Consider the following 55,429-nt stretch of genomic DNA (forward strand, 5'->3'; position numbering starts at 1 on the left):
CGGCTCGGCCTGCTGTCCGGCGATGCGGGCCAGCACAGCCAGGCCGAACGCGAGTGTCTTGCCGGAGCCGGTGCGGCCCCGTCCCAGCACGTCGCGGCCGGCCAGCGAGTTCGGCAGCGTCGCGGCCTGGATCGGGAAGGGTGCGGTGACGCCCCTCCGTGCCAGGATCGTCAGCAGTTCCTTCGGCATGTCCAGTTCGTCGAAGGACTCGACGGCGGGCAGCGCCGGCACGGTAGTCGCCGGCACCGCGAACTCCTGCCGAGAGGCGGACCCCGCGCTGCTGCCCGGTGCGGATCGGGAACCGGCGTTCCGGTGCGGAGGGCGGCTGGAACGGTTCATGCGGGAGACCCTCCTCGGGACGGCATGTGACGTACGGGTCGGCTTTCACCAGGAAGGCGGAAGCGGAGAACCCTGAACCGTGGACCGCCTGGGCGTGATGCCGACCCGGACGTGGCGCTGTCCGTTCGTGTGGGACGGCGGCCGGTTGACCGGATGCGCCCGGGCCGGAACAGCCCGGTGGCGCGTGGTGACGCAAAGCCGAGGGGGCCCGCACCGGGCATCATGTGCGCGGTGCGGGCCCCCTCGTTGCCAGGCGGTTGCCCTGGCAGTGGGAACTACAGCGGGCGAATGTTCTCGGCCTGCGGGCCCTTCTGGCCCTGCGTGACGTCGAACTCGACCTTCTGGCCCTCGAGCAGCTCGCGGAAGCCGCTGGCGTTGATGTTCGAGTAGTGGGCGAACACGTCCGGGCCGCCACCCTCCTGCTCGATGAAGCCGAAGCCCTTTTCCGCGTTGAACCACTTCACGGTGCCATTAGCCATGTAAGAAATCTCCTTCAAGGGACTTTCCGACACTCGCACGATACGAGCGCCGAGTCACCGCGATGAGCGCCCGCCCGGAAAAGATCCGGAAAACAAAAATGCGCCCGCGATACATCAGCAGGCGCACACAAAGTTCATGGGAACCACTACTGCAACTCCTTCGACTGTAGCAGCTCCGAACCCGCTACGGTGGGACATTTCCGCACCGGTTTCGGAGGAGGTGGCCTCCCGCGCTGTCGGACCGGATCCGTCTTGTATGCCAACGAGCTTTCCAGACAAGGCAGTTGATCTGGGCGTCGCGGCGCCCCTGCGCGGCGGCCGACCTGTGGTGGTCTTCCGGATTCATACTCCCGAGGGAGTGTCGTTCGACACATCCGACATTTCGGGCATCCGGAATTCGGGCCGTCAGAAAAGGTCGTCCCCCGCGTTCCACGGCGCATACTGGCGTGGATGAGGAAACCTGAAGCAGTCCGCCGGCACCTGCCCACCAGTCCCTTCAAGGCCAAGGCCGAAGCACCGCGCAAGCACTTCGCCCTCGGCGACCGTGTCACCCACGACGCCTATGGCCTCGGCCGGGTCATCGGCGTCGAAGGCGATACCGCGGTCCTGGTCGACTTCGGATCACGACAGGAGCGCATCACCGAGCCGTACACCGGGATGTTCAACCTCTGACCCGGCCACCGCAGGCCCCTCGCCGTGTTTCCTGCGGCCTGGGGCCGCGGCACATCGGTGCCGTCAAGATCGCGTCAAGGCGTGCCCGGATCGCGTCAAGAGCATGTAGCGAACGGAATGCGGGGGCCGGCGGAGCTCCACGATCGTGCCAATCACGATCGATGGAGAAACACATGTCCGACATCACTGCCGTGGCCGTCACGGCCGAGCCCGAGCCGCCTGATACCGGCGCGGGGGACGAACGGCACCGCCTCACCGCGTTCGGCGGCCTGGCCGCGCTCTCGCTGGACGCCATGGCCTCGGTGGCGTACGGGCCGGAGTCGATCGTCCTGGTGCTCGGCACGGCGGGGGCGTACGGGCTGGGCTTCACGCTGCCCGTCACGGTGGCGATCGCGGTCCTGCTCGCCGTGCTGGTGGCCTCCTACCGCCAGGTGATAGCGGCGTTCCCGGACGGCGGTGGCTCGTACGCGGTGGCCAAGGCCCACCTGGGCCGCCGGACGGCGCTGACCGCGGCCGCCTCGCTGGTGATCGACTACATCCTGAACGTGGCGGTCTCGGTGACGGCCGGGGTGGCGGCGCTGACCTCGGCCGTGCCGAGCCTGTACGACGACCGGGTCTGGCTGTGCCTGGGCGTGCTGGTGCTGGTGACCGCGGTGAACCTGCGCGGGATCGCCGAGTCGGCCCGCTGGTTCATGGCGCCGACCGCCGTCTTCGTCGTCTCGATCCTGGCCATCATCGTGGTCGGCCTGTTCCGGGACGCCCCCGCGAGCACCGAGGCCGCCGCCGGCCACGCCTCCGCGCTGGCCGACAACGCGACGGCCGTCGGCGCGCTGCTGCTGCTGAAGGCCTTCGCCGCCGGGTGTTCGGCGCTGACCGGCGTGGAGGCGGTGGCGAACGCCGTCCCGTCCTTCCGGACGCCACGGGTGAAGCGGGCACAGCACACCGAGGTCGCGTTGGGCGCGCTGCTCGGCGTGATGCTGATCGGCCTGGCCGTGCTGATCGGCCGCTTCCACCTCCAGCCGGTCGAGGGCGTCACCGTGCTCGCCCAGCTGGCCGACGCCTCACTCGGCCACGGCGCCGCCTTCTACGTCGTCCAGTTCGCCACCGTGGTCCTGCTCGGCCTGGCCGCCAACACCTCCTTCGGCGGTCTGCCGGTCCTGCTCCACCTGCTCGCCCGGGACAACCACCTCCCGCACGTGTTCGCGCTGCGCGCCGACCGGCAGGTGCACCGGCACGGCGTGCTGTTCCTGGCGGTGGTCTCGGCGGCGCTGCTGGTCGGCTCCGGCGGCGACGTCAACAGCCTGGTGCCGCTGTTCTCGATCGGCGTGTTCGTCGGCTTCACGATCTGCCAGGTCGGCATGGTGCGGCACTGGTACCTGAAGCGACCGGACGGCTGGCAATGGAAGGCCCTGCTGAATGGTTTCGGCGCGCTGCTGACGGGCGTCGCCACGTTCGTCGTCACCGGCACCAAGTTCACCGAGGGCGCCTGGGGCATCGTGGTGGCGCTGCCCCTGCTGGTGTTGCTCTTCGAGCTCATCCACCGCAGCTACCAGCGGATCGGCGAGCGCCTGGAGATCGGCCGGGTACCCGGTGCGGTCACCCGTCAGCGCAGCCTGGTCGTCGTCCCGGTCACCACGATCACCCGGCTCACCCGGGACGGCCTGTCGGCGGCGCTCTCGCTCGGCGACGAGGTGCTGGCGGTCACCGTGGTGCACGAGCCGGCCGAGGCGGAAGCGCTGCGCCGGGACTGGGAGCTGTGGCGGCCGGGCGTGCCGCTGGTGGAGATCCCGGACGACCACCGCCGGCTGGGCCAGCCGATCGCGGCCTTCGTCAACAGGCTTGGCGAGGAGCGCGCGTACGACCGGCTCACGGTGCTGATCCCCGAGGTGGAGCCGTCCCACTGGTGGCAGCGGGCGCTGCAGAACCGGCGCGGCGCCGTGATCGACCGCGCCCTGCGCCGGAGCACCGACGCGGTGGTCTGCCGCCTTCGGATGCGCATGTAGCGGCGGGCCGGCCGCCAGCCGAAGCGTTCAGGACAAGCCGCGGTCTCGGGTGCATGACGCGGATATCAACGCCGCGTCAATGTTTCCGGACCACCCGTATGGACGGCATCAGGGACGCCTGACGCGCCCCCCATCGGCTGGTTTGCTGCAACCGCTGGTTTTCAGCCGATGCTGTGAGGCCGCCCTGGCCGTGCACGGTTACGTCCCCCTATCACTGTGGTGGAGCCCATGTCCGATCTCATCTACGTCGGTGTCACGGTCGCCGTGTTCGCCGTCATCGCCCTGATCGCGCGAGGGGTGGAGAAGCTGTGAACGAGCGCAGCGAGCGAACCATTGTCAGGTGCGTGTTGCGCGAAGCGCCCGCCGAGCGCAGCGAGGTGGGCGCATGAGTGCCGAGAACCTCGCAGGTCTCATCGTCGCCGTCGCGCTCGTCGGCTATCTCGTCGTCGCGCTGATCTACCCGGAGAAGTTCTGACATGAGCTCCACTCTCGCGGGCTGGCTGCAGGCCCTGGCCCTGGTGGCCGCGCTGGTCCTGTGCTACCGCCCCCTGGGCGACTACATCGCCCGGATCCTGACCACCTCCAAGCACCTCAGAGTCGAGCGAGGCATCTACAAGGTCATCGGCGTGGACGGTGACGCCGACCAGCGCTGGCCGGTGTACCTGCGCTCGGTGCTGGCCTTCTCGGCCGTCTCCGTCCTCTTCCTGTACGCCCTGATCCGGCTGCAGACCTTCCTGCTGCTGAACCTCGGCGTTCCGCAGATGGAGGGCCACCAGGCGTGGAACACCGCGATCTCGTTCGTCACCAACACCAACTGGCAGTCCTACAGCGGTGAGTCCGCGATGGGCCACCTGGTGCAGATGATGGGCCTGGCGGTGCAGAACTTCGTCTCCGCGGCCGTCGGCATCGCCATCGTCGCGGCGCTGATCCGGGGCTTCACCCGGAACAGGACGGATCGGCTCGGCAACTTCTGGGTGGACCTGGTCCGGATCAACCTGCGGCTGCTGCTGCCGCTGTCGATCGTCTTCGCGTTCGTCCTGGTGGCCAATGGTGTGATCCAGAACTTCCACGGCTTCCACGAGGTGGCCGGTCTCGCCGGTGACGTGCAGAAGGTCCCGGGCGGGCCGGTGGCCTCGCAGGAGGTCATCAAGGAGCTCGGCACCAACGGTGGTGGCTTCTTCAACGCCAACTCGGCGCACCCGTTCGAGAACCCGACGGGTTTCACGAACTGGCTGGAGATCTTCCTGATCCTGCTGATCCCGTTCGCGCTGCCGCGGACCTTCGGCCGGATGGTCGGCGACAACCGCCAGGGTTACGCCATCGCGTCCGTTATGGCGATCTTCTGGGTCGCGTCGACGGCGCTCCTCACCTTCGCCGAGTCGCAGCACGGGGGTACCGCCCTCCAGGCCGCCGGCGCCGCGATGGAGGGCAAGGAGCAGCGCTTCGGCATCGCCGCCAGCTCGTTGTTCGCCGCCTCGACGACGCTGACCTCGACCGGTGCGGTGGACTCCTTCCACGACTCGTTCACGCCGTTCGGCGGCGGCATCAACATCTTCAACATGATGCTGGGTGAGATCGCGCCCGGCGGTGTGGGCTCCGGCCTGTACGGCATGCTGATCCTGGCGATCGTCGCGGTGTTCGTCGCCGGTCTGATGGTCGGGCGCACCCCCGAGTACCTGGGCAAGAAGCTCGGCGGGCGCGAGATGAAGTTCGCCTCGCTGTACATCCTCACCACTCCCGCGCTGGTGCTGGTGGGCACCGGTGTGGCGATGGCGCTGCCGGGTGAGCGGGCCGGGATGCTCAACAGCGGTGCGCACGGGTTCTCCGAGGTGCTGTACGCGTTCACCTCCGCGAGCAACAACAACGGTTCGGCGTTCGCGGGCATCACCGTCAACACCGACTGGTACGACACAGCGCTCGGTCTGTGCATGGTGTTCGGCCGTTTCCTGCCGATGGTCTTCGTGCTGGCGCTGGCCGGGTCGCTGGCCCAGCAGCAGCCGGTTCCGGCCACCCCGGGCACCCTGCCCACCCACAAGCCGCTGTTCGTGGGCCTGCTGTCGGGCGTCGTCCTGATCGTCGTCGGCCTCACCTACTTCCCGGCCCTGGCTCTCGGGCCGATCGCGGAAGGTCTCTCCTCCTGATGTCCTCGTCAACGCTTACCCCCTCTCCCACGCCGGGCTCTCCCACGCCGGGCGACAAGACCGAGGGCGCGGCCTCCCACAGAGTCTCCAGCGGCCTCCTCGATCCGAAGCTGCTGCTCTCCTCGCTGCCGGACGCGGTGAAGAAGCTCGACCCCCGGGTGATGGTCAAGAACCCGGTCATGTTCGTGGTCGAGGTCGGCTCGGTCGTCACCACGATCTCCGCGATCGCCCATCCCAGCGTTTTCGCGTGGTCGATCACCGTCTGGCTCTGGCTGACCACGGTCTTCGCCAACCTGGCCGAGGCTGTTGCCGAGGGCCGCGGCAAGGCCCAGGCCGACACGCTGCGCAAGACCAAGACCGAGAGCGTCGCCCGCCGCCTCACCAACTGGCCTGCCACGCAGGACGAGGAGGAGGTGCCGGGTACGGCCCTGCGGCTCGGTGATCACGTGGTGGTCGAGGCCGGGCAGATCATCCCCGGTGACGGTGATGTCGTCGAGGGTGTCGCGTCGGTGGACGAGTCGGCGATCACCGGTGAGTCCGCGCCGGTGATCCGCGAGTCGGGTGGTGACCGCAGTGCGGTGACGGGCGGCACGAAGGTGCTGTCCGACCGGATCGTGGTGAAGATCGCCTCGGAGCCCGGCAAGTCGTTCATCGACCGGATGATCGCCCTGGTCGAGGGCGCCGCCCGGCAGAAGACGCCGAACGAGATCGCGCTGAACATCCTGCTGGCCTCGCTGACCATCGTCTTCCTGGTCGCGGTCGTCACGCTCCAGCCGATGGCCACGTTCGCGGGCGCGCCGCAGTCGATGATCGTCCTGGTCGCCCTGATCGTGGCGCTCATCCCGACCACCATCGGCGCGCTGCTGTCCGCGATCGGCATCGCCGGCATGGACCGGCTGGTGCAGCGCAACGTGCTGGCGATGTCCGGGCGCGCCGTCGAGGCCGCCGGCGACGTCAACACCCTGCTGCTCGACAAGACCGGCACCATCACCCTGGGCAACCGCCAGGCCGCCGAGTTCCAGCCCGCCGAAGGCGTCGAGATCGGCGAGCTGGCGGACGCCGCCCAGCTCTCCTCCCTCGCGGACGAGACTCCCGAAGGCCGTTCGATCGTGGTCCTCGCCAAGACGGAGTACGGTCTGCGGGCCCGCGCCCAGGGCGAGTTGACGCATGCCACGTGGGTCCCGTTCACCGCCCAGACCCGCATGTCGGGTGTGGACGTGGACGGTACGCAGGTCCGCAAGGGCGCGGCCGGCTCCGTCGCCAACTGGGTCACCGAGAACGGCGGTTCGGTCGGATCGGACGTGGCGCAGCTGGTGGACGGCATCTCCGCGGCCGGCGGTACGCCGCTGGTGGTGGCGACGAAGGTCGGCTCGGCTCCGGCCAAGGTCCTGGGTGTGATCTACCTGAAGGACGTGGTCAAGGAGGGCATGCGGGAGCGCTTCGACGAGCTCCGTCGGATGGGCATCAAGACCATCATGATCACGGGCGACAACCCGCTGACCGCCAAGGCGATCGCGGAGGAGGCCGGCGTGGACGACTTCCTCGCCGAGGCCACGCCCGAGGACAAGATGGCCCTGATCAAGAAGGAGCAGGAGGGCGGCAAGCTCGTCGCGATGACCGGCGACGGCACCAACGACGCCCCCGCCCTCGCCCAGGCCGACGTCGGCGTGGCGATGAACACCGGGACGATGGCGGCCAAGGAGGCCGGCAACATGGTCGACCTGGACTCCAACCCGACCAAGCTGATCGAGATCGTCGAGATCGGCAAGCAGTTGCTGATCACCCGCGGCGCGCTGACCACGTTCTCGATCTCGAACGACGTGGCCAAGTACTTCGCGATCATCCCCGCGATGTTCGCCGGGGTCTACCCGGGCCTGAGCCACCTCAACATCATGGGCCTGCACAGCCCGCAGTCCGCGATCACCTCGGCGATCATCTTCAACGCCCTGGTCATCGTCGGTCTGATCCCGCTCGCCCTCCGTGGCGTCCGTTACCGGCCCGCGGACGCGAGCTCGCTGCTGGCCCGCAACATCGGGATCTACGGCATCGGCGGCCTGATCGTGCCGTTCGTCGGGATCAAGCTGATCGACCTGATCGTCCAGTTCATCCCCGGCCTGAGCTGAGAAAGGAGTCCACCGCAATGTCCAAGCCCCTGCCCGCCATCGTGCGGACCCACTTCACCGCGCTGCGCGTACTCCTGGTGCTGACCGTGATCCTCGGGATCGTGTACCCGCTGCTGGTCACCGGCATCTCGCAGGTCGCCTTCAGCGACAAGGCCAACGGCTCGATCGTGACGTCCGACGGCAAGGAGATCGGTTCCAGTCTGCTCGGCCAGAACTACAACCTGCCGAAGAAGAACCCGGACGACCCGAAGGAGGAGGCCCAGCCGGACCCGAAGTGGTTCCAGCCCCGGCCTTCTGCCGCCGGCACCGGCTACGACCCGTCCTCGTCCGGCGCCTCCAACCTCGGCCCGAACAGCGACGACCTGCTGAAGGCCGTCAACGACCGCCGCGCCGCCGTCGCCGAGTTCGACGGCGTCGACCCGGCGAGCGTCCCGGCGGACGCGCTGACCGCCTCCGGCTCCGGCCTCGACCCGCACATCTCGGTGGCCTACGCCAAGGAGCAGGTCAACCGGGTCGCCAAGGAGCGCAACCTGCCGGCGGAGACGGTGAAGAAGCTGGTCGAGAAGTGCGCCGAGGGCCGTTCGCTCGGTTTCCTCGGCCAGGACGGTGTCAACGTCGTCCTCCTCAACAAGGCTCTGAGCGAGTCGAAGTGACGTTACGTCAGTTGATCGCATGACCTGGCCGGCCCGGGTGTGGGAGTACGTCTCCCGTGCCCGGGCCGGCTGCCCCACATCTGCACAAGTGCACCACCCATCTGTCAGCTCCTCGAAGGAATGAGCAGCGCCCATGGCCCGCGACCTCACCCCCGGCACCGGCGTCCGCCGCGGCCGGCTGAGGGTGTACCTCGGTTCCGCCCCCGGGGTCGGCAAGACCTACCGGATGCTCGACGAGGCGCGGCGCAGACAGGAGCGCGGGGCCGACGTCGTGGTCGGGTACATCGAGTGCCACGGCCGCCGCCACACCGAGGGCATGCTGACCGGCCTGGAGATCCTGCCGCGCATCCAACGCTCCTACCGGGACGCCGAGTTCGAGGAGATGGACCTCGACGCCGTGCTCACCCGCCGCCCCGGCGTCGTCCTGGTCGACGAGCTCGCCCACACCAACATCCCGGGCGGCCGCAACGCCAAGCGCTGGCAGGACGTCGAGGAACTCCTCGCCGTCGGCATCGACGTCATCAGCACCGTCAACGTCCAGCACCTGGAGTCGCTGAACGACGTCGTCCAGAAGATCACCGGCATCCCGCAGCGCGAGACCGTCCCGGACGAGGTGGTCCGCCGGGCCGACCAGATCGAACTCGTCGACATGGCCCCGCAGGCGCTGCGCCGCCGCATGGCCCACGGCAACGTCTACAAGGCGGAGAAGGTGGACGCCGCGCTCTCCAACTACTTCCGGGTCGGCAACCTGACGGCCCTGCGCGAACTCGCCCTGCTCTGGGTCGCCGGGCGGGTCGACGAGGGCCTGCGCGACTACCGGGCGGCCCACAGCATCGACCGCGTCTGGGAGACCCGCGAACGCGTCGTGGTCGCCCTCACCGGCGGCCCGGAGGGCGAGACGCTGATCCGCCGCGCCGCCCGGATCGCCGACCGCACCGCCGGCGGCGAACTCCTCGCCGTTCACGTCTCCCGCAGCGACGGCCTGGCCGGCGCCTCCTCCGGCGCGCTCGCCCAGCAGCGCCAGCTGGTCGAGACCCTCGGCGGCAGCTACCACGTGGTCGTCGGCGACGACATCCCCACCGCCCTGCTGGCCTTCGCCCGCGCCCACGACGCCACCCAGCTCGTACTCGGCACGAGCCGCCGCGGCCGGATCAACCGCTTCCTCACCGGCCCCGGCAACGGGCAGACGACCATCGACGCGTCCGAGGACATCGACGTCCACATGGTCACCCACGAGTTCACCGGACGCGGCCGGCTGCTGCCCAAGCTCGGGCGCCGACATTCCCGGCGCCGCACCATCGCCGGATTCGCCTCGGGCCTTCTCGTGCCCGCGCTGCTCACCGCCGTGCTCTCGCAATTCCACCACCAGCTGAACCTGACCACGGACGCGCTGATCTTCCAGCTCGGTGTGGTGGCGGTGGCGTTGCTCGGCGGCGCGGTGTCCGCCGTGGTGGCGGCCGTCATCGCCTCGGTGCTGCTGAACTACTTCTTCATCCCGCCCGTCCACACGCTGACCATCGGCGAGACCAACAACATGGTCGCCCTGCTGGTGTTCGCCGCCGTCGCACTGGCCGTCTCCACGGTGGTCGACCACGCGGGCCGCCTCACCGCCCGGGCCGCCCGGGCCACCGCCGAGGCCGAGACGCTCTCCACCCTGGCCGGCAGCGTGCTGCGCGGCGCCGACGCGCTGCCCGCGCTGCTGGAGAAGTCCCGGACGGCCTTCGGCATGGACTCCGTCGCCCTGCTCGACAGCGTCACCGGGGAGACGATCGCCCGCAGGGACGGCGGTGGCGATGGCGTTGGGGGAGAGGTGACCGAAGTCGCGGTCGGCGAGCGGGCCGTGCTGGTGCTCACCGGCCGCCGGCTGCCCGCCGCCGACCAGCGCGTCCTCACCGCCTTCGCCGCCCACGTCGCCGCCGCACTCGAACGAGACCGGCTCGCCGTGGTCGCCGCCGAGATCGAGCCGATCAAGGCCGCCGACAGGATGCGCACCGCCCTGCTCGCCGCCGTCAGCCACGACCTGCGCACCCCGCTCGCCGTCGCCCTCGCCTCGGTCGGCTCGCTGCGCAGCCCCGACGTCGAGTTCTCGCCCGAGGACCAGGCCGAACTCCTCGCCACGGCCGACGAGTCGCTGGTCAAGCTCACCCGCCTGGTCGACAACCTGCTCGACATGAGCCGCCTCCAGGCCGGCGCGCTCACCCTCCACGTGGCGCCCACGCCGCTGGAGGACGTCCTGTTGCGCGCCATGGACTCGCTGCCCGAGCCGTACGCGCCGATCCAGCCGCTGGACCTCGACACCGCCCCGGCGGTGCTCGCCGACCCGCCGCTGCTGGAGCGCGTTCTCGCCAACGTGATCACCAACGCGCTGCGTTACAACGCGCCCGGCGCGCCCGTCCTGGTCACCGCCAGCCACCACGCCGACCAGGTCGAGATCCGGGTGATCGACCGCGGCCCCGGCATCGCCCCCGAGGACCGCGACCGGGTCTTCCTGCCCTTCCAGCGCCTCGGCGACACCGACAACACCACCGGCGTCGGCCTCGGTCTCGCCCTCTCCCGCGGCCTCGCCGAGGCCATGGGCGGCAGCCTGGAGGTCGAGGACACCCCTGGCGGCGGCACCACCATGCTGCTCACCCTGCCGGCGGCGCCGGAGGAGCAGAGCGGGGAGCCCGGCAGCGCTCAGCTGGAGAGGAGTGCGGACCGGTGAGCCACATCCTCGTGGTCGACGACGAGCCGGCGTTGCTGCGCACCCTGCGGATCAGTCTCCAGGCCCGGCGCTACTCGGTGCTCACCGCGGCCACCGGCCAGGAGGCACTGGACTCGGTGGGTCAGGAGCCACCCGATGCCGTCCTGTTGGACCTCGGCCTGCCGGACTTCGACGGGGTGGACGTGATCGAGGGCATCCGCTCCACACTGAGTGTGCCGATCATCGTGCTGACCGGGCGGGCCGACATCGAGGAGAAGCTCCGGGCGTTCGACGCGGGGGCGGACGACTACGTGACCAAGCCGTTCCTGATGGACGAGCTGCTGGCCCGGCTCCGGGCCGTCCTGCGCCGGCCCGCCCCATTCGCGCCCTCACCGTCGGCGCGGATCGGGCCGCACGCCATCGACCTGGACGCGGGGACGATCACCGGTCCGAACGGCCCGGTCCGGCTGACCCCGACCGAGTGGCGCATCCTGGCCCTGCTGCTGGCGAACCCCGGCCGGCTGGTGCCCGGACGGCGGATCCTGGCCGAGGTCTGGGGCCCGGAGGCGGAGAGCCGCGGCAACTACCTGAGGGTCTACTTCTCCAGCATGCGGCGCAAGCTCGAACCCGACCCCGCCCGGCCGCGGCACCTGATCACGGAGCCGGGGATCGGCTATCGGTTCGAGCCCTGACCTGCGACGCCAATGCTTCGTCAAGATGGCCGTCGGGCGCGTCAAGGACGCGTCAGGGCGGGCGGACGAACGTTCGACGGCACGTACGTTGATCTGCGAGGAAACGGTTCGCCACCCGGGCGTGGGGCCTGGCGGCGGACCGTTTGCCGAACCCCGGCCCCGGCGGGTTCCTCCGGGGATGGTTCGGCGGCCAGTGAAAAACAGGGGGAGGGGGCGCGCGGCGATGCCAACGGGTCTGTCGGGCAGTACGGCTGTCATGGGGAACGCGGTCGCGTCGGACACGGCGCGACAGGAGACAGCCGTGCCACTCCTCGCGCCGCGCGCCCCCCGTCACTGGCTCGGCCGCTCCTGGTACAGCCGGGCGTGGTGGACCACCCCGCGCCTGGTGCGCGGGCTCACCGGCCTGTGCCTGGTGGCCCTGATCGCCGCCGGCACCGCGACCGCCACCGTCCTGGGCGGCGCCCGGGACGGCACGGACGTGATCGGCCACCAGGCCGCCCCGCAGGTGGTGCGCTCGGCCGACCTCTACTTCGCGCTCAACGACATGGACGCCCAGGCCGCCAACCTGCTGCTGTTCGGCGCCGACCCGGACTACACGGCACTGCGCAAGGAAACCCTGGACACCTACGAACAGCGGCGCGCCCAGGCCGACAACGACCTGCAGCGCGTCGCGGAGGCAGTGGCCGGTGACGCGGCCGGGCAGCGGGCCGTGCAGACCGTCATCGGTGAACTCGGCCGCTACGAGGCCCTGGTGGCCCGCACCCAGCTGCTGGAGGACCAGGCGCACGCCTCGGCCGGCCGGCCGTCGGCGGACGCCCTCGGGGCCTATCAGCAGGCCACCGACCTGCTGCGCCAGCGCCTGCTGCCGGCCGTCGACGAGGTGACCAAGGCCAACGCGGCCGTCGTGGAGCGCAACTACGCCGACCAGCGCGACGCCCTGGCCGGGGGCTGGTGGGAAATCCTGGTCGCCGGCCTGCTCGCCCTGGCCGCCCTCGGGCTGCTCCAGCGGCTGCTCGCGGTGCGCTTCCGGCGGCTGGTGAACGTGCCGCTGGCCGTCACCACGCTGCTCGCCCTCGCCGGGCTGGTCACCGCGCTGACGCTGACCTCCCGGGCGGACCACCAGCTGGTGGTCGCCAAGAGCAACTCCTTCGACTCGGTGATCGCCCTCAGCCGGGCGCGCGCGGTGGCCTACGACCTCAACGCGGACGAGAGCCGCTACCTGACCGACCCCGCCCGGGCGGCCGCGTATGAGCAGAGCTTCCTCGACAAGACCCAGTCCTTCACGCGGGTCGACGGCGCGACCCTCGCCACGTACAACGACAAGCTGGCCGCGCTGGCCGACCGGCACCGGGCCGACCACCGCCAGGTGGGCTTCGGCGGTTACCTGGGCGACGAGCTGCGCAACATCACCTTCGCCGGTGAGCAGGACGCGGCGGAGCGGGTGCTCACCGCCTTCCAGCAGTACCAGCGGGACGACCGGAAGATCCGCGAGCTGAACGCCCAGGGCCGGCTCAAGGAGGCCGTCACCTTCAACACCGGCCTCACCCCGGGCCAGTCCAACGCCGACTTCGGCGCGCTCAGCGCCGCCCTCGACGACACCCAGGCGATCAACCGGCGAGCCTTCGAGGACGCGGTCGCCATCACGGACGACGACCTCGACACCACCACCGTCGGCCTCGGCGCGGCAGGCCTGGCCGCAGCCCTCGCCCTGACCGGACTGGGCGTACGGCCCCGCCTGCGCGACTTCGCCTGACCGGCGAGGCGGCAAGCTGCGGCCCGGGCCTCAGGTCCCGTCCGGCAGTGGCAGCGAGAACTCGTAGCCGTGTTCCGACGGCCCCTGGAGGAAGACCAGTCGCACGGTGAGTCGGCCGGCTTCCGCGGCGATCGCGGGCTGTCCGGAGATGGAGCCCCCCGTCCGTAGGCCGTCGGTGCTCAGCCCGTGGGCGCCGCCGTAGTCGGTGTACTTGCGGGAAGCCTTCGAATTCCCTTCTGTGCAACGGTGGTTGCTCGAACTCCTCCACCCTGACCGCTGGGTTTCCGGCGCGCGCAAGGCACGCGGCATCAGGGAGCCGTATGGAAGCTCCAGGCCCGGCTCCGGATCGATCCAGGAGCCCGGAGGCCCGTAGGGCTTCACGCCTTGCCGAGGCCGGCTTCCTCCAGGTCGAGGTCGCGCTGGAGGAGGCGCAGGGTGGTGTCGCTGATGCGGTGTTCCTCGTAGAGGCGGCGCAGTTCGGTGTTCTGTACGGCGATGACCTCGCGCCGCAGCTGGCGGTGGGCGGCGTCGGCGGTGGTGCCGTCGGGGGTTTCGGGGGTGCGGTCGAGGCGGGCGGTGAGGCTGCGCCGGACCCGGTCGATGGCGGTCTCGGGCATGACTTCCAGGTTGGCGAGGTGTTCGACGTGATCGAGGGCCGCGTGGTTGAGGGCGTCGCGGGCCTCGTCCTCCTCGCGGGCGGTGTGCTCGGGTTCGAGGGCGAGTCCGGACCGGTTGACCACGGCGGCGAGGGTCAGGCCCTGGACGACCAGGGTGAACACGACGACCGATGTGGTGAGTACCAGGACGAGCGGGCGGGCGGTGAGCGGGGTGCGGTCGTCGGCGAGCAGCGGGATGGACAGGGCGGCGGCCAGCGGCATGACGCCCCGGGTGCCTGCCCAGGTGACCACCCCGGCGACCCGCCAGGAGAGCCGGCCGCGAGTGGGCTTGACCGCGCGGGTCAGTGGCAGGGTCCAGAGCACCCGGACGGCGATCAGCAGGGCCGCGAGTGCGAGCGCCTGAAGCGGCCACCAGCCGGTGCCGGCCGGCAGCTCCCGGACCAGGGTGGGCAGTTCGAGGCCGACGATGCTGAAGACGACGCTCTCCAGCAGGAACACGACCACGGCGTACACGGCGTGCAGTTGGAGGCGGATGTGGGCGTCGGTGAGGCGGTGGCCGGAGCGGCCGAGCAGGACGCCCGCGACGACGACGGAGGTGACGCCGGAGGTGTGGGCGGACTCCGCCAGCACGTAGGCCGCGTACGGGGTGACCAGCGCGATCACGGTCTCAAGGACCGGGTCGGTGGTGCGGCGGCGGATCAGCCAGACCAGCCCGGCGACGGCTGCGCCGATCACGCTGCCGCCGCCGCCGAGCAGCAGGAGTTCGCCGCCGGCGGCGGGCAGGTCGACGGTGCCGCCCACCGCGACCGCTATGCCGATGGCGACCTTGAAGAGGACGAGCGAGGTGGCGTCGTTGAAGAGGCTCTCGGCCTGGACGAGGACCTGGACCCGGCTCGGAAGCGCCAGGCGACGGCCGAGCGCGGTGACGGCCACCGGGTCGGTGCTGGACAGGACGGCGCCCAGGACGAAGGCCATCGCGGGCGGCAGGCCGGCGACGGCGACGGCCGCGAAGCCCACGGCGGCGGCGGAGGCGAAGACCAGCCCGAAGGAGAGGATCGTCACCGGGCGCCACACTGCGCGCAGGTCGCGCAGGGACAGTTCCTCGGCGGAGGAGTAGAGCAGGGGCGGCAGGACCACCAGGGCGATGGCCTGCGGCGGGACGTGCAGCGCGGGTACCCCGGGTATCAGCGCGGCCCCGATGCCGGCCAGCACCAGCAGCGAGGGAGCGGGTATCCGCCATCGCCGGGCGAAGGTGGCCACACTCGTGGCCAGAACCACCAGAACGAGAACGATCCCCACGGCGTGCATCTGCAGAAACGACCCATCGCAACCATCGGGGTCGCCGCCGCCCGATCGCTGCAGTCGTCCCCCGAGCCGACCAGACTTCCCGGCACACCAGTAGTCATTTTATCGGGTCTTTTGTGGGGCGGGTACGGGCGCGGCCGGGGTGGGCGGTGTCGGCAATCTGAGCGAATCACCACGGTGGAGGAGACCGGGCGCCTGCCCCACCTGCCCAGTGGCCGCAACCCGGGCGGCCACCGAAGCTGCCGTGGCCGACCGGGCAGTCCGTTCGGATGGTCGTGCCCGCCGTCGTGGCCCGGCTCGGCCTGGGCCGCCGCCGGTCCCACACCGACCAGCACCGGCGCCACCGCGGCGGCGGTCAGCAGCCGGCGCCGCGAGGGGCTCGCTGCCGCATCCGCTGTCCGAATCCGCCTCGAGCTCAGGACATCAGATCCTTAGTCAGGAAATCGGGCAGAGCCATGCAGCCACGGTTGCGCCGGATGCACGACCAGCGCCACCGCACCGACCCCGACGGCTCGGCGTCACGCCAAGGTCCTGACTTGGCGGGCCTGGCTCGTCCGGCTATACGCTTGAGATGAATCCCAGCGCCCGCCAAGGCTCCTCCAGGGCAGTTCGACCGCAGTGGCCCACACGGTGATTCGGGGGGCGGTCCGTCGCGCGGTGGTCGTCATGAGGGAGATTCCCATGGACCTCAACACCATCACGGAAGTCGTCCGGCGCCCGCCCGATCGGCCCGGGCTGGATTGGCGTGAAGGCGATGCCTGGCTGGCGGGCGGCACGTTCCTGTTCTCCGCCGAACAGCCGAGCCTGCGCCGCCTGATCGACCTGACGTCCTTGGGCTGGGATCCGCTCGTTCCGAGCGACACCGGCCTGGAGATCGGTGCGACCTGCACCATCCGCGACCTGTACGCCTTCGAGCCGCCGCGTGACTGGACCGCGGGCCCCCTCTTCGCCACGGGCTGCGAGGCGTTCCTGTCCTCGTTCAAGGTATGGAACTCGGCGACCGTGGGCGGCAACATCTGCCTGTCGTTGCCCGCCGGCCCGATGATCACGCTGACGGTCGCCCTCCAGGCCGGGTACGAGCTGTGGGCTCCCGACGGGTCGATCCGCGTTGTCGACGCCCTCGACTTCGTGACCGGCAACAACCGGAACATCCTCGCACCCGGCGAACTCCTGCGCCGCATCAGGATTCCGGCGAGCGCGCTGCGGAAACGCACCGTGCACCGCCGTTTCGCGCTGACCCACCTCGGCCGTTCGACGGTGTTCCTCATCGGCACCCAGACGCCCGGGACGAACGACCTGCTGCTCACCGTCACCGCCGGTACCACGCGGCCGGTACGGATCGCCTTCGACAGCATTCCCGACGCACGGACCCTTCAGCACAGCATCGATGTCATCCCCGCCGACCACTGGTTCGCCGACCCGAACGGGACCCCCGATCACCGGCGCCACCTGACCAAGCACTTCACCGAAGAAATTCGTCACGAACTCATGGCTGGGGGTCCGGCATGACCTTCATCGTGAACGGCAGGAGCTTCGACGAAGAGCCGGAAGCCGGCCAGTGCCTGCGCACCTTCCTCCGCTCGCTCGGCCACTTCGGCGTCAAGAAGGGGTGCGACGCAGGCGATTGCGGCGCGTGCACGGTGTGGCTGGACGGCGATCCGGTGCACAGTTGCATCACCCCCGCGTTCCGCGCGGACGGTCACGAGGTGACGACGATCGAGGGTCTCGGATCGTCGGGCGACCTGCATCCGATGCAGCGGCAGTTCCGTGACGCCCCGGGATTCCAGTGCGGCTTCTGCACGGCCGGGATGATCATGACGTCGGCCACGCTCACCGAGGCTCAGAAGGACGACCTTCCCCGGGCGTTGAAGGGCAACCTCTGTCGCTGCACCGGCTACCGGGCGATCGAGGACGCCGTGCGGGGCGTCACCGGCGTGGAGACGGCAGCCCCGGGGAAGGCCGTGGGGACGAGTGTCGGCGCACCGGCGGCCGACGATGTGGTGACAGGCCGCGCCGAGTTCACCATGGACACCCGTCTCGAGGGCATGCTGCACCTCAAGGTGCTGCACTCACCGCACGCGCACGCCAGGATCCTCTCGATCGACAAGACCGCGGCACTCGCGGTTCCCGGCGTGCGCCGGGTCTACACCTGGGAGGACGTGCCGCGCAAGCGCTTCACCACGGCGATCCACACCGACCATCTCGTCGATCCGGACGACACGTTCATCCTCGACAACACGGTGCGCTTCGTCGGCCAGCGCGTCGCAGCCGTCCTGGCCGACACCGTCGGGGCGGCGGAGGAAGGCTGCCGGAGGGTCGTCGTCGACTACGACGTCATGCCGGCCGTGTTCGACCCCGAGGAGGCGATGGCCGAGGGCGCGCCGCAGCTGCACGGCACGGACGACCCCTTCGTCCGGGATCCGGTCCACAACATCCTGCTGGAGATCCATTCGCACATCGGTGACGTCGACGCCGGATTCGCCGACGCCGACGTGATCCACGAGGGCACGTACTCCTCCCCGCGCGTGCAGCACGCGCACCTGGAGACCCACGGTTCGATCGCCTGGATGGCGGACGGCCGCCTGAACGTGCGGACCAGTTCGCAGTCGCCGTCGATAGCCAAGGTCAAACTCGCCTATCTGTTCGCCCTGCGGCCTGACCAGCTGCGCGTGTTCTGCAAGCGGGTCGGCGGCGGCTTCGGCGGCAAACAGGAAGTGATCTCCGAGGATCTGGTCGCGCTCGCCACGCTGGACACCGGGCGGCCGGTCTGCTTCGAGTACACCCGCGAGGAGGAGTTCACCACGGCCTCGCCCCGGCATCCGATGACGCTGACGGTCAAGCTCGGTGCGAAGGCGGACGGGACGCTCACGGCGTTCCAGGTCCGCAACGTGTCGAACACCGGCGCCTACGGCAACCACGGCGGTGAAACGCTGTACGCGGGTGGTGCGGCCGTGATGATCTACCGCTGCCCCAACAAGAAGTACGATGCCTTCGCCGTCTACACGAACACCGTTCCGAGCGGGGCGCTGCGTGGATACGGGATGACGCAGCCGGCGTTCGCCGTGGAATCGGCGATGGACGAACTGGCCCGTGCCCTGCACCTCGACCCGCTCGAACTGCGGCGCCGCAACATCGTCCGACCGGGCGATCCGCTCGTCGCCCTGCACGACGGACCCGACGACGTGCTGTTCACCGAGGACGGACTCGCCAAGTGCATCGACCTAGTGGACGCCGCGATGGCCCGAACGGCTCACGAGCCGTCACCGGGGCCCGAGTGGCTCGTCGGAGCCGGCGTGGCGAGTTCCCTGCACGAGACCGCGCCCCCGACCGAGCACATCTCGGAGGCCTGGGTCACGCTCGGCGACGACCTGGTGTACGAACTGGCCGTCGGGACGGTCGAGTTCGGCGAGGGCACCTCGACCGCCCATGTCCAGATCGCGGCCAACCAGTTGGGCACGACGCCGGAGCGGATCCGCCTGGTGCAGTCGGACACCGACCGCACGGGATTCGACACCGGAGCCTTCGCGAGCGCGGGACTCTTCGTGGCAGGCAACGCCGTGCTCCGTGCGGCCAACGCGGTGCGGGACCGGATCCTGGAGTTCGCCGCCGCCCACACGAGCGTCCACGTCGTGATGTGCTCGATGGACGACGACGGCGTCGTCTGCGGCGAGCAGCGCGTCTCCTTGGCGGACCTCGTCGCCCTGGCCCGCGCGCGCGGAATCCGCTTCACCGCCGCCCGCAAGGCCTACGGCTCGCCGCGAAGCGTCACCTCCAACACGCAGGGATTCCGGATCGCCGTCCATCGGGTGACGGGTGAGATCCGCATCCTCTACAGCGTGCAGGCCACCGACGCCGGCGACGTCATCAACCCCGTTCAGGTCCGGGGGCAGGTGGACGGTGGCGTCGCCCAGGGCATCGGCTTCGCGCTGACCGAGAACCACCAGATCGACGCGAACGGTGCCATGGCCAACCCGAACCTCCGCAACTACCGCATCCCCACCTACGCCGACATCCCCCGAACCGACGTGCTCCTGGTGGCGTCCTCGGACTCGGTCGGGCCGATGCGCTCGAAGGGCATGGCGGAATGCTGCATCAACCCGGTGTCCGCCGCCCTGGCGAACGCGCTCCACGACGCCACGGGCGTCCGCTACCGCGCGCTGCCGCTGACCCCGGAACGGATCTACAGCCGGCTGAACGAAGCCAGGCCGGTGTCGGCGACGGCCGGACCGAAATGACCACCGTGAAGCCCCGGGGCGAGGAGGCTGCGGCGACGGCCATCATCGGTCTGAAGGTCCGGCCGGGGCTGGAGCGTGAGTACGAGACCTGGCAGAAGGCCGTCAACGCCGCCGCCGCCGGCTTCGCCGGCCACCTCGGTGCGGAGGTCTCCCCGCCGACATCCCTGCAGCCCGACTGGGTCGTCGTCTACCGGTTCGACTCGATAGCCCATCTGCAGGCATGGATCAACAGCGCAACCAGGCAGAACCTGCTCGACGCCGGCAGCAGGCTGTTCGACGGTCCGGGAACCCAGCAGGTCGTCAGAGGCGGTGAGCAGGCACCGGATCCGCTCGTGACCGTCGTGGTCGCCCACCGCGTCCACCCCGACCACGTCGACGAGTTCCTCGACTGGCAGCAGCGCATGAGTCAGGAGGAGCGGACGTTCGAGGGCTTCCGCGGTACCGAGCTCTTCCGTCCGATCGAGGGGCTCCAGGACGAGTGGACCACGCTGTACCGGTTCGACAGCGCCGAGCACCTCGACGCCTGGCTGACATCGAGCACACGGCGGAAGATCCTCGCCGAGGGCGAGAAGTTCAACGAGTTCAAACTCCGGACGATCGACAACTCGTTCGGCAGCTGGTTCGCCTTCGAGGAGAACGGCAAGCAGGCGCCGCCGCCGTCCGAAACGAAAACCGCCATCGCGGTGTGGGTCGGCCTGTACCCGACCGTCGTGCTGCTGACACTCGCCCTGTCGCCGCTGAAGATGCCGCTGTGGATCGGACTGCTGGTGGGCAACCTGCTGTCGAGCTTCATCATGAGCTTCCTGACGATGCCCTACTACGTGAACCCGCTGCTCAAGCGGTGGCTCCGGCCCTCACCGGGCGCGTCGGCGGCGAGGACCAACCGCATCGGTCTCGGCATAGTCGCCGGGGTGACCGCGATCTGGGCCGTCGTCTTCTACCTCGTCACGACCCAGTTCTGGACGCTTCCCTGATCTTCAGGGGGCCCGGGCCGAAGCGTCTGGCCTTCTTCTGGGCGGAAGGCATCATCGCGGTCGCCGTGACCGTCACCGCGGCGACCGGGATCCGGACGGAAGTGCAGCCCACCGCCGCGCCGGACTCCTGAGGATCGGTCGCGTCAGGCCGCGTGTGGGGCGTAGGTGGCCGGACCGTTCGCTCGTTGCGCAGCCGGTCGCGGGTGTCCGCACCGGACTCGTCCTCGGCGACGAAGGCCCTCGCCTGCTTGACGACCACCTGCCCCCCTCTACTACCGCTACGGGCCCTTCACGGGCGACTACCGGACCGGCCGGAGCGGGCGGACCGAGTCGGTCATGGTGAGCCCGGACGGCCGGGTCTTCGACGGCCTGGCCGGCGGTTCCTACCGGTGCCCGCCCTGGGCCGAGGATCCCTTCGAGAACCGGCCCGGGGACGGCGCCCGGCCGGGCTCCTCCCGCGGATTCGGCGGTGGGCGCTACCGGGTCACCGGCGGCATCGTGCGCAAGCCGCAGGGCAACGTCTACCGCGCGGTCGACCGGGTCACCGGGCGGCATGCGGATCGACCCGCCGATCGCTGACGATCTGCGGACCCTCCCACCCGCGCAACACCGTGACGAGTTCGTCGGCGAGCCCGACGACGGTGCCGGGCGCCGGATAGACCGTGATCGCCTTCCCGACGGCGCCCGCACTCGACACACCGGAGTTGATCGCACGCAGGGTCTCCGGACTCCTGGCCCACTTCGCATGGCAGACGTTGCGCAACAGCACCGGCAGGACGAGGTCGGTCACGGCCTCGAGGCCGCCGGGACGGGCCGAGACGTGCAGCTTCCAATCGTGGTCCATCGCCGGCATCCGCGGATCGTTCAGGTACGACCACGTGTCGTCGGACCATCCGCTGCGGCCGGCGATGGACGCGGTCACCGCTACGAGTTTCTGTCGCAGGCGAAGCGGGTGGTGGCGGTCACCCACGGGCCGGCGAGGCATGCCGTGGCGTCGTGGTCGCTGCGGTCGTCGTCCTCGAACGCGATGGCCTCGTCATCGACCACCAGCGGACCCGCGTCGCGGATCTCGTCGGTCATGGCTGCATGTGACGCCTCCAGGTCTTGTGGCGCATCCGGCGATGCCGCGGGTTGCGGCCGCCGCGGACCGCCCGGCCCGATCGGGCCTGGGCCCTGGTCCACGAAGGTAGGGAGGAACGATGGGCCTGACAAGGGGTCAGGACGCGTGAACTTCACGGTGTGAACACATGAGTGGAGGAATAGTGCGCGTTGCCGGGCCGTCGATCGCCCGGCGTTGTCACGCGTCGGTGTCACCCCCTGTACACGGGCATGTCGAGTGTGGTGGCATGTCCGTGTCAATTCCGGGGTTGGGTTTCGGAACGGCCGTATCCGCCCCGGACCCGTGGACGATCGAAGGGGAAGCCCATGCTGCTCCGCGTGCTGGCCGCGACCGGTGTCGCCGCATCACTGTTCAGCTCGCCGGCCTTCGGTGCCGATTCGCTCCCGACGCCGCCGGACCGGATCGTCATCGACGTCGCGACGGTCAACGGCTCCGGCTGCCCGGCAGGGACGGCCGCCGTGGCCGTCTCCCCGGACAACACGGCCTTCACCGTGACCTACAGTAGCTACCTCGCCCAGGTGGGGGTCGGGTCGAAGCCGACCGACTTCCGGAAGAACTGTCAGCTCAACCTGCGCGTGCACGTCCCCCAGGGCTTCACCTACGCGATCGCGTCCGCCGACTACCGCGGCTTCGCGCACCTGGAGGCGGGTGCGACCGCCGCCCAGCGGGCCAGCTACTACTTCCAGGGCCAGCCCGAGACCACCTACCGGACCCACCGCTTCTCCGGTCCCAGGGACGACAACTGGCAGGCGACCGACACCGTCGACATCGCCGCCCTGGTCTTCGCGCCCTGCGGCGAGCAGCGCAACTTCAACATCAACACCGAACTGCGGGTCGGCGCCGGCAGTTCGGACCCGGCCAGCACCACCAGCTTCATGACGATGGACTCGACGGACGGCAGCATCAACACCGTCTACCACCTCGCCTGGAAGCAGTGCCCCTGATCCCCTGGCTCTCGACGGGCCGCCCCCTCGCGCCCGGCCCTCGGGCAGAGCCGGGGGGCGGCTGCCGGTCACGCCAAGGCGGGATGGATCGTCGCCGCGAACGTCCTGCTCGGCATCAACCAGGGCCTGACCTGGTCGATGGCCGTCAACATGAAGATCGACCTCGTCGGCCCCGCCCGCCGCGGGCTCGCCACCGGCCTCAACGAGGCCGCCGGCTACGCCTCCCTCGGCGCCACCGCGCTGCTCACCGGCTACCTCGCCACCACCCACGGCCTGCGCCCCCTGCTGTTCACCGAGCACGGCCTCGGGCTCGCCGCCCGCCTGATCAAGGGGCTGTATCCGCTGCGGGGGTTCGGCCAGATCCCCACCGGCCACCTCGCCGACCGCATCGGCCGCAAACCGCTCATCGTCACCGGCATGTTCGTCCAGTCGGCGGGCTTCGTCCTCGCCCTGGTCCTGCTCTACCGGCCGCTGCCCGCCGGCACCGCCTCCGCCGTCCTCCTCGGCCTCGGCACCGCGATGGTCTACCCGGCGCTGATCGCCTCGGTCTCCGACAACGCCCACCCCGCCTGGCGGGCCAACGCACTCGGCACCTACCGGTTCTGGCGCGACCTCGGCTACGCCGGCGCACTCGTCGCCGGTGTCCTCGCCGACGCCCTCGGCCTGAACGCCACCGTCGTCGCCGCTGCCGCCCTCACCGCGGCCTCCGGCCTGCTGGCAGCCCGCCTGATCCGCGGCGGAACCGCGCACTGAGCGGTCCGGGCAGCGCAGCTGCCCCGACCCGATGCCGCGCTGCGGGCATCGCGTGCATGGGGGAGCATGAGAACTCCTGGCCCTCGGGCGTGGGCCGGGGCACGGCCCGGACGGTCCGGGGCGTGCCGATCGGCCACCCGCGGAGAGCGAGCCATGGACCACCGCGCGGACCCCCAGCGCTACGACGGCACCATGCGGTACCGCCGGACGGGGCGCTCGGGCCTCGACCTTCCCGTCCTGTCCCTGGGCTACTGGCACAACTTCGGGGACGACAAGCCGTACGAGATCCAGCGGGAGATCGCCCTGCGGGCGTTCGACCTCGGCATCACCCACCACGATCTGGCGAACAACTACGGCCCGCCGTACGGCGCCGCGGAGATCAACTTCGGCCGCCTCATGCGGCAGGACCTCGGCCCGTACCGCGACGAGCTGGTGATCTCCACCAAGGCGGGCTGGGACATGTGGCCCGGGCCCTACGGGCAGGGCGGCGGCTCCCGCAAGTACGTGCTGGCCTCGCTCGACCAGTCGCTCGGGCGGATGGGCCTGGACTACGTCGACATCTTCTACTCCCACCGGCTCGACGCCGGCACCCCGCTCGAGGAGACCATGGGCGCGCTGGACACCGCGGTCCGCCAGGGCAAGGCGTTGTACGTGGGCATCTCCTCGTACGACACCGAGCGCACCCTCCGGGCGGCGGCCATCCTGCGCGAGCTGGGCACCCCGCTGCTGATCCACCAGCCCTCGTACTCCATGCTCAACCGCTGGATCGAGACCGAGGGCCTGCTCGACGCCGCCGAGGAGGAGGGCTTCGGCGTCATCGGCTTCACCGCGCTCGCCCAGGGCCTGCTCACCGGCCGCTACCTCGGCGGCGTGCCCGCCGACTCGCGGGCGGCGCAGGGCAAGTCGTTCGACCCGGGCTGGCTCTCCGAGGAGATGCTGCGGCGACTGCGCGCTCTCGACGACCTCGCCCGCCGTCGCGGGCAGACCCTGGCCCAGCTGGCGCTGGCCTGGGCGCTGCGCGACGACCGGGTCACGTCGCTGGTGGTCGGCGCCTCCCGCACCGAACAGCTGGAGCAGAACGTCGCCGCCCTGGAGAACCTCGGCTTCACGGAGGAGGAGCTGGCCGAGATCGACGCGCTCACCGCCGACGCCGGCAGCATCGACCTGTGGCAGGACGCCCGCACCGGCGCCCTCGGCTGAGCCCGTCCGTCGTCGGCGTGGAAGGTGGGCCCCACCGTCGGTCGTCAATCTTGACCGATCATGAACGGTATGCGTGTCAACACCGTATGTGAGGGTGGCAGTTGATTCGTGGCGTCCTGACGGGCGACCGGGCTGCTCACTCGGTGTCACCCGGCGGGTCGGCCACCTGACCGTTGGAGTGCCGATGAAGTCACGCACGCTCGACATCGCACTGCGCGGCACAGCGGCCGCCTGCGCGCTGGCCAGTGCGGTGCTCCACCTGATCCTCGTGCCCTCGCACCTGGAGGAGAAGCCGTACATCGGCGTCCTGTTCGTCGTCGGCAGTGTCCCGTTGCTGCTCGTCGCCGCGGGGCTCGTCGTCCGCAGACGGCCGCTCGGCGCCTGGGCGGTGGGAGCGCTGGTCAGCCTCGGCATGATCACCGGCTTCCTGCTGTCCCGCACGGTCGGCCTGCCCGGCTACTACGAACCCGACTGGGAACCGCCCTACGGCGTGCTGTCTCTGATCGTGGAGGCCGTGTTCCTCGTCGCCCTCCCGGTCTGGCTCACCGTGACCGGTATCCGAGAGCCGACGGGGACGAGGGCGGACCTGCGGGCCCCGGAAGCCTCCCGGCCGCGGGCCGGTGCGACACGGCTGCACCAGCACTGACGGCTCGACGCGTCGAACGCCGAGCCGCGGTCGAACACCCTGGTGGATGCAAGGAGTTGAGACGCCGAACCCGGCCCGCGTCACCTCCTGCTGGCGGCCGCGATGCTGGTCACCCTGGCGGAGCTGCTGCGCTCGGTGAGCTCATGGGAGTTGGCGGTGAGCCTGGCACCGCCGCGCGCCCGGGCGTCCAATCCGGGTGTGGCCGGGATGGCGCAGTCGGTGCAGAAGTCGGCGGGACCGCTGCTGCTGACCGGAGTGGTGATGGCGGCCGGCCCGGTGGGCTGGGTCGCACTGGGCGCGGTGGTGACGGCCCTGGGAGTGGCCCAACGCCGCGCGGCCGTGCGGCGGTTGGCCGTCCTGGCGTGGCCGGTGTCGGAGCCGCGCCAGGTGGTCGGCGATCGCGGGGTCGAGCGGACGGCGTCAGCCTGAGCGGGGTGCACGCCCGCGCCGGGTCACCCCGTCATCAGCCTGTCACCCCGCCACCACCCACGACAGCGTCCCCGTCAGGTCGGCGCGCAGGGCCGGGTCGGCGACGGCCGGGGTCGGGTCGGTGGCGACGGCCGTGAGGAAGTGAGGAAGGGAATGGGCCCCGCCCGGGAGGACGGCGGCGACGTCGAGGGCGGTGTGGCCTCGCAGCTCGGGCAGTTCGTGCCAGTCCAGGTACCAGCGCAGCCGGGTCCCGGGTACCGGCAGGTCGACGGTCACGCGGTCGTCCGGGGTGAGCCAGCTGCCGGCGGGGGTCGGGCTGGTCAGCGGGGTGGCGTGGCGGTAGAAGCCGGCGATCATGGCCTCACGCCCGGGCAGGTTGAACTCGCGCCCCAGTGACCGCATGATCGAGTTCTCGGTCGGGCGGAACAGGCCGGCCGGGTAGTAGCCACCGCCCTCGAAGGTGCCGACCGTGCCGCCGTCCGGCGAGGTCTGGCCGAGCCAGCGGGACCACTTGGTGCCCTCCTCGCGCATCCGGTCGGCGGTGAGGGTGCTGATGTTGGCCTCCGCGGGTTCGTCGCCCTTGTAGGTGCCCTGGCCGGCGTAGGCGTACTCGTCGGCGAGCTTGCCCAGGGAGTGCCCGGTCTCGTGCACCGCGATCTGCCCGGACTTCGCGTTGCCGCCGGCCACGGTCGCGATGCCCTCGTAGCCGAGCGAGGAGGTGACGTCGTTGTATCCTGCGCCGCCGTACTTGGCGCTGTTGGCCACCACGATCACCAGGTCCGCCTGCGGGGCCTTCGCCGCGTAGCGTTCGACCGCCTTCTCGTCCACGCACAGCAGGCGCTCCACGCCGCCGCACCAGAAGTACGAGCCCAGCGCGGTGTGCCGGACGGTCGCCTTGTCCGGGTCACCGGAGACGCCCGACTGCGGGGAGACGGCGGACACCGCCCACACGTTGAACAGCTTCCGGTAGCTGGCGTACGGCTCCACCGCGGTGATCTCGCGCCACTTGTCGGCGGCGTCGGTCCGGAACTTCTCCTGTTCCTGCGCGGAGTAGCCGTCCCCGATCATCACCACGTCGAGCTTGGTGTCCGGATCCCCGTTGCGGATCAGCGAGGTGACGTCGCCGTCGCCGGCGAGCGGTGCCAGGCTCGGGGCCACGTACGGCGAGGCGCCGGGCACCTGCGCCCGGGAGATGCCGCCGTCCTCGGCGAACACCTCCACGGTCCGCCGGGTGTCCGTGGCCGGTGTCCCCGTGGCCGGGGCGGCGCCCAGCAGGGTGAGGGCGACGGCGGAGGCGAGAAGGGTCGAGACGGTCCTGCTGCTGCGCACGGGCGTCCTCCAGGAGCTCCGGGGTCGGCGAGGTGTGACATGGTACTTGTGGTGATGGGTACCTGACAATCCATCGGGCGGCACCCGGGCAAGGGGTCATCCCAGGGCGGCCGCCTTGCGCAGCAGGACCGAGCGCTCGCGGGTGTTGCGGCAGAGCCGGGCGGCGAGTTCGAGTTCGGCGCGGGCCTCGGCGGTGCGGCCGAGGCGGGTGAGGAGTTCACCGCGGACGGTGGGGAGCAGGTGCGAGCCCGACAGGCGGCCGGTCGCGGTGAGGTCGTCGACGATGGCCAGCGCCTGCCGCGGGCCGCTCGCCATCGCGACGGCCACGGCCCGGTTGAGGTCGACGACCGGGGACGGGGCGACCCGGCCGAGGGCCTCGTAGAGGACGACGATGCGCTCCCAGTCGGTCTCCGGCACCGAAGGGGCCGCCGCGTGGCAGGCGGCGACGGCGGCCTGGAGACCGTACGGGCCGAGGCCGCGCCCGGCGGCCGTGGCGCGGCCGAGGGCGGCCCGGCCGCGGCGGATCGCCGAACGGTCCCACAGCCGCCGGTCCTGGTCCTCCAGGAGCACCGGCTCGCCGTCGGGCCCGGTGCGGGCGGGAAAGCGCGCTGCCGTCAGCTCGAACAGCGCGAGCAGGCCGTGCACCTCCGGCTCCCGGGGCAGCAGGGCGGCCAGCGTCCGCGCCAGCCGGACGGCCTCGTAGGCGAGGTCGGCGCGCAGCAGGCTCTCCCCGCCGGTGGCCGTCGAGCCCTCGGTGAAGATCACGTACAGGACGCTCAGGACGGAGCCGAGCCGCTCGCGGCGCTCCTCGGCCGGCGGGAGCTCGAACGGCACGCCCGCCGCGCCGATGGTCTTCTTCGCCCGCGTGATCCGGGCCTGGACGGTGGGCACGGGCACCAGGAACGCCCGGGCGATCTCCTCGCTGGACAGGCCGCCGACCACCCGCAGCGTCAGGGCCACCCGGGCCTCGGGCGAGAGCACCGGGTGGCAGGCGACGAAGATCAGCGCGAGGACATCGTCGTCGACCCGGTCCGGGTCCCACGGCAGGTCGTCCGCGCGCTCCGGCGGGGCCGCCGCACCCGCCGCCGCCTCGCCCTCGGCGAGCGGCCGGGCGAGCCGGGCGTACCGCTCGTCGCGGGCAGAGCGGCGGCGGAAGGCGTCGATGGCGCGCCGCCGCGCCGTGGCGAGCAGCCAGCCGACCGGGCTGGCCGGCGCGCCGTCGCGTGCCCAGGAGACGAGGGCTTCCGCGAGCGCCTCCTGCGCGACGTCCTCGGCGAGTTCGAAGTCCCCCGTGTAGCGGGTGAGCGCGCCGACGATCCGGGCGGACTCGATCCGCCAGACGGCCTCGACGGCCCGCCGAGCCGACTCGGGGCTCGGCGGGCCGTCGGTGGTCGGGAGTGTCACAGCTGGCCGGTCCGCTCGCGCCACGCCCGCTCCTTGACGATCCACTCGTTGTCCTGCGGGAACTCGTCGATCCCCGGCACCCGCCGGACCTCGCACTTCGAGCCCGGGAGGGCGGGGAGCCGCTTGGCCCACTCGACGGCCTCCTCCTTCGAGGCCACGTCGATCAGGTAGAAGCCGCCGAACAGTTCCTTCGTCTCCCCGTACGGGCCGTCGGTGACCACCGGCGTCTCGCCGCCGAAGTCGACCACGACGCCCTGGCCCGGGTCGTCCAGGCCCTCGGCGGCGACGAGCACGCCCGCCTTGATCAGTTCCTCGTTGAAGCGGCCGACGGTTTCGAGCATCTCCTCGAAGGGGGTCTCCCTCATCTTCGCCATGGACTCGTCCGTGCCGCGCATGATCAGCATGTACTTCGCCATCATGGGTCTCCTTGCCGTGGGGGTCGCCTCTCGACCCTCTCTACCTCAGGTCGAACGGCGCCCGCGCGGATCGACACGACACTGTCACGAACCTGCACCGCGGTCACGGCCGTCAGTGACCGGGGACGGCGGGCCGGGGCCAGCTGGGGTGGTACCGGTCGATGACGTAGTGGTGGCCGTGGCGCCAGCCGCCGGTGGTGGCGGGGTGGGCGCCGGCGAGGTGGGGGTGGTCGGCGGGCAGGTCGGTGTGGAGGTGGTCGAGGGTGTCCGGGTCGCGGGACGGCCAGAGGGCGGCGGCTCCGGCCGCCGCGGCCAGGGCGACGGTTCCGAGGACGACGGCGGTGACCGGCAGACCGGCGCCGGCGGCGAGCCAGCCGGCGAGGGGGTAGGTGAGCAGCCAGCAGCTGTGGGAGAGGGAGAACTGGGCGGCGAAGGCGGCGGGCAGGTCCGCGTCGGCGGCCGAGCGGCGGATGAGGCGCCCGCCGGGGGTGAGGACGGCGGAGCAGGCCGCGCCGATCAGCGCCCAGGTCGCAAGCAGCGCCGCCCAGGACCAGCCGGTCGGTCCGAGGGCCGTGAGGGCGGTTGCGGCGGCGAGGACGGCCGGCAGGGCGAACGCGGCGGGGAGCATCACCCGGCGGTCGCCGACGCGGGCCAGGAGGCGGGGGAGGAGCAGGGCGGTGAGCATCGAGCCGGCCCCGTAGGCGCCGAGGGCGAGGGAGACGGCACCGGCCGGGCGGTGGAAGTGGTCGCGGACCACCACGACGGTGTTGACGAAGACGATGGCGCCCGCGGCGGCGACCGCCAGGTCGAGCGCGAGCAGGGCGCGCAGCCTCGGTGTCACCCAGAACAGACGGGAGCTGAAGGCGGCCCTGGCGTAGGCGCCGCCGGTGCGCTCGACCGGGGCCGGTTTCGGCAGGACGGCCGAGACGACCAGGGCGGCGGAGGCGAGGAAGCCCACCGTCGTCCCCGCGAACAGCCAGTCGTAGGAGACCAGGGTGAGCAGGAGGGCGGCGAGCGCCGGGCTGAACAGGGACTCCAGATCGTAGGCGAGCCGGGACATCGACAGCGCCTGCGTGTAGTCGCGCTCGGCGGGCAGGACGTCCGGGATGGTGGCCTGGAAGGTCGGGGTGAACGCCGCTGAGGCCGCCTGGAGCAGGAAGATCAGCAGGTACACCTGCCAGACCTGGGTGACGAACGGCAGGCTGAGCGCCACCGCGGCGCGGGTGAGGTCCATCGCCACCAGGAGGGCCCGCCGCGGTATCCGCCCGGAGAGTGCGCCGGCGATCGGTGCGATCGCGACGTAGGCCACCATCTTGATGGCCAGCGCCGTGCCCAGTACCGCCGAGGCGTTCGCGCCGGCCAGGTCGTAGGCGAGCAGGGACAGCGCCACGGTGGCCAGGCCGGTGCCGACCAGGGCGACGACCTGGGCGGTGAACAGGTGGCGGTAGGCGCGGTTGCGCAGCACGGAGAGCATGGGTCCGTCCCGGTTCGCGGTGGGGGTGGCATGCTCATCATAGTCAATGCGTGCATACGTGTGCACATGTTGTCCGTGCCCCGACCCCGGGAGGGCTCGAGGCGGGGTCAGTCGTGCGGCGGCAGGTGGCGGATCTGGTGGTCCGCGACGTTCATCGCCTCGTCGACGAGCCGCCGGAGGTGGCCGTGGCGCAGCGAGTAGACGACCCGCCGCCCGTCCCGGCGGGTGGTGACGAGGCCGGCCAGGCGGAGCTTGGCCAGGTGCTGGCTGACGGACGGGCGTGCGGCGCCGGTCGCCTCGGTCAGCGTGGTGACGTCGGCCTCGCCCTGGCCGAGCCGCTCCAGCAGGGCGAGCCGGGTGCGGTCGGCCAGCAGCGCCAGGACGGCGGCGGCGACGTCGAGGCGCTCCTCGGCACGCTGGTGCGAGTGCTGTGCATCTGCCAACTCGGTGCCGCTGCTCATCCGGCCATCGTAGGCCGTCCACGGTCGTCCGCGCGCACGCGTGCGCACATGTTCCGGAGCCTTCGGCGGGGCGCCTGTCGCTATACCGTGTGGGGGTATACCATCCAGGTCGTTCCCGGTCGTCCGGATCGGTTCAGCGGGTCCAGGTGGACCCGGGACGGACCATGTCGGTCACGGAGAGGGCTCCGGGGGAAGGCGGACGAACCACGATGCACGCGATCCTGCACGCCCTGTCCATCACCGGGGCGATGACCTGGGAGATCACCTGGGCGCTGATCCTCGGCTTCCTGCTGTCCGCCGTCGTCCAGGCCGTCGTCCGCAAGTCGACGATCGTCCGGCTGATGGGGGACGCCCGGCCGCGCACGCTGGCCGTCGCCTCCGGGCTGGGCGCGGCCTCGTCGTCGTGCTCGTACGCGGCGGTCGCGCTGGCCCGCTCGCTGTTCCGCAAGGGGGCGGACTTCACCGCGGCGATGGCCTTCGAGATCGCCTCGACCAACCTGGTCGTCGAACTCGGCGTGATCCTGGCCCTGTTGCTTGGCTGGCAGTTCACGGCGGCGGAGTTCGTCGGCGGGCCGATCATGATCCTTATGCTCGCCCTGCTCTTCCGGCTGTTCCTGCGGGAGCGGCTGCTTCACGAGGCCCGGGAGCAGGCGGAGTTCGGCCGGGCCGGCTCGATGGAGGGTCACGCGGCGATGGACATGTCCGTCCCGGGGGAGGGGCCCTTCACCCGGCGGCTGCTGTCGCGCCCCGGTGTCACGTCCGTCTCGCACGTGTTCGTGATGGAGTGGGCGGCCATCCTCAAGGACCTGGTGATCGGCCTGCTGATCGCCGGGGCGATCGCCGCGTGGGTGCCGGACAGCTTCTGGCAGGCGTTCTTCTTCGCCGACCACCCGGTCGCGAGCAAGCTCTGGGGGCCGCTGATCGGCCCGCTGGTCGCGGTCGCGTCCTTCGTCTGCTCGATCGGGAACGTGCCGCTCGCGGCGGTGCTGTGGAAGGGCGGGATCAGCTTCGGCGGTGTGGTGTCCTTCATCTTCGCGGACCTGCTGATCCTGCCGATCCTGAACATCTACCGGAAGTACTACGGCCGCCGGATGACGGTGTTCCTGTTCGTGACCTTCTACGCGGCGATGGTCGTCGCCGGGTACGTGGTCGAAATCTCCTTCGGCTGGCTCGGGTTGATCCCGGACCAGCACGAGGCGGAGATCCCGACGGCGGGCGTCGAGTGGAACTACACGACGTGGCTGAACATCGCGTTCCTGCTGTTGGCGGCGGCTCTGCTGGTCCGCTTCTTCCGGACCGGCGGGATGGCGATGCTCCGCATGATGGGCGGCTCGCCGGAGCGCGGCCACCACGATCACCACTGAGCTCGGCGCGCCGAGCGGGGCGGACTCTGCCAGGCTGGAGGAGCAGCTACCTCGACCGAGGAGGCCCGCACCGATGTCTGCGCAGAAGCCGGGGCCGGCCGAACGACGCGCCCGCGCCGCCGCGCTCAGGGCCGAGGAGGCCCGCCGCGAGCGGCGTCGGCGCCTGGTGGCGGGCGGGGCGATCGGCCTGCTCGCCCTCGCGGTGATCGGCGTGATCGCCGGCGTGATCGCGACGAACCAGAACTCGTCCGCCCCCTCCGGGGTCCCGGCGCACCCGCGCACCACGGCCGAAGGCCGGACCACCCTGCCGCCGTGGGACGCACCCGCCGACGTGGCGGCCGCGGTGAAGGCCGCCGGGCTGCCGATGCTCGGCGCGGAGGGCACGGCCCTGCACATCCACGCCCACCTGGACGTCTACGCGGACGGCAAGCCCGTCCCGGTGCCGGCGTTGCTCGGCGTCGACGAGAGCGCGCAGAAGATCAGCCCGCTGCACACCCACGACACCACCGGCGTCGTCCACGTCGAGTCTCCGGTGAACGCGGACTTCAGCCTGGGCCAGTTCCTCACCGAGTGGCAGGTCTCCGCCTCCGCCGACCACCTGGGCGGGCTGCGCACGGACGCCACCCACACGCTGACCGCGTACGTCGACGGCAAGCCGGTGAGCGGCGACCCGGCGGCGATCCTCCTGCACGCCCACGACGAGATCGCCCTCGTCTACGGCACGGCCGCGGAGAACGCCACGATCACCGTGCCCGGCAGCTACAACTGGCCGAGCGGGCTGTAGGTCCCGCTATCGTCCGGCCGGGCCGGGGACCAGCGGAGCGGTGACCCGCTCGGTCGGGTTGTTCGAGGAGTCGTCGTCCGAGGTGACGTTCGCGGTGATCGAGCTGGTCGCCCAGGACACCAGGCCGAGCACCAGGAAGACGACGAGGAGGAAGCGCCCGCCGCCGCTCAGGACGAGCGGGCGGGTGGCCGACGCCGGCCCGCCGGGCTCCGAGCCGGGCTCCTCGCCGAACAGGCGCTTGGGGTAGGCGGAGGTCAGCATCAGCAGGTAGGCCACGTACCGCATCCGGTAGCGCAGGATCGCGGCCGTCGCCTCGTACAGGGGCTGCGGCATCCGGCCGAGGATCAGAACCACCAGCCAGCTGATCACCGCCACCAGCCACCACCCGGCGGACAGCAGGCCCTGGACGACCGCCGCGGGGATGGCGAGGATCAGCCGGAAGAGGACGGCGAGCCGGTTCAGCTCACCGGTCCGCAGCCAGACCTGCACGGGGTAGTCGGGAGCCCGGAAGCTGAACGGCGGGTAGCGGTCCACGGTGAGCATCAGGTAGGCGGTGACCCGGGTGTCGTACGGGACGAAAGCGGTGAGGTAGTCCGCGGCGAACACGGGCAGCCGGCCGAGCACCAGGGCGGCGAACCAGCCGATCACGGCGACGACGAACGCCACCACCGACAGCACCCAGACCACGACGAACTGCGGGATGAGCAGCAGGGCGCGCAGCAGGACCGTCCAGCGGTTCTGCGGGCCGCTGCCCGGCATGTCCAGCACCGGCAGCCACTCGGTCGCGACGGGGGCGGGGGGAGCCTGCCACATTCCGGGCCTCCACGGTCTCTGGGCGACGGGGACCCGGCTTCTGCCGTACCCGGGTGCCTTCGAAGATCGCAGCCTTCCGCCCGGCCCGCGCGCTGCACTCGTCCGCCCGGGCCGAGGGTCGCCCGGGCGGACGAGTGCGGCGAGGGCTACCGGCGGGGGAGGTCGGCGGGGTCGTGGGCGCAGATGAGGTGGACGTCGCTGGGGCGGGTGCGGTGGAGGGCGCGGAGGCGGTTGAGGTTGTGGAGGCGGGCGGGGTTGTCGACGGCCATGAGGCGCTGGAAGGCGGTGAGACCGGCCGGGCGGCGCGGGAATCCGGGCGCGATGTCGGTGCGGGAGAAGTAGGCGTCGCCGGCGTGGAGCAGCCAGCGGTCGGCGGTGCGGACGGCCACGCCGCAGTGGCCGCGGGTGTGTCCGGCGAGGGGGACGAGGAGGACGTCGGGGGTGTGCGGGAGGATCGGGATCGCCCGGAAGCCGTACCAGTCCTCGGTGGCGGCCTGCGGCTGGTGCTCGACCCAGTCCGGGCCGTGGGCCCACTGGACCGCTCGGTAGCGGTCGCGTTCGCCGCGGGTGGCGAGGGCGCGGGCGGCGCTGAGTTCGTCGGCGAGGACGTGGACCCTGGCGTGCGGGAAGTCGCCGATGCCGCCGGCGTGGTCGGGGTCGAGGTGGGTGAGCACGATGTCGCGGACGTCCCGCGGGTCGTGGCCGAGGGCGCGGACCTGGTGCAGGGCCGTGTCGGCAGGGGACAGCTGCGGGCGGACCGCCAGCACGAACCTCCGCCCGAGGCGGTGGTGGGGGCGGGCGACGTCGTCGGTGCCGAAGCCGGTGTCGACCAGGATCAGCCCGTCGCCGCTCTCGATCAGCAGGCAGTGGGCCGAGAGGCGGCCGACCAGCCGCCCGCCGCTGCCCATCAGGAGCCGGCCGCCGAGCGGGCACATCGTGGCGCAGTCCAGGTGGTGAACCTTCATCTCGCCTCCGGGGCGCGGGCGTGGGGATCGTCGACAGCAACCGGATGAGGTTAGACGCAGCGCCTCGCGCAGGCCAGACCCCCATCGATCTCCGGGCCCTTCTCGATGCCGATCGCACGTGCGCGCCGGCCTCGTCAGCCCGCGGGTGTGAACCCGCGGGCTGACGTGCGCGGACCGCCGGACCGCGCCGCGCTCCGCGCGCGGCTAGATCCGGCTGTCCTCCACCGCCGGGATCGTGGTGTCCTCCACCGCCGGCCGCAGGGTCGTCCGGGGCGCGGCGGCCGGCTTCTTGCCGCAGAAGGCGGGTTCGAGCGCGCCCATCAGCCCCTGGGTGACGGCGCCGTTGTTGGAGGCGTTGGCGAAGACGACGACGGTGCGGTGCCCGTCCGGGGCGGTGAAGGACTGGGTCTGGTAGCCCTGGACGATCCCGCCGTGGCCGTACACGTCGCCGCAGGAGAGCGAGATGCGCCGCAGGCCGAGGCCGTAGGAGATCTTCGCGCTGGGCGTGGGCAGGGCGGCGGTCATCTGCCTGAGCGAGTCGTCGGAGACGAGCCCGCCGGCGCTGCCGGCGAGCAGGGCGGTGAGGAAGGTGTCGAGGTCCTCGGCGGAGGAGATGACGCCGCCGGCGGCCCAGAGCCAGGAGGCGGTCTGCTCGGTGGAGTTGACCAGCGGCTTGGTCCGGTCGTCGTTGGTGAGGTAGCCGGTGACGTGGGCGCCGCGGATGTCCGTGTCGGGGACGACGAACGAGGTGCGGCGCAGGCCGAGCGGGTCGAGGATGCGGTCCTTCAGGACGTCGGCGTAGTGGCGGCCGGTGAGGTGCTCGACGGCGAGCCCCATGAGCACGAAGTCGGTGTTGGAGTAGGAGTACCTGGTGCCGGGCGGGTACTGGATGCCGTGCTTGACGGAGATCGCGACGAGCGCCCGCGGGTCGTAGACCGCGGTGCGGATGCGGGCCTCGAAGGCGGCGGTGGTCTCCTCGCCGGCCTGTTCGAGCAGGTCGTTGGTGTGGTCGTAGATGCCGGCGCGGTGCTCCATGACCTGGCGGCCCGTCATGGTCCAGCCGTCGGGGAGGGTGCCGGCCGGGAGGTAGTCGCGCAGCGGCCGGTCGAGGTCGATGAGGCCCTGCTCGGCGAGCTGCAGGACGAGGACGGACGCGAACATCTTGCTGTTGCTGCCGACCCGGAAGCGCCAGCCGGCCTTCATCGGGGTGCCGTCCAGGTCGGCCTTGCCGACGGTCAGCTCCTGGTCGGACTCGGCGTCGCCGTGGTCGCGGATGACCGCGAAGGCGCCGGGCGCGCCCGCGTTCACGGCGTTCTGGAGGGCGGCGAGTACCGCGCCGGTGTCGGGCGCGGGCGCGCTCGGGGTGCCCTGGCCGGCCACCGCGGGCGCGACGGCGGTCGCCGTCAGGACGACGCCGGCCGCCGCCACGGCCAGCGGGCGCAGAAAACTGGTCTTCGCCATGTTCCTCTGTTCTCCGGTCAGCTGACGCGGCGTCCGGCCGCGCCGATGGAAGATCCACTATCACGCGGAGACCGGCGGCAGGCAAAGTGAACCGGATCTTCCGCTCTTCCCGTTTCCCGAACGGCGGTCAAGGCTTTACCTCTAGGGGTCTACCCGCGTAAACCAGTGGGCTCCATCCTGGTTCAGCGCTCGTGCGCACTCCCAACCCCTCCCAGTGATCGTGGAGTTCCGCATGCCCCTGGCCCGAATCGCGCGCCGCACCGGCGCGTTGCTGCTGACCGCCGCCGTCCTGGTGCCGATATCCGGGACGGCCCAGGCCGCCAGCGTCGCCGGCACCTACTCGGCGGTCGTCTTCCCGGATCAGAGCCACAGCCTGGTGTACGACTTCATCAACTCCGCCGCCAAGTCGGTGGACGTGACGATGTACGAGCTGCGCGACACCGCCGCGGTGAACGCCCTGATCGGCCGTCAGCGCGCGGGCGTCAAGGTGCGGGTGATCCTGGACGGCCGGCACACCTCGGTCAACGGCGCCGCCTTCTCGGCGCTCAGGAACGCGGGCGCCGGGGTGACGTACTCCTCCTCGGCGTACGTCTACACCCACCAGAAGACCATCACCGTGGACGGCGTGAAGTCGCTCATCATGACGGGCAACCTGGACGCCACTTACTACGCGACCGGTCGCGACTTCGGCGTCTTCGACGCCGACGCCAACGACGTCGCCGCGATCGAGCGGGTCTTCGACGCCGACTACGCGAAGACCGCGATCACCCCGTCCGACGGCGACAACCTGGTGTGGTCGCCGACCGACTCGGAAAGGCGCCTGCTCGCCCTGATCAACGGCGCCCAGAAGTCCCTCGACCTGGAGCAGCTGGAGTTCGGCGACGCGAACCTGGTGGACGCCGTCGTCGCCGCCGCCGACCGCGGGGTCACCGTGCGCGTCGTCGGCATGAACCCCGACTACTACGGCAGCTACTTCGACCAGGTGACGACGGCCGGCGGCAGAATCGTCACCTACTCGACCACCACGAGCCTCTACATCCACGCCAAGACGATCGTGGCCGACTACGGCACGTCCTCGGCCAAGGTGTTCGCCGGTTCGGAGAACTTCTCCGACAACTCGCTGAACAACAACCGCGAGCTCGGCCTGATCACCACCGACGCGGGCGTCCTCACCACCCTCGAAGCCACCTTCGCCACCGACTTCGCCAACGGCCTGCCGTACTAGCCGCACCGAGCACCGAGACGCCGACCCCGGATCCCCGATTCCCCCGAGGACCTGTCATGCCTTCTCCCGCCAAGCCCCGCTCCCGCCGGACCGCCACCGCACTCGCCTCGGCGGCCGCCCTCGCCGCCACCTCCGTCGGCCTCTGGGCCGCCACCGCCCCCTCCGCCCAGGCCGCCGCGCTACCGGCGCCCGACCACGTCATCGTGGTCGTGATGGAGAACCACGCCTACAGCCAGGTGATCGGCAGCACCAGCGCCCCCTACATCAACTCCCTGGCGAGGGGCGGGGCCAACCTCACCCAGTCGTACGCCATCACCCACCCGAGCCAGCCGAACTACTACGCGCTGTTCTCCGGCTCGACCCAGGGCATCACCGACGACAGCTGCGTGACGGTCGGCGCGCTCCAGGCCCCGAACCTGGCCTCCGAACTGACCGCCGCCGGCAAGACCTGGGCCAGCTACAACGAGTCGCTGCCCTCCCAGGGCAGCACGGTGTGCAGCAGCGGGAACTACGCGCAGAAGCACAACCCGTGGTTCGGCTTCGGCAACGTCGCCCTCAACTCGGCCTACACCTTCGGCCAGTTCCCGACCGACTACAGCACCCTGCCGAAGGTGTCCTTCGTCGTGCCGAACCTGTGCAACGACATGCACGACTGCTCGGTCAAGACCGGCGACACCTGGCTGAAGAACAACCTCGGCGGCTACGCCACCTGGGCCGCCGCCCACAACAGCCTGCTGGTCGTCACCTTCGACGAGGACAACCGGCTGGCCGGCAACCGCATCCCGACCGTCCTGTACGGCGCCCACGTCGCCCCCGGGAGCAGCTCCGCCACCACCTACAACCACTACAACGTCCTGCGCACCCTGGAGGACCTGGCGGGCCTGACCACCCACGCGGGCAACGCCGCCACGGCCGCCGACATCACCGGCATCTGGAACTGACGCACCTTCACCGGACCCGGGACGGCGTCCGTCCCGGGTCCGGCACTTCTTCGGCGGCGCCCGAGCCGACCCGCCGCACGCCCGGCACCACCGCCGTGCCGCCGCAGGCCAGCGCGACCAGCGCCGCGGCGACGAGCAGCGGTGCGGCGCTGCCCCAGGCGTCGGCGGCCAGCGGGGCGAGGAGGTAGCCGAGCGGGGCCGCGGCGAGCGAGAGCAGCCAGTCGTACGAGCTGACCCGGGCCAGCACCCCGGCGGGGATCTCCTGCTGGACCACGGTCTGCCAGACCGGGTTGAGGAAACCGAGCCCGACCATGGCGACGGCGTGCGCGGCCACCGTGACCGGTGCCGGGGCGGCCGCGGCGAGGGCGAGCAGCGGCAGCGCGAACAGGGCCAGACCGAGGTTGGCGACCAGCACCGGGCGCCGCGGCCGGACGCGCCCGGCCAGCAGTGAGCCGACGAGCATGCCGACCGCGCCGGCCTGGGTCAGGACCACCCAGACGCCGTCCCCGCCGAGGCGCCGGGCGGCGATCAGCGGGCCGAGGGTGAGCAGGACGGCGTTGGCGCCGTTCCAGGCGGCGTGGCCGATCAGGCTGGTCCAGTACCAGGTGCGGGAGCGCACCTCGCCCCAGCCTTCGGCGAGGTCCCGGAGCAGCGAGCGGCGCTCGCCCGGCTGGTGGCGGACGGTGATCCGGGTGAGCAGGGCGGCGCTGAGCACGAAGGAGGCGCCGTCGAGCACGAACGCCCAGCCCGGTCCGGCGGTGAACACCAGGGTGCCGGCCAGCGCGGGGCCGCCGAGGCGGGCGGCGCTGCCCGCCGCGCCGAGCAGGGCGTTGGCCCGCATCCGCAGGCCGCCGTCGGCGGTGGTGGCGACGGTGGCCGCGACGAGCGGCGCGGCGGTGGGCATGGCGAAGGCGGAGGCGATGCCGCCGAGCGCCTCCGCGGCGGCGATGAGCGCGAGGCTGGGCCGTCCGCCGACGAGTTCGACGCCGACGAGCAGCTGCGCCGCGGCCCGGACGAGGTCGGTGGTGAGCGCCACGAGGCGCGGGTTGCAGCGGTCCCCGGCCACGCCGCCGAGCGGGAGCAGCAGCAGGCGGGGCACCATCGTGCAGCCGAGGACCAGGGCGAGGGCGCCGGAGGACCCGGTGGCCCGGGTGATGGCGATGGCGAGGGCGGCCGGGACGACGGCGTCGCCGAGGGTGGAGACGGTCCGGCCGATGAAGAGCAGCCGGAAATCACGGAGTCTGAGGGGGTGTCGGCTCACGGCCAGCACTGTATTTCGGCGCCGAAGTTTCGGCAACGAATATTTCGGTAGCGTCGAGGTGTCGTTGCCTCCCGCATAGACTGGCGCCATGGAAGAGCCCCCCGACCGGCGACCGGACCTGCCCCGCGACTGGACGGACGGCCATGTGGAGCGCTGGACGCCGGTGCTGCCCCACCTCGACCCGGACATCGAGGGCGCCGTCACCCGGATGAGCAAGCTCTCCCGGCACTTCCGCCAGGTCCGCGAACAGGGCGTGGCCGACTACGGCCTGCAGAAGCACGAGTTCGACACCCTCCACGAGCTCGCCGGCCGTGGGGGCCACGCCGCCCCGTCCGATCTGCGCGCCGACCTCGACCTGGCGCCCGCCTCCATCACCGGCCGGCTCGAAGCCCTCGAACGCCGCGGATTCGTCGTGCGCACCCCCTCCACCGAGGACCGCCGCAAGGTCGACGTCGAACTCACCGAGGCCGGCCGCGCCGCCTGGCGGGAGGCGCTGGACGTGGTCGGCCGCGAGGAGCACCGCCTGCTCGGGGTGCTGACACCCCGCGAGCGCCACACGCTCGCCGACCTGCTGCGCAAGGTCCTGCTGGCCCAGGAGGCCGGCGACTGACGGCTCGACGCACGGACCGGCCGCCTGGTAAGCATGGGCCGTGCGCTTCGACTCCGTTCCGATGCCGCCGGCCGTCGAGGCCCGGCCCCGCGACGTCCGCGGCTACCCCGTCCCGGCGATCACCCCGTGGCAGGGCGACGAGCCGCAGTTCGCGCTGACCGACTACGAGCGCAGCGCGAACTGCGCGCTGGAGCGCCGCTGTTCGGTGTGCGACACGCTGATGCCGCAGGGCCCGGTGTGGCGGGTGGTCGGCGCGGCGGAGAGCGCGGCGATCGCCGAGGCACTGGCGGCCGGGCGGCCGTACCGCAACCTCGCGCCCACGATGGAGGGGCCCGGCCACCGCGCCTGCATGCTGTACGCCGCGATGGTCTGCCCCTACCTGGCCCGGCCCAACGCCCGCCGGCGCATCACCGCCGACGGCGCCCCGGACGAGCTGACGTCCGCCGTCGTGCGGGGCACCGCCCGCGGCGGCACGGGGGCGGTGGTCGGGTTCGGTGACTACGAGTACGCCGTCACCGGCACGCGGGTGCTCTTCCGCTTCCTCGACGTGGTCGAGTACCTGCCGCACGAGCACGCGGACGCGCATCTCGCCGAGCTGCGCGCCGAGTTGGACCGGCGCCGGTAGCGGCTCACGGCCGGTAGGCCGCCAGGCCCTTGAACGTGGAGACCGGGGTCGGGGCGGCGGAGCCGTCGGCGGGCACGGTGCTGATCCCCTCCGGGGTGCGCACGGCGATCGTCCTGCCGTCCGGGGACCACGCCGGCTCGGTGTAGTCGGTGGTCGCCGAGGGCGTGAGGTCCTTCTCGGCCTTGCTCATGCCGTCGGTGCTGCGGGTGAACAGGTGGTCGTGCCCGTTCACGGCGCGGACGAAGACGATCTGCTCGCCGTCGGGGGAGAGCGCGGGCTCCGAGCCCTTGCCCATGTCCCGGGTCGAGGCCCGGAGGTAGTCGTCGTAGATGAAGACCTCACCGGCGGGCGTGTTGGCGTACGCGATCTCGCCGCGCTTGCCGCCGGCGTTCGACCAGGTGTTGCCGGTCTCGGGCGGCTGCGGGATGCTGCTGGAGTCGCCGCCCTCCGAGCGGTGCGGCGTCAGCACCTCGGGGGTGCCGTTGGTGGCCTTCGCGGAGACCTTCTCCAGGCGCAGGACGTTGTTCTTGGACGCGGCGAACACGATGGTGTTGAACCGCTCCAGGAAGCCGGGAGTGTCGGTGACGCTCGCGCTCTTCTCCGCGTGCTGCCAGGTCGGGTGCGACCAGGTCTCCCCGCCCGGGTTCTTCGCGACCGTCACCTTGCCGCTGCCGTCCGGGTTGGCGGTGACGAGGTCGCCGTTGCCGTTGACGAACGCGGCCTTCTTGCCGTCCGGCGACCAGGCGAGGTCGCGGACGACCGTTCCGAAGTCGACCGTGGTGCCGTTCATCACCACGGTCTGGGTGCCGGTGCTGATCGTCAGGTGGTTGGCCGCGCTGGTGCCGTTGGTCTCCTTGCCCCCGTTGCCGCCCGTTCCGCCCGTCCCGCCGCTCTTGCCGGGTGCGGCCGTGCCCGGGGCGGTGGTCGCCGCGGGTTCGTTGCCGGAGTCGTTCGGGCCACAGGCCGAGACCAGGACGGTGCCGGCGGTGGTCATCAGGGCGATCGCGGCGACGGTGCCGAAGCTGTTGCGAACGGACATTTCTTTCAGGCCCCCCATGTGTGCTGCTCGTTTCACAGAGGAGCCTCCCAGCAGCGGGTCCGCGTCAGGTCGACGGGACGTCACAGCTGTGGAACAGCGCGGCTCCGAGGGAACTCGGAGCCGCGCTGCCGGTCGTCACAGGCGGTCGGGGACCGGGTTGCCGACGGCCTCGACGGCGCGGCGGACGGGCACCTTCGCCAGCACGGCGAAGCCGATGACGAAGAAGATCAGCAACGAGATGATCGCCGAGCGGTAGCTGCCGGTGACCTGGTACGCGAGGCCGAAGACCAGCGGGCCCATCCAACTGGTGCCGCGGTCGCTGACCTTGTAGACGCTGAAGTACTCGGCCTCGCGGCCGGCCGGGATGAGGTGGGAGAACAGCGAGCGGGAGAGCGCCTGGCTGCCGCCGAGCACCAGGCCGATCATGCAGGCCAGGGCGTAGAACCAGGCGGGCTGGTGGGCGGGCATGAAGTAGCCCAGGGCGAGGGTGATCACCCAGCCGACGAGCGAGCCGAGGACGGTCCGCTTGGCGCCGTACCGGCGGGCGATGCGGCCGAGGAGCAGCGCGCCGCCGATCGCCACGATCTGGACCAGCAGGACGGCGGCGACCAGCGAGGTCTGGTCCATGCCGAGTTCCTCGCTGCCGTACAGGGAGGCCTGCGAGACGACGGTCTGGATGCCGTCGTTGTAGCAGAGGAAGGCGCCCAGGAAGAGCAGGGTGAGCGGGTAGCGGCGCATGCCGCGCAGGGTGCGGGCGAGTTCGCGCAGGCTGCCGGCGGCGGGCCGGTCGGGCTCGGTGGCGCCGGGCTCCGTGTGGGGCTCGGTGACGGCGGGGTCGGTGCGAACGGGCGCCGCGCCGGCGCGGGACGGCAGCCGGAGCAGCGGGACGACGGTGAACAGCGCCCACCACAGTCCGGCCGAGGCGAGACAGATCCGCACGGCGGTGCCGGAGGACAGGCCGAGCCCGTCGTGGCCCTCGAACAGGGCCAGGTTGGCGATCAGCAGCAGGCCGCCGCCCGCGTAGCCGTAGGCCCAGCCCTTGGAGGAGACCGAGTCGCGCTCGTCGGGGGAGGCCAGGCCCGGCAGGTAGGCGTAGGAGAGCGCGACCGAGACCGCGTAGGCGATGTTGGCGACCACCAGCAGTGCGCCGCCGAGCAGGTAGCGGTCGCCGTCGAGGAAGAACATCCCCATCGTGGCGATCGAGCCGACGTACGCGAAGCCGCACATCAGCTCCTTGTGCCGTCCGGTGCGGTCCGCGACCGTACCGGCCAGCAGCATCGCCCCGACCGAGATCAGCACGGAGAAGGAGACGGTGTACGGGAAGAACGACCCCGCGCGGATCGAGAGGCCCAGCGGGTGCACGTCGCCGGCCGCGTCGGCGGCGTTCTTGGCGATCGACGTCAGGTACGGCCCGAGGAACACCGTCAGGACGGTGGCCGAGAAGGCGGCGTTGGCCCAGTCGTTGACGTACCAGCCGAACTGCATCCGGCGCAGGGCGCGGTCGTCGGTGGCGGCCGCCGGGTGGGCCGGCAGATCGGTCGCGGTCTTCATGAAGTTCCTATCCCCGTGCCGGAGCCGCGGCTGCCGTCGTTCCAGCACCCGCGCTCGCCCAGGACGTCCCGCAGGACGTCGATGCGATCGGCCATGATGCCATCCACACCCAGGTCGAGGAGAGCCCTGATCCGTGTGGGATCGTCCACAGTCCAGACGTGGACCTGCAGGCCGAGGCGGTGGGCGGTGCGCACGAACGCCCGGTCGACCACCCGGATCCCGCGGTGCCGCTCCGGCACCTGCGCGCACACCCCGGCCCACGGCGCCCCGCGCCCGGCGAGCAGCGGCCCGGCCAGCGAGCGCAGCCGCAGCCGTGCCACCTCGCGCGGGCCGAGCGAGGTGGCCAGCCGGGGGCCGGCGGCGGCGCGGACCGCGGCCAGGCGGGTGTCGGAGAAGCCGCCGACGCAGACCCGGTCCCAGGCGCCGGTCCGGCGGATCGCCTCGACCAGCGGCCGGACGGCCGGGGCCGCCTTGACGTCGATGTTGAAGCGGGCCTGCGGGAACGCGCCGAGCAGGTCCTCCAGCAGCGGGATGGGCTCGGTGCCGCCGATCCGGGCCTGACGGACCGTGTCCCAGGGCAGCTCGGCGACGGTTCCGGCCCGGTCGGTGACCCGGTCGAGGCGGGTGTCGTGGAAGGCCACCAGCACGCCGTCGGCGGTGGCGTGCACGTCCGTCTCCAGATAGCGGTAGCCGAGGGCGACGGCGGCCTCGAACGCGGCGAGCGAGTTCTCGGGGTGACCGAGATCGCCGCCCCGGTGCGCGAAGGCGAGGGGCCCTCGATGGTCGAGGAAGGGGTGCATCTCGGATGGCATGCGTGACAGTATTACGTATCCTGTCAAGTGGTAACGATCGGTGCACCGCCTGCTACGCGATCATCGTTCGGGTGCGGGACCGGCGCAGTAGCGCGGCGGCCGCGACCGCCGCACCGCCGTCCCGGTCCCGTCGGCTGAACGTGGCTCAGAGGCCGAGCTCGCTCAGCCCGGGGTGGTCGTCGGGGCGGCGGCCGAGGGGCCAGTGGAAGAGGCGCTCGCGCTCGGCGATCGGCAGGTCGTTGATGGAGGCGTGGCGGTGGGCCATCAGGCCGTCCGCGTCGAACTCCCAGTTCTCGTTGCCGTACGAGCGGTACCACTGGCCGGAGTCGTCGCGCCACTCGTAGGCGAAGCGCACGGCGATGCGGTGGCCGTCGTGCGCCCAGAGTTCCTTGATCAGGCGGTACTCCAGTTCGCGGCGCCACTTGCGGGCGAGGAAGGCGGTGATCTCCTCGCGTCCGGTGACGAACTCGGCGCGGTTGCGCCACCGGCTGTCGGGCGTGTACGCGAGGGTGACCCGCTGCGGGTCGCGGGTGTTCCAGCCGTCCTCGGCGGCCCGGACCTTCTGCCGGGCGGTCTCCTCGGTGAACGGGGGCAGCGGCGGGCGTTGTGCGGACATGCGGGTCTCCTTGAGTCGGCGCATGGTGAGAACGAGCGTTCTCACCTCCTCGGCTACCATAGGAGAACCATCGTTCTCACGTAAAGGGCAGGGCAGATGGACCACGACGCCACCCGGACCGGCATCCTCGACGCGGCCGAGGACCTGTTCTACGGGCAGGGCATCCAGGCGGTCGGCATGGACGCCGTGCGGGCCGCCTCCGGCGTCACGCTGCGCCGCCTCTACCAGTACTTCCCGTCCAAGGGCGACCTCGTCGAGGCCTACCTGCTGCGCCGGGACGAATGCTGGCGCGCGGACCTCGCGGACTACGTCGCCGGTGCCGCCGACGAACCGCGCGAGCAACTCCTCGCCGTCTTCGACTGGCTCGCCCTCTGGTTCGCCCAACCCACCTTCCGGGGCTGCGCGTTCGTCAACTCCTTCGGTGAGCTGGGGGCGAGCTCGCCCGCCGTCGCCGCGGCCGCCCGGCACCACAAGGACGAGTTCGCCGGCTATCTCGCACGCCTCGCCGCGGCCGCGGGTGCCACGCCCGCGACCGCCGCCCACCTGACGCTCCTCGCCGAGGGGGCCATCACCGCCGCGGCCATCCGCGGCGACGCCGCCCCTGCCGCCGAGGCGCGCGAGGCCGCCGGGGTGCTGCTCGCGGCCGCCCTGCGGTAGCCCGGGCGGGCGCGGGGGAGCCGGCTGGACGTCAGGCCGCACATGCACGTGGGCGCCCCCGAATCGGGGGCGCCCACCAGGCCGTTGACGGCGGCGTGTTTATCGGTCGTTGATCGTCCGCGCCTAGCGTCGCAGGCATGGACGAGCGAGTGATCGACGGATCGGGGGCACGGATGCCCGAGGGGCGGATGAGTCAGGAGGACACCGAGCGGTTCCGGCAGTTGCTGGCGGGGCTGGAGAACTCGCTGGCGGCGGACCGGGAGGTGGTGCGCCGGGACGGGTGATCAGCAGTCGCAGCCGCAGTCGCACCCGTCACAACAGTCACACCCGTCGCAGCAGTCGCAGTCGCACCCGTCGCAGCAACTGCAGTCGCAGTTGCCGCAGTCACAGTCGCAGTCGTGCCGCTCGCAGAAGCCCTTGCGGCGCTGCCGGCTGAACGGGTCGTTGTGCTCGCAGCACAGCAGCTGGCACGTGCAGGCCATCAGCGCCCACACCGCGCAGCCTGCCAGCAGGTTGCGCGGGTGCGGCGGCTTCGGGCCGATCGGCCCGAAGCCGGGGCCCTGCGGTACCCACGGGGGGATCGGCGCCTGGTTCGGGTGCTGGCCGGGGTCCTGGCGCGGGGGCGCGTCGTGGGGGTGGTCGCCGGACGGGGTGTGGGTGCGGCAGGTGGCGGCATGGCCGGCCGGGCCGAAGACCCGCTCGACGGCGCGCTCGGTCTCGTGCGCGAGCAGGACGTGGACGAGGGCCCGGTCGGTGAGTTCGACCTCGCGCAGGGCGAGCCGGATGCCGTGGACGGCGTCGCGGCAGAGGCGTTCGGCCTCGGCGCGGTCGGTGCCGGTGGCGGTGAGCGGGTTCCAGGCGCCGCTCTCGGCGTCGGCGGCCTGGTCCTCGGCGGCGTCGAGGAGGTGGGCGAGCCGGCCGAACAGCCGTCCGGCCTCGGCGAGCGGGGCGGCGTTGCCGGGGCGTCCGGCGAGCACGGCGGTGTGGGCGAAGGCGGCCGAGGTGGCGCTCTCGGTCGGTTCGGTGACCAGCAGGACGGAGCCGCCGAGCGGCAGCGAGCGCTCCAACTCGCCCTGGCGGGAGGCGGCGTCGAGCAGCACGGCGGTGTCGAAGCCGACCGTCGAGGCGCTGCCGGCGCTCTGCCGGTCCCAGCGCCGGGTGACCGCCCGGGCCCCGGCGGCGACCGGGCGACGGGCGAAGACGCCGTCGCGGTCCTCGACGTGGTCGCGGATCTTGACGGAGGCGAGGGCGAGCGAGACGGCGGCGGCGAGCCGGGCGCCCTCGCCCTTGGCGACGGAGGCGGTGCGCATGCCGCGCAGCGGGCAGGGCCCGGCGGTGCGCCGCCAGGAGGCGTCGTCCCGGGCGCTCTGGGCCTCGACCAGCACGGAGATGATCAGGCCGTCGTAGTTGGTGGCGGTGCGGGCGAGCTGCCCGTGGTCGTCGCGCAGCGCGAGGCAGAGCCCGCACAGGTGCGCCATCCACGAGGTCTGCAAGCGCTCCGACAGCCGGTGCTTGCACGGTCTGATGATGCCGAACATGATCCCCCTCGCCTGTGCGGGCCGCTGACCAGCCCCGATTCGCCGCACATCATATGATCACCGGCCCTTTCGGGCCGAGGGGTCGGCGAGCAGTCGTGCACGACTCGGGGAGAGATCCCGAATCCGGGATAGCATCGCGAATATGGGAATCGAGATGGCCGTGGACGAGCGGCTTGCCGGCAGGCTCGCGGAGCTCCGGGTCGAACGCGGATGGACGCTTGAGGAGTTGGCGCGGCGCGCGGACGTCAGCCGCTCCACGCTCTCCCGGGTCGAGCGGGCCGAGGTCAGCCCGACCGCCGCACTGCTCGGCCGGCTCTGCGCCGTGTACGGGCGGACGATGTCCCGGCTGCTCGCCGAGGTCGAGTCCGCTCCCGCGCGGCTGGTCCGGGCCGGGGACCAGCGGGTCTGGCGGGACGAGGTGAGCGGGTTCGTCCGCCGCTCGGTGTCGCCGCCGCACAACTCCTTGCGGGCCGAGATCATCGAGGGCCGGCTCCCGGCCGGCGCGGACATCGCCTACGACCGGCCGTGCGTGCCTGGCCTGGAGCACCATCTCTGGGTGCTGGAGGGCGAGTTGGAGCTGACCGTGGACGGCGAGCCGAACCGGCTCGGCCCCGGCGACTGCCTGCGCTACGTCGCCGCGACCAGCCGCTTCCGCAGCCTCGGCCCGGGCGAGGCCCGCTACGCACTGGTGGTGGTCGAGCCGTGAGGCCGAGCACGTCGGGCATATCCGCGGCGCCCCGCGAGCGCTTCGACGCCGCCGGGCGCCGCGTCCTGCTGGTCTGTGTCGCGGGCGGGTTCACCACGCTGCTCGACCAGTCCGTCCTCAACACCTCCATCCCCGCGCTGCGCGAGGGCCTGCACGCCCAGCCCGCCCACCTGCAGTGGATCGTCGCCGGGTACTCGCTCGCCTTCGGCCTGGCGCTGATCCCCGGCGGACGGCTCGGCGACGTCAAGGGCCGCAAGTGGTTCTTCGTCACCGGCCTCGCGCTGTTCACCCTGGTCAGCGTGGTCTCCGCGACCGCCACCGACCCTGGGGTGCTGATCGCCGCCCGGTTGCTCCAGGGTGCGGGCGCCGGGCTCGTCAACTCCCAGATGATCGGCACCCTCCAGGACGTCTTCGACGGCCAGTTGCGGGCCCGCGCACTCGGCCTGTACGCCGTGACGGGCGGACTCGCCTTCGCCCTCGGCCCGCCGGTCGGCGGCGCGGTGCTGGCGGCCGTCGGCCCCGAGCAGGGCTGGCGGCTGACCTTCCTGCTCAACGTGCCGTTCGGCCTGGCGACCGTCGCGCTGGCGGTGCGTCACCTGCCCCGGCCGCGCCCGAGCGCGCGGCACGCCGACCTCGACCTGGTCGGCCTGCTGCTGGTCGGCGCGCTCACCCTCGCGCTGATGCTGCCGTTCGTCCAGCCGCCCGCCTGGACCGGGTGGCTCGCCTTCGCGGCCGTCGCCGCCCTGCTGCTCGGCGGGCTCGTCTGGTGGCAGCGCCGCTACGCGCGCCGGGGCGGCCACCCGCTGATCCACCCCGCGCTCACCCGCTCCGCGCCGTACGCGCTCGGCACCGCGACCGCGATGGCCCAGTTCGGCTCCTCCCTCGCCGCAGGCCTGGTGCTGACGATGTTCCTGCAGGACGGCCTCGGCCTCTCCCCGATGGGCGCGGCGCTGGTGGCACTGCCCTCGGCGGTCGCCATGGGTGTCGCCTCCGCGCTCGCCTGGCGGGTGGTGCGGCGCTTCGGCCGGCGGACCGTCACGGCGGCCATGACCGGCTCGGCGCTGGTGATGCTGACCAGCGGGCTGGTCGCGCACTGGGCCCCGGCCGCCGTCCTGCCGTGGCTGCTGGCACTGCTGCAACTGCTCGGCGGCGCCTCGGTGGGCCTGATGGGCGCCACCAACCAGGCGTACGTGCTGCGCCACGCGCCCGCGGAGGCGGCCGGGGTGAGCGGGGCGATCCTGCAGATGGCGCAGCGGATCGCGGCGGCGGTCGGCGTCTCGGCGCTGTCCGGGGTCTACCTGCGGGCGACGGCCGGGGGCGGCGGGCACCGCTCGGCGTACCTGTACGCGAGCCTGGTGTGCGCGGCACTGGCGGGGCTTGCTGTGCTCGCCTCGGTGGGCGCTGGCCGGGCGACGCCGCAGGAGACGCCGGGGGACGCGAGCGGGAGCGAGGCCGTGAGCCGAGGGCGAACAGCCGTCCGCTGACCGGCCGGTGGGGCGTACGGTGATCGCCATGACGGACGTTCGGATCGTGGACCTGCCCGGCGTGGCGATCGCCTACCGCGAGAGCGGCCCGCCCGACGGCCCGCCGCTGGTCCTGCTGCACGCCCTCGGCGAGCGCGCCGCCGACTGGGACGGCGTCCTGCCCGCTCTCGCGCCGCGGCACCGCGTGTACGCGCTCGACCTGCGCGGCCACGGCGACAGCGGGCGCACCGAGCACTACGGCGTGGAGGCGATGCGGGACGACGTGCTCGCCTTCCTCGACGCGCTCGGGCTCGCCCGCGTCGACCTGGTCGGCCACTCGCTGGGCGGCGTCGTCGCCTACCTGCTCGCGCAGGCCCGGCCGGAGCGGGTCGGCCGGCTGGTACTGGAGGACATCCCGGCGCCCTACCCGCGCCCGGCGAGCGCGGTGCCGGACGGGCCGGACGAGCCGGTGGACTTCGATTGGGCGGTGGTCCGCCCCCTGAAGGCCCAGGTGGACACCCCTGACCCGGCCTGGCGGGAGGGCCTGGCGGCCGTCACCGCCCCCACCCTGCTGGTGGCGGGCGGCCCGACGAGCCACGTCCCGCAGGACCGGATTGCCGAACTCGCCCGCCTGATCCCCGACTGCCGCACGGTCACCATCGACGCCGGCCACCTGGTGCACAGCGCCCGGCCCGCCGAGTACGTCGCCGCGGTGGCGCCGTTCCTGTCGAGCTGACCCAGGGCCCGAGGCCGGTGTCGGAGCGTCAGACGCCCGGCTCGGACGGCAGCCGGCCGCTGCGCACGGCCGCGACCAGGTCGGCGTGGTCGGCCTCCGTCCGGTCCGCGTAGGCGACCGCGAAGGCGGCGATCGCGTCGTCCAGCGCCTCGCCCTTGCCGCAGTAGCCGGCCAGCAGGCCCGGGTCGGCGGTGTGCGCGTGCGCGCGGGCCAGCAGGGCGCCGGTGATCCGGGCGTGGTCGTCCAGCTGGCCGGGCAGCAGCGCGGCCGGGTCGACGCTGCCCTTGCGGTTGCGGAACTGCCGCACCTGGTACGGGCGTCCGTTCACGCTGGTCCAGCCGAGCAGGGTGTCGCTGACCACCTGCATGTGCTTCTGGCCGAGCACCACCCGGCGGCCCTCGTGGTTCACCGAAGGGTCCTCCGGTGCCGGCACCGGATACCCCGCGCGGGCCAGGTGCGGCAGCAGCACGGACGGGCGGGCCTCCTTGACCTGGAGCACCAGCGGCTGGTCCCGGTGGTCGGTGAGCAGCACGACGTACGAGCGCGTGCCGACGCTGCCGGTGCCGACCACCCGGAACGCCACGTCCTGCACCTGGTAGCGGGAGAGCAAAGTGCGCACCTCCGTGGGCACCGTGGCCGTGTACGGGCCGAGCGACCGGGCCACGGCCGCGGCGAGCGGGTACGGCAGCTCGGTGAGCACCGGGCGCGTGGAGACGAAGCGCCAACTGCCGTCCGCCTCCCGGACGGTGCTCTTGGCGGCGAATCTGGCACTGGTGTTGCCGAGCGCCTTGGCACCCACCTTCCGCAGCACGTCGGCGAGGTCGTGCGCCTCGGCGAAGGTGACCAACCGCTCGTCGGCGACGGCGTTCCAGGCGTCCGCCGCGGGCAGCTTGGCGAGAGTGCGCAGGGTGCGGCGGTAGGAGCCGGCCGCGTCGGCGGCGGCCTCGCGGGCGTTGGCCTCGCAGGCTCCGGCCTCCCGCCCGGCCAGTACCAGGCTGGCGGCCAGCCGCTTGAGGTCCCACTCCCAGGGGCCGGGTACGGTCTCGTCGAAGTCGTTGATGTCCATGACGAGTTGGCCGCGGGCGTCGCCGTAGAGGCCGAAGTTGGCGGCGTGCGCGTCCCCGCACAGCTGGGCGGTCACCCCGGTGACCGGCGTGCCCGCGAGGTCGGCGGCCATCAGCCCGGCCGAGCCGCGCAGGAAGGCGAAGGGGGTGGCCGCCATCCGGCCGACCCGGATCGGCACCAGGTCGGGGATGCGGCCGGCGTTGGAGGTCTCGATCGCCTCGACGGCCGTCGGCCGGTCGGCGGCGGGCGTGAATCGGGCGTGCTCCTCGCGGGGCACCCGCCCGCGCAGCTCCTTGCCGTTCTCCCGGGCCCGGCCGTCGTGGCGCGGCGCGAACCCGTCCACGGAGAACCGCCGTTCCTCCCTTCCCGCGCTCGGATCGGCCTCGCTCACCGCATCGGTCAGCCGCGTCACAGCTCCCCGCCCGCCCTTCGTCGTCCCCCGCCCGCGACCTGTGCGAGCGGCTTGCAGGGGGAGTGACGTCCGAGCGGAGGCGGTGGTTCCTAGGATGGCGCGGTGACTGATCTTCGGGGGAGCCTGCGGGTGCGGGCGGTGGCGGTGGTGGCAGCGGTGCTGACGGTGGCGGCCGGGCTGGGCGTACGGGCCGTCGCCGGTGGGGAGTTCGCCAAGTGCGCGGGCGACGCCCTCTACACCGTGCTGGTCCACACCCTGGTGGTGCTCGTCGCGCCCCGGGTGCGCCCGGCCCGCGCCGCCGTGGTGGCGGCGGCGCTGAGCTGGGCGGTGGAGCTGTTCCAACTCACCGGTGTGCCGGACGACCTGGGCCGGCGCAGCACGCTCGCCCGGCTGGTCCTCGGCTCCACCTTCAACCCGCCCGACCTGTTCTGGTACCTGGTCGGGGCGGCACTGGCCTGGGCCGTGCACCGGGCGCTGCGGCCCGGTGCGGCCGCCGCACCCGTCTGCTGACGAAGCATCAGAGAGGCATCAGCTCGGGCCGCTTGGGCTCGACGTGGTCGCCCGAGGACTCGCCGCGCAGCCGCCGTCCGACCCACGGGAGCAGGTACTCGCGGGCCCACTGGATGTTCTCGCGCCGCTGGTCGGCGGCGGACAGCACCCGCGCGGCCGGCCACGGAGCCTCCGGGTCCTCCTCGGTGCGAAGCCCCAGCGAGCGGGCCGCCAGGAGGGCGACGCGCTGGTGCCCCTCGGGGGAGAGGTGCAGCCGGTCCTCGCTCCAGGCCCGGCGGTCCTGCACCGAGCGCAGCGACCACAGGTCGGCGACCTTGCAGCCGTTGCGGTCGGCGACCGCCCGCATGTGTCCGTTGTAGGTGGCGATCTTGCCGCGCAGGTGCTTGAGCAGCGGCACGTCCTTGGTGTCGAAGCCGGTGCAGATGAGCACCGTCCCGGCAGAATCGGCGAGCCTGGCGACGGCCGACTCGAATCGTTCGGCCACCTCGTCCGGGTCGCTGCCCGGCCGCAGGATGTCGTTGCCGCCGGCGCAGAGGGTCACCAGGTCGGGCTGGAGCCGCTGGACCTGCGGCACCTGCTCGGCCGCGATCTGGTCCAGCAGCCGCCCGCGCACCGCGAGGTTGGCGTACCGGAACTCGCCCCGCGGCCGGCCCTGGGCGAGCATCCCGGCCAGGCGGTCGGCCCAGCCGAAGAAGGCGCCGTCGAGGCCGGGGTCGTTCAGGCCCTCGGTGAAGCTGTCGCCGAGGGCGACATAGGAACTGAGGTCAAGGGTCTCCTGGAGGTTCGGCATGAAGTAGATAGTTCACTGAATCAAGTGACCTACGCCACCGTAGGTGGCCCGTCCCCGGACGTGAGATCGGCCACGTGCCCTCCCGGCGCCCAGAGCGCCGGGTGCCCGAAAGCACAAGATTCCCACCCCCTTTCCGGACCCTGCGGCCCGCGCCGGTGGGCTTCGGCGCGGTCCGCTGGTAGCCCCCGGCAGCGCATCGTGCGCCGGGGCACGCGCTGGCTGCGCGGGGGCCTGCGTCCACCGGGGGCGCCCGTGCGGGTGTGCGAACGGCGCTTCCGGGGCAGCCGCGTAGAGCCCGAACACCCTTGCTGTTCAAGGACGGTTGAGTATGCCAACCCAGCTCCCGGAGCGCACCGCCCGGCCGCGGCGCTACCTGATGTGCCGGCCGACGCACTTCACCGTGGACTACGCGATCAATCCGTGGATGGATCCGGCGCAGCCCACCGACACCGCGCTCGCCGTCCGGCAGTGGGAGCGGCTGTACCGGCTGTACCGCCGCCTCGGCCACACCGTCGAGCTGATAGACCCGGTGCCGGGCCTGCCCGACATGGTGTACGCGGCGAACGGTGCGACCGTGCTGGACGGCCGGGCGCTGGTGGCCACCTTCCGCTACCCGGAGCGGACCGCCGAGTCCGCGGCCTACCAGGCGTGGTTCCGGGCCCGCGGCTACCGCGAGGTGCGCCGGGCAGGGCACGTCAACGAGGGCGAGGGCGACCACCTGGTGGCCGGCCGCCGGGTGCTCGCCGGGACGGGCTTTCGGACCTCGCGCGCCGCGCACGCCGAGGCGGGCGAGCTGTTCGGCGTCCCGGTGGTCACCCTGACCCTGGTCGACCCGCGCTTCTACCACCTGGACACCGCGCTGGCCGTGCTCGACGACGACCACGTCATGTACTACCCGGAGGCCTTCGACGCGGACAGCCGGGCCGTGCTGCGCACGCTCTACCCGGACGCGATCCTGGCCGACCGGGCCGACGCCGAGGTGTTCGGCCTGAACGCGGTCTCGGACGGCCGCCGGGTGCTGCTGCCGGAGGCGGCGAAGCACTTGGCCGGGCGGCTCGCCGAGTACGGCTACGAGCCGATCCCGGTGGACGTGTCCGAGCTGCTCAAGGGCGGTGGCGGGGCCAAGTGCTGCACGCTGGAGCTCAGGCCGGCGTGACGAGCACGACGTCGAGGGTGCGCGGGCCGTGCACGCCCTCCACCCGGTCGAGTTCGATGTCGCTGGTCGCGGACGGCCCGGAGATCCAGGTCTGCGGCCGAGCCGGGTCGAGGCGGGGCAGTGCGAGCGGCACGGACGCGACGACCTGTTCGGGCGCGCGGACGACGCACACGTGGTGGTCCGGGACGAGGGTCAGCAGCCGGCGGCCCTGTCCCGGGCCGGCGTCCAGCACGATCGTCCCGGTCTCGGCGATCGCGAGCGTGCAGCCGGTGACGACGCTGTCCACGCGGTCGAGGCGGGCGGCGGTGAGCGTGCCGTCGTCCGGCAGCAGCTCGGCGGTGGCGGCGTCGAGCCAGCCGGGCGGCAGGCCGGGCGGCACGGCGACCGTGCGGGTGCCGCGTGCCGTGAGCAACTCGGCGATGCGCTGCGGCAGTTCGGTGGTGGTGCAGCGGTGCACGCGGGCGCGGTAGTCGGCGAGGTTGCGGTGCAGCAGGTCGAGCAGCGCCGCCGGGTCGTCCGGGGCGTGGGCGGTGGCGTACGCGCGTGGCAGCGGCTGTTCGTCCGGCCGGGCGGGCTCGCCGAGTGCGGCGTGGATCCGGCCGAGGATCAAGTCCCTGGAGTTCACGGGCGGTTCTTCCTCCACCAGTCGCGGAACGGTTCGGCGGGCACCTCCGGCAGGTCCCGGGTGTCCGTCCAGGCCCGCCCGGGGCCGGGCAGGCGGCGGGGGTGCAGGGCGCGGGTCCGTCCGGCCAGCCGCTCGGCGGCGGTGAGCAGCGCCGGGTGGTCGAGCACGTACCCGGCGGCGGCGATCGCGGCCCGCTCCGCCGGGTGCCCGCCCTGCTCGGCGACCCGCTCGCGCAGGTGGACCAGCACCTCCGGGATGTCGATCGCCACCGGGCACACCTCGTAGCAGGCGCCGCAGAGCGAGGAGGCGTACGGCAGCGAGGCGTCCACCGGGCTCGCGGTGCCGCGTAGTTGGGGCGTCAGGATGGCGCCGATCGGGCCCGGGTACACCGAGCCGTACGCGTGGCCGCCGGCCCGCTCGTACACCGGGCAGACGTTGAGGCAGGCCGAGCAGCGGATGCAGCGCAGCGCCTGGCGGCCGACCTGGTCGGCGAGCGCGGCCGTGCGGCCGTTGTCGAGCAGGACGAGGTGGAACTCGGACGGGCCGTCGCCCTCCGTGGTGCCGGTCCACAGCGAGGTGTACGGGTTCATCCGTTCGGCGGTGGAGGAGCGGGGGAGCAGCTGGAGGAAGACCTCCAGGTCCCGCCAGGTGGGCACGACCTTCTCGATGCCGACCACGGAGATCAGGGCGCGGGGGAGGGTGAGGCACATCCAGCCGTTGCCCTCGGACTCGACGACGACCAGGGTGCCGGTCTCGGCCACCATGAAGTTGGCGCCGGAGATCGCGACTTGGGCGCGCAGGAACTTCTCGCGCAGGTGCAGCCGGGCCGCCTCGGCGAGTTCGGCGGGCGTGTCGGTGA

General features: G+C 72.1%; 53 protein-coding genes and 1 pseudogene (1 of these 54 cut by a window edge). 31 read left to right on the forward strand and 23 right to left on the reverse strand.

Translation table 11 applies throughout. The annotated features are described in order from the left end of the window. Both F7Q99_RS37100 and F7Q99_RS37105 read right to left on the reverse strand, forming a co-directional pair. A partial coding sequence (locus F7Q99_RS37100) for a DEAD/DEAH box helicase (protein WP_153470996.1) occupies positions 1–339 on the reverse strand: 339 nt, incomplete at its 3' end. 275 nt (positions 340–614) lie between these two features. Beyond that, positions 615–818 (reverse strand): cold-shock protein, encoded by a 204-nt coding sequence (locus tag F7Q99_RS37105; RefSeq protein WP_030916923.1) that lies wholly within the window; start codon positions 816–818, stop codon positions 615–617. 450 nt (positions 819–1,268) lie between these two features. On the opposite strand from F7Q99_RS37105, the gene F7Q99_RS37110 reads away from it, so the two are divergent. The 9 genes from F7Q99_RS37110 to F7Q99_RS37150 all read left to right on the forward strand — a co-directional run bounded on the left by F7Q99_RS37110 (position 1,269) and on the right by F7Q99_RS37150 (position 13,538). Then, positions 1,269–1,490, forward strand: a complete 222-nt coding sequence (locus tag F7Q99_RS37110; protein WP_153470999.1) for a hypothetical protein — start codon at positions 1,269–1,271, stop codon at positions 1,488–1,490. A gap of 173 nt (positions 1,491–1,663) precedes the next feature. Next, positions 1,664–3,493, forward strand: a complete 1,830-nt coding sequence (locus tag F7Q99_RS37115) for an APC family permease (RefSeq protein WP_230211298.1) — start codon at positions 1,664–1,666, stop codon at positions 3,491–3,493. A 385-nt stretch (positions 3,494–3,878) separates the two neighbouring features. Further along, positions 3,879–3,968: a K(+)-transporting ATPase subunit F gene (gene kdpF, locus F7Q99_RS37120; RefSeq protein ID WP_141633550.1), complete on the forward strand. Its 90-nt coding sequence runs from the start codon at positions 3,879–3,881 to the stop codon at positions 3,966–3,968. A 1-nt stretch (position 3,969) separates the two neighbouring features. Next, complete coding sequence (kdpA, locus tag F7Q99_RS37125; protein ID WP_153471004.1) at positions 3,970–5,634, forward strand: potassium-transporting ATPase subunit KdpA; 1,665 nt, start codon at positions 3,970–3,972, stop codon at positions 5,632–5,634. Beyond that, positions 5,634–7,757 carry a potassium-transporting ATPase subunit KdpB gene (gene kdpB / locus F7Q99_RS37130; protein ID WP_153471007.1) on the forward strand — a complete coding sequence of 708 codons (2,124 nt, stop codon included), beginning with the start codon at positions 5,634–5,636 and terminating at the stop codon, positions 7,755–7,757. The genes kdpA and kdpB overlap by 1 nt, the downstream gene beginning before the upstream one ends. Before the next feature lie 17 nt (positions 7,758–7,774). Beyond that, positions 7,775–8,410 (forward strand): potassium-transporting ATPase subunit KdpC, encoded by a 636-nt coding sequence (kdpC, locus tag F7Q99_RS37135; RefSeq protein ID WP_153471010.1) that lies wholly within the window; start codon positions 7,775–7,777, stop codon positions 8,408–8,410. Positions 8,411–8,543: 133 nt separating this feature from the next. Beyond that, positions 8,544–11,114, forward strand: a complete 2,571-nt coding sequence (locus F7Q99_RS37140; RefSeq protein ID WP_153471013.1) for an ATP-binding protein — start codon at positions 8,544–8,546, stop codon at positions 11,112–11,114. Continuing rightward, on the forward strand, positions 11,111–11,785 hold the full coding sequence (locus F7Q99_RS42255) for a response regulator transcription factor (RefSeq protein ID WP_326847529.1): 675 nt from the start codon (positions 11,111–11,113) through the stop codon (positions 11,783–11,785). Before F7Q99_RS37140 ends, F7Q99_RS42255 begins: the two co-directional genes overlap by 4 nt. Positions 11,786–12,086: 301 nt before the next feature. Then, the gene (locus F7Q99_RS37150) at positions 12,087–13,538 is read left to right on the forward strand and encodes a hypothetical protein (RefSeq protein WP_153471016.1); all 1,452 of its coding nucleotides are present in this window, start codon (positions 12,087–12,089) and stop codon (positions 13,536–13,538) included. 377 nt (positions 13,539–13,915) lie between these two features. Here the strand turns inward: F7Q99_RS37150 and F7Q99_RS37155 are convergent, their stop codons facing one another. Next, a complete protein-coding gene (locus F7Q99_RS37155) occupies positions 13,916–15,463 on the reverse strand; it encodes a Na+/H+ antiporter (RefSeq protein WP_153471019.1) in 1,548 nt (515 codons plus the stop codon). A 678-nt stretch (positions 15,464–16,141) separates the two neighbouring features. Between F7Q99_RS37155 and F7Q99_RS37160 the strand changes: the two genes are divergently transcribed. From F7Q99_RS37160 to F7Q99_RS37175, 4 genes and pseudogenes are all read left to right on the forward strand, one after another. After that, on the forward strand, positions 16,142–16,969 hold the full coding sequence (locus F7Q99_RS37160; protein ID WP_153471432.1) for an FAD binding domain-containing protein: 828 nt from the start codon (positions 16,142–16,144) through the stop codon (positions 16,967–16,969). Continuing rightward, on the forward strand, positions 16,966–19,695 hold the full coding sequence (locus F7Q99_RS37165; protein WP_153471022.1) for a molybdopterin-dependent oxidoreductase: 2,730 nt from the start codon (positions 16,966–16,968) through the stop codon (positions 19,693–19,695). The genes F7Q99_RS37160 and F7Q99_RS37165 overlap by 4 nt, the downstream gene beginning before the upstream one ends. Next, positions 19,692–20,669 (forward strand): antibiotic biosynthesis monooxygenase, encoded by a 978-nt coding sequence (locus tag F7Q99_RS37170; RefSeq protein ID WP_153471025.1) that lies wholly within the window; start codon positions 19,692–19,694, stop codon positions 20,667–20,669. The genes F7Q99_RS37165 and F7Q99_RS37170 overlap by 4 nt, the downstream gene beginning before the upstream one ends. A 321-nt stretch (positions 20,670–20,990) precedes the next feature. Then, positions 20,991–21,248, forward strand: a pseudogene (locus F7Q99_RS37175) (hypothetical protein); the annotation flags it as partial. Here F7Q99_RS37175 and F7Q99_RS37180 read toward each other — a convergent pair. Both F7Q99_RS37180 and F7Q99_RS40665 read right to left on the reverse strand, forming a co-directional pair. After that, positions 21,211–21,591 (reverse strand): class III lanthionine synthetase LanKC N-terminal domain-containing protein, encoded by a 381-nt coding sequence (locus F7Q99_RS37180; protein WP_153471027.1) that lies wholly within the window; start codon positions 21,589–21,591, stop codon positions 21,211–21,213. The pseudogene F7Q99_RS37175 and the gene F7Q99_RS37180 sit on opposite strands and share 38 nt — an antisense overlap. A 2-nt stretch (positions 21,592–21,593) precedes the next feature. Further along, on the reverse strand, positions 21,594–21,749 hold the full coding sequence (locus tag F7Q99_RS40665; RefSeq protein ID WP_195911411.1) for an SflA family class IV lanthipeptide: 156 nt from the start codon (positions 21,747–21,749) through the stop codon (positions 21,594–21,596). Between the two features lie 345 nt (positions 21,750–22,094). On the opposite strand from F7Q99_RS40665, the gene F7Q99_RS37185 reads away from it, so the two are divergent. The 5 genes from F7Q99_RS37185 to F7Q99_RS37205 all read left to right on the forward strand — a co-directional run bounded on the left by F7Q99_RS37185 (position 22,095) and on the right by F7Q99_RS37205 (position 25,761). After that, complete coding sequence (locus F7Q99_RS37185) at positions 22,095–22,733, forward strand: DUF4360 domain-containing protein (RefSeq protein ID WP_153471030.1); 639 nt, start codon at positions 22,095–22,097, stop codon at positions 22,731–22,733. A gap of 150 nt (positions 22,734–22,883) precedes the next feature. Next, positions 22,884–23,486, forward strand: a complete 603-nt coding sequence (locus F7Q99_RS37190; RefSeq protein ID WP_230211300.1) for an MFS transporter — start codon at positions 22,884–22,886, stop codon at positions 23,484–23,486. A 153-nt stretch (positions 23,487–23,639) separates the two neighbouring features. Then, complete coding sequence (mgrA, locus tag F7Q99_RS37195) at positions 23,640–24,686, forward strand: L-glyceraldehyde 3-phosphate reductase (RefSeq protein WP_153471033.1); 1,047 nt, start codon at positions 23,640–23,642, stop codon at positions 24,684–24,686. A gap of 184 nt (positions 24,687–24,870) precedes the next feature. Then, positions 24,871–25,332 (forward strand): hypothetical protein, encoded by a 462-nt coding sequence (locus F7Q99_RS37200; RefSeq protein WP_153471036.1) that lies wholly within the window; start codon positions 24,871–24,873, stop codon positions 25,330–25,332. Positions 25,333–25,434: 102 nt separating this feature from the next. Beyond that, complete coding sequence (locus tag F7Q99_RS37205) at positions 25,435–25,761, forward strand: hypothetical protein (RefSeq protein ID WP_230211301.1); 327 nt, start codon at positions 25,435–25,437, stop codon at positions 25,759–25,761. Positions 25,762–25,803: 42 nt separating this feature from the next. On the opposite strand, the gene F7Q99_RS37210 is transcribed toward F7Q99_RS37205, so the two are convergent. The 5 genes from F7Q99_RS37210 to F7Q99_RS37230 all read right to left on the reverse strand — a co-directional run bounded on the left by F7Q99_RS37210 (position 25,804) and on the right by F7Q99_RS37230 (position 30,845). Beyond that, on the reverse strand, positions 25,804–27,090 hold the full coding sequence (locus F7Q99_RS37210) for a M64 family metallopeptidase (protein WP_326847530.1): 1,287 nt from the start codon (positions 27,088–27,090) through the stop codon (positions 25,804–25,806). 96 nt (positions 27,091–27,186) lie between these two features. Next, positions 27,187–28,518: a sigma-70 family RNA polymerase sigma factor gene (locus tag F7Q99_RS37215; protein ID WP_326847531.1), complete on the reverse strand. Its 1,332-nt coding sequence runs from the start codon at positions 28,516–28,518 to the stop codon at positions 27,187–27,189. Then, positions 28,491–28,913, reverse strand: a complete 423-nt coding sequence (locus F7Q99_RS37220) for a YciI family protein (protein WP_230211302.1) — start codon at positions 28,911–28,913, stop codon at positions 28,491–28,493. The genes F7Q99_RS37215 and F7Q99_RS37220 overlap by 28 nt, the downstream gene beginning before the upstream one ends. Positions 28,914–29,022: 109 nt before the next feature. After that, the gene (locus tag F7Q99_RS37225) at positions 29,023–30,384 is read right to left on the reverse strand and encodes an MFS transporter (protein WP_153471042.1); all 1,362 of its coding nucleotides are present in this window, start codon (positions 30,382–30,384) and stop codon (positions 29,023–29,025) included. Between the two features lie 107 nt (positions 30,385–30,491). Further along, positions 30,492–30,845, reverse strand: coding sequence for an ArsR/SmtB family transcription factor (locus F7Q99_RS37230; RefSeq protein WP_153471045.1), 354 nt, complete (start codon positions 30,843–30,845; stop codon positions 30,492–30,494). A gap of 209 nt (positions 30,846–31,054) precedes the next feature. Here F7Q99_RS37230 and F7Q99_RS37235 point away from each other — a divergent pair, with 209 nt between their 5' ends. Beyond that, positions 31,055–32,209, forward strand: a complete 1,155-nt coding sequence (locus tag F7Q99_RS37235) for a permease (protein WP_153471048.1) — start codon at positions 31,055–31,057, stop codon at positions 32,207–32,209. Between the two features lie 73 nt (positions 32,210–32,282). Further along, the gene (locus F7Q99_RS37240) at positions 32,283–32,993 is read left to right on the forward strand and encodes a hypothetical protein (protein WP_153471051.1); all 711 of its coding nucleotides are present in this window, start codon (positions 32,283–32,285) and stop codon (positions 32,991–32,993) included. A gap of 6 nt (positions 32,994–32,999) precedes the next feature. Here the strand turns inward: F7Q99_RS37240 and F7Q99_RS37245 are convergent, their stop codons facing one another. The 3 genes from F7Q99_RS37245 to F7Q99_RS37255 form a co-directional block, all read right to left on the reverse strand. Then, positions 33,000–33,806: a DUF4389 domain-containing protein gene (locus F7Q99_RS37245; protein WP_153471054.1), complete on the reverse strand. Its 807-nt coding sequence runs from the start codon at positions 33,804–33,806 to the stop codon at positions 33,000–33,002. 146 nt (positions 33,807–33,952) lie between these two features. Then, on the reverse strand, positions 33,953–34,771 hold the full coding sequence (locus F7Q99_RS37250; protein WP_153471057.1) for an MBL fold metallo-hydrolase: 819 nt from the start codon (positions 34,769–34,771) through the stop codon (positions 33,953–33,955). 204 nt (positions 34,772–34,975) lie between these two features. Beyond that, positions 34,976–36,232 (reverse strand): serine hydrolase domain-containing protein, encoded by a 1,257-nt coding sequence (locus F7Q99_RS37255; protein ID WP_153471060.1) that lies wholly within the window; start codon positions 36,230–36,232, stop codon positions 34,976–34,978. 232 nt (positions 36,233–36,464) lie between these two features. Between F7Q99_RS37255 and F7Q99_RS37260 the strand changes: the two genes are divergently transcribed. Both F7Q99_RS37260 and F7Q99_RS37265 read left to right on the forward strand, forming a co-directional pair. After that, on the forward strand, positions 36,465–37,457 hold the full coding sequence (locus F7Q99_RS37260) for a phospholipase D-like domain-containing protein (protein ID WP_153471063.1): 993 nt from the start codon (positions 36,465–36,467) through the stop codon (positions 37,455–37,457). A gap of 56 nt (positions 37,458–37,513) precedes the next feature. Then, positions 37,514–38,398: an alkaline phosphatase family protein gene (locus tag F7Q99_RS37265; protein WP_153471066.1), complete on the forward strand. Its 885-nt coding sequence runs from the start codon at positions 37,514–37,516 to the stop codon at positions 38,396–38,398. A 7-nt stretch (positions 38,399–38,405) separates the two neighbouring features. Here F7Q99_RS37265 and F7Q99_RS37270 read toward each other — a convergent pair whose 3' ends face one another. Further along, a complete protein-coding gene (locus F7Q99_RS37270; RefSeq protein WP_326847532.1) occupies positions 38,406–39,659 on the reverse strand; it encodes an MFS transporter in 1,254 nt (417 codons plus the stop codon). Between the two features lie 88 nt (positions 39,660–39,747). Here F7Q99_RS37270 and F7Q99_RS37275 point away from each other — a divergent pair, with 88 nt between their 5' ends. Next, on the forward strand, positions 39,748–40,269 hold the full coding sequence (locus tag F7Q99_RS37275; protein ID WP_153471072.1) for a MarR family winged helix-turn-helix transcriptional regulator: 522 nt from the start codon (positions 39,748–39,750) through the stop codon (positions 40,267–40,269). Between the two features lie 40 nt (positions 40,270–40,309). After that, positions 40,310–40,894, forward strand: coding sequence for a hypothetical protein (locus F7Q99_RS37280; RefSeq protein WP_326847533.1), 585 nt, complete (start codon positions 40,310–40,312; stop codon positions 40,892–40,894). Between the two features lie 4 nt (positions 40,895–40,898). On the opposite strand, the gene F7Q99_RS37285 is transcribed toward F7Q99_RS37280, so the two are convergent. The 4 genes from F7Q99_RS37285 to F7Q99_RS37300 form a co-directional block, all read right to left on the reverse strand. Next, positions 40,899–41,933 carry a TolB-like translocation protein gene (locus F7Q99_RS37285; RefSeq protein WP_153471075.1) on the reverse strand — a complete coding sequence of 345 codons (1,035 nt, stop codon included), beginning with the start codon at positions 41,931–41,933 and terminating at the stop codon, positions 40,899–40,901. A 135-nt stretch (positions 41,934–42,068) separates the two neighbouring features. Beyond that, positions 42,069–43,484, reverse strand: a complete 1,416-nt coding sequence (locus F7Q99_RS37290; RefSeq protein ID WP_153471078.1) for an MFS transporter — start codon at positions 43,482–43,484, stop codon at positions 42,069–42,071. Next, entirely contained in the window at positions 43,481–44,296 is an 816-nt protein-coding gene (locus tag F7Q99_RS37295) for a glycerophosphodiester phosphodiesterase (RefSeq protein ID WP_153471081.1), read from the reverse strand. The genes F7Q99_RS37290 and F7Q99_RS37295 overlap by 4 nt, the downstream gene beginning before the upstream one ends. 145 nt (positions 44,297–44,441) lie before the next feature. Next, positions 44,442–44,912 (reverse strand): nuclear transport factor 2 family protein, encoded by a 471-nt coding sequence (locus F7Q99_RS37300; RefSeq protein ID WP_153471083.1) that lies wholly within the window; start codon positions 44,910–44,912, stop codon positions 44,442–44,444. A 96-nt stretch (positions 44,913–45,008) separates the two neighbouring features. Between F7Q99_RS37300 and F7Q99_RS37305 the strand changes: the two genes are divergently transcribed. Continuing rightward, the gene (locus F7Q99_RS37305; protein ID WP_153471086.1) at positions 45,009–45,569 is read left to right on the forward strand and encodes a TetR/AcrR family transcriptional regulator; all 561 of its coding nucleotides are present in this window, start codon (positions 45,009–45,011) and stop codon (positions 45,567–45,569) included. 137 nt (positions 45,570–45,706) lie between these two features. Next, entirely contained in the window at positions 45,707–45,853 is a 147-nt protein-coding gene (locus F7Q99_RS37310) for a hypothetical protein (RefSeq protein ID WP_153471088.1), read from the forward strand. On the opposite strand, the gene F7Q99_RS37315 is transcribed toward F7Q99_RS37310, so the two are convergent. Beyond that, positions 45,854–47,107 carry a DUF5685 family protein gene (locus F7Q99_RS37315; protein WP_153471091.1) on the reverse strand — a complete coding sequence of 418 codons (1,254 nt, stop codon included), beginning with the start codon at positions 47,105–47,107 and terminating at the stop codon, positions 45,854–45,856. 142 nt (positions 47,108–47,249) lie between these two features. Between F7Q99_RS37315 and F7Q99_RS37320 the strand changes: the two genes are divergently transcribed. From F7Q99_RS37320 to F7Q99_RS37330, 3 genes are read left to right on the forward strand one after another with little or no spacing between them, the layout of a single operon-like run. Beyond that, positions 47,250–47,813 (forward strand): helix-turn-helix domain-containing protein, encoded by a 564-nt coding sequence (locus F7Q99_RS37320; protein WP_153471094.1) that lies wholly within the window; start codon positions 47,250–47,252, stop codon positions 47,811–47,813. Next, complete coding sequence (locus F7Q99_RS37325) at positions 47,810–49,297, forward strand: MFS transporter (RefSeq protein ID WP_326847534.1); 1,488 nt, start codon at positions 47,810–47,812, stop codon at positions 49,295–49,297. The genes F7Q99_RS37320 and F7Q99_RS37325 overlap by 4 nt, the downstream gene beginning before the upstream one ends. A gap of 28 nt (positions 49,298–49,325) precedes the next feature. Further along, positions 49,326–50,012, forward strand: a complete 687-nt coding sequence (locus F7Q99_RS37330) for an alpha/beta fold hydrolase (RefSeq protein ID WP_153471098.1) — start codon at positions 49,326–49,328, stop codon at positions 50,010–50,012. Positions 50,013–50,040: 28 nt separating this feature from the next. Here the strand turns inward: F7Q99_RS37330 and F7Q99_RS37335 are convergent, their stop codons facing one another. Continuing rightward, complete coding sequence (locus tag F7Q99_RS37335) at positions 50,041–51,480, reverse strand: DUF2252 domain-containing protein (protein ID WP_153471443.1); 1,440 nt, start codon at positions 51,478–51,480, stop codon at positions 50,041–50,043. Between the two features lie 111 nt (positions 51,481–51,591). On the opposite strand from F7Q99_RS37335, the gene F7Q99_RS37340 reads away from it, so the two are divergent. Further along, positions 51,592–51,999, forward strand: a complete 408-nt coding sequence (locus tag F7Q99_RS37340) for a DUF2809 domain-containing protein (RefSeq protein WP_326847535.1) — start codon at positions 51,592–51,594, stop codon at positions 51,997–51,999. Between the two features lie 7 nt (positions 52,000–52,006). Here the strand turns inward: F7Q99_RS37340 and F7Q99_RS37345 are convergent, their stop codons facing one another. Further along, a complete protein-coding gene (locus tag F7Q99_RS37345; RefSeq protein ID WP_153471101.1) occupies positions 52,007–52,789 on the reverse strand; it encodes an SGNH/GDSL hydrolase family protein in 783 nt (260 codons plus the stop codon). Positions 52,790–53,117: 328 nt separating this feature from the next. Here F7Q99_RS37345 and ddaH point away from each other — a divergent pair, with 328 nt between their 5' ends. After that, on the forward strand, positions 53,118–53,945 hold the full coding sequence (gene ddaH / locus F7Q99_RS37350; protein WP_153471104.1) for a dimethylargininase: 828 nt from the start codon (positions 53,118–53,120) through the stop codon (positions 53,943–53,945). Here the strand turns inward: ddaH and F7Q99_RS37355 are convergent. After that, complete coding sequence (locus F7Q99_RS37355) at positions 53,932–54,570, reverse strand: LutC/YkgG family protein (RefSeq protein ID WP_326847536.1); 639 nt, start codon at positions 54,568–54,570, stop codon at positions 53,932–53,934. The genes ddaH and F7Q99_RS37355 overlap by 14 nt on opposite strands. Beyond that, positions 54,567–55,429, reverse strand: partial view of a lactate utilization protein B gene (locus F7Q99_RS37360; RefSeq protein ID WP_153471107.1) — the 3' portion only. It continues 553 nt past the right edge of the window; the window shows 863 of its 1,416 coding nt (coding positions 554–1,416); its start codon lies off the right edge, out of view; its stop codon occupies positions 54,567–54,569. Before F7Q99_RS37360 ends, F7Q99_RS37355 begins: the two co-directional genes overlap by 4 nt.

This window comes from Streptomyces kaniharaensis (genome assembly GCF_009569385.1).
Taxonomy (GTDB): domain Bacteria; phylum Actinomycetota; class Actinomycetes; order Streptomycetales; family Streptomycetaceae; genus Kitasatospora; species Kitasatospora kaniharaensis.

What these genes read in the sequence shown, in the direction of transcription:
- F7Q99_RS37105 (WP_030916923.1), bottom strand. Translation starts at nt 818, where the DNA reads ATGGCTAATGGCACCGTGAAGTGGTTCAACGCGGAAAAGGGCTTCGGC.
- F7Q99_RS37110 (WP_153470999.1), top strand. Translation starts at nt 1,269, where the DNA reads ATGAGGAAACCTGAAGCAGTCCGCCGGCACCTGCCCACCAGTCCCTTC.
- F7Q99_RS37115 (WP_230211298.1), top strand. Translation starts at nt 1,664, where the DNA reads ATGTCCGACATCACTGCCGTGGCCGTCACGGCCGAGCCCGAGCCGCCT.
- kdpF (WP_141633550.1), top strand. Translation starts at nt 3,879, where the DNA reads ATGAGTGCCGAGAACCTCGCAGGTCTCATCGTCGCCGTCGCGCTCGTC.
- kdpA (WP_153471004.1), top strand. Translation starts at nt 3,970, where the DNA reads ATGAGCTCCACTCTCGCGGGCTGGCTGCAGGCCCTGGCCCTGGTGGCC.
- kdpB (WP_153471007.1), top strand. Translation starts at nt 5,634, where the DNA reads ATGTCCTCGTCAACGCTTACCCCCTCTCCCACGCCGGGCTCTCCCACG.
- kdpC (WP_153471010.1), top strand. Translation starts at nt 7,775, where the DNA reads ATGTCCAAGCCCCTGCCCGCCATCGTGCGGACCCACTTCACCGCGCTG.
- F7Q99_RS37140 (WP_153471013.1), top strand. Translation starts at nt 8,544, where the DNA reads ATGGCCCGCGACCTCACCCCCGGCACCGGCGTCCGCCGCGGCCGGCTG.
- F7Q99_RS37155 (WP_153471019.1), bottom strand. Translation starts at nt 15,463, where the DNA reads ATGCACGCCGTGGGGATCGTTCTCGTTCTGGTGGTTCTGGCCACGAGT.
- F7Q99_RS37160 (WP_153471432.1), top strand. Translation starts at nt 16,142, where the DNA reads ATGGACCTCAACACCATCACGGAAGTCGTCCGGCGCCCGCCCGATCGG.
- F7Q99_RS37165 (WP_153471022.1), top strand. Translation starts at nt 16,966, where the DNA reads ATGACCTTCATCGTGAACGGCAGGAGCTTCGACGAAGAGCCGGAAGCC.
- F7Q99_RS37170 (WP_153471025.1), top strand. Translation starts at nt 19,692, where the DNA reads ATGACCACCGTGAAGCCCCGGGGCGAGGAGGCTGCGGCGACGGCCATC.
- F7Q99_RS40665 (WP_195911411.1), bottom strand. Translation starts at nt 21,749, where the DNA reads ATGACCGACGAGATCCGCGACGCGGGTCCGCTGGTGGTCGATGACGAG.
- F7Q99_RS37185 (WP_153471030.1), top strand. Translation starts at nt 22,095, where the DNA reads ATGCTGCTCCGCGTGCTGGCCGCGACCGGTGTCGCCGCATCACTGTTC.
- F7Q99_RS37190 (WP_230211300.1), top strand. Translation starts at nt 22,884, where the DNA reads ATGAAGATCGACCTCGTCGGCCCCGCCCGCCGCGGGCTCGCCACCGGC.
- mgrA (WP_153471033.1), top strand. Translation starts at nt 23,640, where the DNA reads ATGGACCACCGCGCGGACCCCCAGCGCTACGACGGCACCATGCGGTAC.
- F7Q99_RS37200 (WP_153471036.1), top strand. Translation starts at nt 24,871, where the DNA reads ATGAAGTCACGCACGCTCGACATCGCACTGCGCGGCACAGCGGCCGCC.
- F7Q99_RS37205 (WP_230211301.1), top strand. Translation starts at nt 25,435, where the DNA reads ATGCTGGTCACCCTGGCGGAGCTGCTGCGCTCGGTGAGCTCATGGGAG.
- F7Q99_RS37220 (WP_230211302.1), bottom strand. Translation starts at nt 28,913, where the DNA reads ATGATGGCGAAGTACATGCTGATCATGCGCGGCACGGACGAGTCCATG.
- F7Q99_RS37225 (WP_153471042.1), bottom strand. Translation starts at nt 30,384, where the DNA reads ATGCTCTCCGTGCTGCGCAACCGCGCCTACCGCCACCTGTTCACCGCC.
- F7Q99_RS37230 (WP_153471045.1), bottom strand. Translation starts at nt 30,845, where the DNA reads ATGAGCAGCGGCACCGAGTTGGCAGATGCACAGCACTCGCACCAGCGT.
- F7Q99_RS37235 (WP_153471048.1), top strand. Translation starts at nt 31,055, where the DNA reads ATGCACGCGATCCTGCACGCCCTGTCCATCACCGGGGCGATGACCTGG.
- F7Q99_RS37240 (WP_153471051.1), top strand. Translation starts at nt 32,283, where the DNA reads ATGTCTGCGCAGAAGCCGGGGCCGGCCGAACGACGCGCCCGCGCCGCC.
- F7Q99_RS37245 (WP_153471054.1), bottom strand. Translation starts at nt 33,806, where the DNA reads ATGTGGCAGGCTCCCCCCGCCCCCGTCGCGACCGAGTGGCTGCCGGTG.
- F7Q99_RS37250 (WP_153471057.1), bottom strand. Translation starts at nt 34,771, where the DNA reads ATGAAGGTTCACCACCTGGACTGCGCCACGATGTGCCCGCTCGGCGGC.
- F7Q99_RS37255 (WP_153471060.1), bottom strand. Translation starts at nt 36,232, where the DNA reads ATGGCGAAGACCAGTTTTCTGCGCCCGCTGGCCGTGGCGGCGGCCGGC.
- F7Q99_RS37260 (WP_153471063.1), top strand. Translation starts at nt 36,465, where the DNA reads ATGCCCCTGGCCCGAATCGCGCGCCGCACCGGCGCGTTGCTGCTGACC.
- F7Q99_RS37265 (WP_153471066.1), top strand. Translation starts at nt 37,514, where the DNA reads ATGCCTTCTCCCGCCAAGCCCCGCTCCCGCCGGACCGCCACCGCACTC.
- F7Q99_RS37275 (WP_153471072.1), top strand. Translation starts at nt 39,748, where the DNA reads ATGGAAGAGCCCCCCGACCGGCGACCGGACCTGCCCCGCGACTGGACG.
- F7Q99_RS37285 (WP_153471075.1), bottom strand. Translation starts at nt 41,933, where the DNA reads ATGTCCGTTCGCAACAGCTTCGGCACCGTCGCCGCGATCGCCCTGATG.
- F7Q99_RS37290 (WP_153471078.1), bottom strand. Translation starts at nt 43,484, where the DNA reads ATGAAGACCGCGACCGATCTGCCGGCCCACCCGGCGGCCGCCACCGAC.
- F7Q99_RS37295 (WP_153471081.1), bottom strand. Translation starts at nt 44,296, where the DNA reads ATGCCATCCGAGATGCACCCCTTCCTCGACCATCGAGGGCCCCTCGCC.
- F7Q99_RS37300 (WP_153471083.1), bottom strand. Translation starts at nt 44,912, where the DNA reads ATGTCCGCACAACGCCCGCCGCTGCCCCCGTTCACCGAGGAGACCGCC.
- F7Q99_RS37305 (WP_153471086.1), top strand. Translation starts at nt 45,009, where the DNA reads ATGGACCACGACGCCACCCGGACCGGCATCCTCGACGCGGCCGAGGAC.
- F7Q99_RS37310 (WP_153471088.1), top strand. Translation starts at nt 45,707, where the DNA reads ATGGACGAGCGAGTGATCGACGGATCGGGGGCACGGATGCCCGAGGGG.
- F7Q99_RS37315 (WP_153471091.1), bottom strand. Translation starts at nt 47,107, where the DNA reads ATGTTCGGCATCATCAGACCGTGCAAGCACCGGCTGTCGGAGCGCTTG.
- F7Q99_RS37320 (WP_153471094.1), top strand. Translation starts at nt 47,250, where the DNA reads ATGGGAATCGAGATGGCCGTGGACGAGCGGCTTGCCGGCAGGCTCGCG.
- F7Q99_RS37330 (WP_153471098.1), top strand. Translation starts at nt 49,326, where the DNA reads ATGACGGACGTTCGGATCGTGGACCTGCCCGGCGTGGCGATCGCCTAC.
- F7Q99_RS37345 (WP_153471101.1), bottom strand. Translation starts at nt 52,789, where the DNA reads ATGCCGAACCTCCAGGAGACCCTTGACCTCAGTTCCTATGTCGCCCTC.
- ddaH (WP_153471104.1), top strand. Translation starts at nt 53,118, where the DNA reads ATGCCAACCCAGCTCCCGGAGCGCACCGCCCGGCCGCGGCGCTACCTG.